Below are 57,671 nucleotides of genomic sequence, written 5' to 3'. Positions count from 1 at the left end.
CGCACGCCCCCACCCACGCCGTGGTGCTGCCGCACGTGCTGGCGCTCAACGCGCCCGCCGTGCCGGAACGGGCCGCCCGGCTGGCCGACGCCCTGGGACGCCCGGCCGGGCCGGGACAGGATCCGGCGGCGGCCGCGGTGGCGGCGCTGCACGGGCTGTGCCGCGACCTCGGCGCCCCGGCCCGGCTCGCCGACCTCGGGTTCGGGGCCGACGACGTCGCCGAGGCGGTGCGGCGGGTGCGGGCCGCGGCCCCGCCGTCCAACCCGGTGCCGGTGACCGAGGCCGCGGTCACCGCCCTGCTCACCGGCGCCCTCACCGGTGCCGTGCCCGGCCCGCGCTGAGGACCCGGGACCCCTGCCGGGCCGTGCGCTTCTCCCGGACGGCCGACTCCCCCGCGGCACCGGGACGGTCCCGGACACGCGTCGGGGCCGGTGCGGGGGTTCCCGCACCGGCCCCGGAACCGTTCCCGCCCCCGCGCCGGCGAGACCGTCGGGGACGGGGCGGTGGTGCGGGCCGCGGCCCGCACCACCGGGGACGGTCAGTGGTCCGTGTCCGTCACAGCGCAGGCCGGCACGTCACCGGGAGGCGTGGTACGCCTTCTCGATGCGCTCGCCGATGCTCTGGTCGACGTTGCGCCAGTACTGGAAGGCGCGCGACAGCACCGGCTCGACGACTCCGCCGGCCAGGTGGTTGGCGACCGTCTGCACGAGCCGCTCCCGCTGGGCGTCGTCGAAGACCTCGCGGACCAGCGTTCCGGGCTGGGTGAAGTCGTCGTCTTCGGCGTGCAGGGAGTAGGCGCTGCGCACCATCTCGCCGTCGGCCTCCCAGCCGTCCTCGGCCGGGCCGGTCTCGTCGGACCAGGAGCGGTCGTAGGAGTTGGGCGCGTAGACCGGGGCGGTGCCGGAGTGCTCGTAGGTCATGTGCCCGTCGAAGGTGTAGGAGTTGACCTTCACCTTCGGCTTGTTCACCGGCAGCTGGAAGTAGTTGGTGCCGATGCGGGCGCGCTGGGCGTCGGCGTAGGCGAAGATGCGGCCCAGCAGCATCTTGTCCGGCGAGGCGCCGATGCCCGGCACCAGGTTCGACGGCGCGAACGCGGCCTGCTCGATCTCGGCGAAGAAGTTCTCCGGGTTGCGGTTCAGGGTCATCTTCCCGACCTTGATGAGCGGGTAGTCGCTGTGCGGCCACACCTTGGTCAGGTCGAAGGGGTTGAACCGGTAGGTCTTGGCGTCCTCGTACGGCATGACCTGCACGTACAGGGTCCAGCTGGGGTACTCCTCGCGCTGGATGGCCTCGGCCAGGTCGCGGCGGTGGAAGTCGGCGTCGCTGCCGGCGAGGCGCTCGGCCTCCTCGGCGGTCATGCTCTGCACGCCCTGGTCGGTCTTGAAGTGGTACTTCACCCAGAACTTCTCGCCCTGGGCGTTGATCCACATGTAGGTGTGCGAACCGTAGCCGTTCATGTGGCGCCAGGTCCTGGGCAGGCCCCGGTCGCCCATGAGGTAGGTGACCTGGTGGGCGGTCTCGGGGTTGAGGGTCCAGAAGTCCCACTGCATGTTGTTGTCCCGCAGACCCGTGCCCGGCATCCGCTTCTGGGAGCGGATGAAGTGCGGGAACTTCATCGGGTCGCGGACGAAGAAGACCGGCGTGTTGTTGCCGACGAGGTCGTAGTTGCCCTCGGAGGTGTAGAACTTCAGCGCGAAGCCGCGTACGTCCCGCCAGGTGTCGGGCGAGCCCTGCTCGCCGGCCACGGTGGAGAAGCGGGCGAGCATGTCGGTGCGGGCGCCCTTCTGGAACAGGGCGGCCTTGGTGTAGCGGGAGACGTCCTCGGTGGTCTCGAAGACACCGAAGGCGCCGGCGCCCTTGGCGTGCGGGTTGCGCTCGGGCACCCGCTCGCGGTTGAAGTGCGCGAGGGTCTCGACGAGCCGGACGTCGTGGAGCAGCAGCGGCCCGTTGCTGCCGATGCTCAGGGAGTTGCGGTCGCTGGCCGCGGGCGCACCGGAGTCGAGCGTGGAACCCGCGCCGTTGTTCGGAGTGGGCAGCGCCCCGTTGGTCTCGGTCAAGTCGGTCTCCTTGTCAGGTGGACATGGCTGTCAGAGGTCGGGACAGCGCCGGTCTGAAGCCTTCGGGACGGCGTGGCGCGTCCGCGTGGCGAAGCCCCCGCCGCGGTGTGCGTGGTCGTGTGCGGAACTGGGCCGACGCGCTCGGCGGGGAGGCCCGCCTCCTCTTCCAACGCCGATCTTTTCTGGAATCATTCCAGAAAACTAGGGGCTCAAGTCTCCTGACGGGTGTGACCTCTCCCACAGTGCCGGCCCGTGGCGGCGGCCCCGGAGCCGGACCGTCCCGCCTGTGCGGACGGGCACCAACGCGGCGGGCCCCCGGGAGCCGACTCCCGGGGGCCCGCCGCGGCGGCGGTCGGGGCCTACTTCAGCAGCTGGCGGGCCATCACCACGCGCTGGATCTGGTTGGTGCCCTCGTAGATCTGGGTGATCTTGGCGTCGCGCATCATGCGCTCCACCGGGTAGTCGCGGGTGTAGCCGTAGCCGCCGAGCAGCTGCACCGCGTCGGTGGTGATCTCCATGGCCACGTCGGAGGCCAGGCACTTGGCGGCGGCGCCGAAGAAGGACAGGTCGTCGTCGCCGCGCTCGGACTTGGCGGCGGCGACGTAGACCATCTGGCGGGCCGCCTCCAGCTTCATCGCCATGTCGGCGAGCATGAACTGGATGCCCTGGAAGTCGGCGATGGCCTTGCCGAACTGCTTGCGCTCCTTGACGTAGCCCAGCGCGTAGTCGAGCGCGCCCTGGGCGATGCCCACGGCCTGGGCGCCGATGGTCACGCGGGTGTGGTCGAGGGTGCGCAGCGCGGTGCGCAGGCCGTCGCCGACCTTGCCGACCAGGCGGTCGCCGGGGATGCGGACGTTGTCGAAGACCAGCTCGCGGGTGGGGGAGCCCTTGATGCCGAGCTTGCGCTCGGGCTCGCCGAAGGAGAAGCCGGGGTCGTCGATGTGCACGACGAAGGCGCTGATGTTGCGGCCGCGCGGCCCGTCGGGGTCGGTGACGGCCATGACCGTGTAGTACTTGGAGACCCCGGCGTTGGTGATCCAGGACTTCTGGCCGGACAGGATCCAGTCGTCGCCGTCGCGCACCGCGCGGGTGCGCATGCTCGCGGTGTCGGAGCCCGCCTCGCGCTCGGACAGCCCGTAGGAGAACATCGCCTCGCCCGAGGCCAGTTCGGGCAGGTAGCGCTGCTTCAGCTCGTCGGAGCCGGCGAGGATCAGCGGCATCGACCCGAGCTTGTTGACCGCGGGGATCAGCGAGGTGGAGGCGCACACCCGGGCGACCTCCTCGATGACGATGCAGGTGGCCAGCGCGTCCGCGCCGGCCCCGCCGTACTCCTCGGCGACGTGCGGGGCGTGGAAGTCGCTGGCGCGCAGCGCCTCGTAGGCCTCCTGGGGGAAGCGGGCCTTCTCGTCGACGTCGGCGGCGTGCGGGGCGATCTTGTCCTCGGCAACGGAGCGGATGGCTTCGCGGAGCGCCTCGTGCTCCTCGGTGGTCCGGTAGAGGTCGAAGTCACTCATGGGGTCTCCTTGCGTCACGATCGTCCCCAGTATGACACTACGTCTCAGTAAAAGGAACTTAGTCCCATTTCAGGGGAGCGTCCCGGTGCGGGGAGAATGGGGCGGCAGTGGGCCCAGGCGGAGGCGAGGAGAGCTGATGACCGAGCGCGCGGGAGGCCGCGGGGTCGTGGCCGCAGCGCTGCGGCTGTTCGACGAGAAGGGCTTCGAGGCGACCACCATGGACGACGTCGCCCTGGCCGCCGGGGTGAGCCGCAGCACCCTGTTCCGGCGCTTCGGCTCCAAGGACGACCTGCTCTTCGCCGACCAGGAGGAGCTGGTGGAGTCGGTGCGCGCCCACCTGGCGGCCTCGCACGAGGACCCGGTGGGCGCGGTGTGCTCGGCCGCGCGCATGGTGCTGCGCTCCTACACCGGCCAGCCCGACCTGGCGGTGCGCCGCTACCGGCTGGTGCGCACCCGTCCGGCGCTGCGGGACCGCGAGATCGCGATGGCGGCGCGCTACCAGTCGCTGTTCACCCAGCACCTGGCGCGCGGACACAGCGAGGAGACGCGGGTGCTGGCCGCCGAGGTGCTGGCCGCGGCGGTGATCGCCGCGCACAACCACGTGCTGCGCGTGTGGCTGCGCGCCCCGGAGGTGTCCTCCCCCTCGCCGATGGAGCGGCTGGACGAGGCGCTGGCGTTCGTGGTGGCCACGGTCGCCCCCGCGCTGCGCCGGAGCGGCGGGGGCGCGCCGGGGGCGGCGGGGGACGGCTCGGTGCTGGTGGCGGTCTATCCCGCGGGGGCCTCGCACGAGGAGGTCATCGCGCGGGTCCGCACCGCCCTGGAAGCGAACCGCAATGGCGCGCACTAATGGTCCGAATTGCGTAATTAGGTCGCTTTTGTGGTGATGCTGGGCGCGATCGGAATCCGTGAAAATGAACGGATCATCCGCAGGGCTCTATGATTCCGACAACCCGTGTGTCCCAACGGTCCCCCAGCGGAAAAGGCGGTTCCATGACCAGCAAATCCTGGATGAAGACGCAGGCGCCCGACCCCACCAGACTCCCCGCCGAGGTCAACCCCGAGGTCCCCAGCATCGCCCGGGTCTACGACTACTTCCTGGGCGGAAAGGACAACTTCCCCGCCGACCGGGCCGCCGCGGCCGCCGTGGAGACCGTCTTCCCGCAGGGCAGGCAGCTGGGCAGGGAGAGCCGCCTGCTGCTGCGCCGGGCCACCCGGGAACTGGTGCGCTCCGGCGTGCGCCAGTTCCTCGACATCGGCTCGGGCCTGCCCACGGCCGGCAACGTGCACGAGATCGCCCACGAGATCGACCCCCAGGTGCGGGTCGTCTACGTCGACAACGACCCGGTGGTGCTGGCGCACGGCCGCGCGCTGCTGGCCGACGACGGCGCCACCACCACCGTCGTCCAGGCCGACCTGCGCCACCCGGACGGCATCTTCGACCACCCCGAGGTGCGCGCCCTGCTGGACTTCGACCAGCCGGTCGCGGTGTTCATGGCCTCGGTGCTGCACCACCTCGACGACGCCGACGACCCGTGGGGGATCGTCGCGCAGATCCGCGACCGCCTCAGCTCCGGCAGCCACGTGCTCGTCACGCACTTCTACGACTCCGGCGACCCGCGCTGCCGCGAGATCGAGCAGGCGCTGGTCCAGGGCGGCCTGGGCAGCGGCTGGTTCCGCACCACCGAGCAGATCGAGCGCTTCTTCGAGGGCATGGAGCTGCTGGAGCCGGGCGTGGTCGCCGCCAACGAGTGGCGGCCCGACGAGGAGACCCCCAGGGACAGCGACACCCACCGTATGCTCGCCGGGGGACTGGCCCGCAAGCCGTAGGCACGCGGCCCCGGACGGCCGGTGCGGCCGCCGGCCCGCAGCAGAACGCGGCCCCGGCCCCCCGCGCGGGGGGCCGGGGCCGCGGCCGTGTGCGCCGCTGCGGCTCAGGGCCGCAGGACGAGGGTGTGCTCGGCGGCCTCCTCCACCGCGTCGCGGCTCATCCGCATCGGGAGGGTCTTACCGGCGGCCCACATCTCCAGCTGGTCGTCGTAGTGGGGATGGAAGGCGTGCCCGGAGTTGCCGGTGAGGTTGATCCAGCGGGAGCCGTCCGGCTCGGCCAGGTCCACCACCATGCGCATCGACGGCACCGTGGTGATCTCGTAGCCCTGGGCCGGGTCCCAGCCGGTGGCGTTGACGACGCTGGAGCCGCCGCCCGACGCCACCGGGCCGCGGTTGAACAGCCACTCCACGGCGGCGATGCCGGACTCGCCGAAGGAGGCGTTGCGCGCGGTGAGGGTGTGCAGGTCGCCCCAGCGCCAGGCGGCGACGTCGTCGCCGAGCAGCTCGGTCAGCTCCTCGGCGGCCCGCTCCATGGCCAGGCGCAGCGCCTCGTCGCGGCTGTCGGCCTCCTCGCCCCGCCACCACTCCGAGTCGGGGTCCTCCACCAGACCGGCCAGCAGCAGCCAGGCGCGGGAGGCGCCGATCCCGGGGTTCTTCCCGAGCTCGTCGAAGACGAGCGGCAGCAGGTGGCGGTAGGTGGCGTTGTAGAACGCCGCGGCGGCCGAGTCGGCGTCCTGCTGGAAGTCCCAGTCGGCGAGCAGGTCGCGGGCGCGTGCGGCGGTGCCGTCGACGTCGGCCTCCAGCAGGTGCGGCACCAGGGCGCGCGCCCCGCTGTTCTCGTTGTCCAGCTGGATGTCCACCATGTCCTCGACGGTCAGGCCGCCCTCGGCGAGGGCCGCCTCCAGCAGGGTGTTGATGCGCTGGGAGCGGTAGCCGTAGTCCCAGTCGGCGGTGAGCAGGTGCGGATAGCCGGAGTCGACGACCGCCTGGTTGGCGGTGACGATGACCCCGGAGTCGGGGTTGCGGACGGTGGGCAGCTCCTCGAAGGGCAGGTAGTCCTTCCAGTCGTAGTCGGAGTCCCAGCCGGGGGCGGGCCAGCGGCCGTCCCCCTTGCCGCGCACCGGGATCCTGCCGGGCGCCTGGTAGCCGATGGTGCCGGCGGTGTCGGCGTAGACGAGGTTCTGCGCGGGGACCTCGAAGGTGCTCGCGGCCTCGCGGAACTCCTCGAAGTCGCGGGCCCGGTTGAGCAGGAAGATCGCGTCGGCGGTGCGTCCGGGGGTGAGCGCGGTCCAGCTGATGGCGACCGCGTAGTCGCCCTCCTGGGCGGTGTCGGCGGGGTCGCCGTCGGCGGTGACGGGCGCGTTCGCGCCGAAGTCGCGCAGCTGCGCGCCCAGCTCGGGGTCGGACAGCAGCGGGCCGTGGCGGGAGGAGCGCACGGTGATCTCCACGTCCTCGCCGCCGGCGACCCGGATGGTCTCGGTGCGGGTCTGCAGCGGCTCCGGCTCGCCGTCGACGATCGCGGCGTCGCCCTCGATCCGCTCCAGGTACAGGTCCACCACGTCGGGGCCGAGGTTGGTGAAGCCCCAGGCGATGGTGTCGTTGGCGCCGATGACCACGCCGGTCAGGCCGGGGAAGGTGAACCCGGTGACGTCGAAGGGGCAGGCGGCGTCCACGGTGGTGCAGTGCAGGCCCATCTGGTACCAGACCGACGGCATGCTCGAACCCAGGTGCGGGTCGTTGGCCAGCAGCGGCAGGCCCGAGGCGGTGTGCTCGCCGGAGACCACCCAGGAGTTGGAGCCCAGGTCGCGGGAGGCGGGGCCGAGGGTGCGCGGGATCGCGTCGAGCGGGGCGCGCAGGGCGGACACGGCGCGCACGGCGGCGTCGGGGGCCTCCTCGGACGCCTCCCCGCCCTCGTCTCCGGGGTCGAGGACGAAGGCGCCGTCGCGCACCCGGGCACCGGAGACGATGGGCTCGTGCTGCTGCTCGGGGTAGGCGGGGTAGAGGTCCTCGACCTGCCGGCGGGTCAGCCCGTCGGCGAGCAGCGAGGCGCGGGCGATCTCGTCGTGCATGTTGCCCGCCAGGTCCCAGGCCATCGCCTTGAGCCAGGCGAGGCTGTCGACGGCGCTCCACGGTTCGATCTCGTAGTCGCCGTTGGTGGCCGCCAGCACCGCGTACTCCAGGCTGACCTCGGCGCCGGACTTCCCGTCGAGGTAGGCGTTGACGCCGTCGGCGTAGGCGTCCAGGTAGCGGCGGGTGTCGTCGGCGAGCAGGTCGTACTCGGCCTCGGCGACGCGGCGCCAGCCCATGGTGCGCAGGTAGGCGTCGGTGGGGACCTGGTCGGCGCCGAACAGTTCGGCGAGCCGCCCGGCGGTGACGTGGCGGTTGAAGTCCATCGCCCAGAAGCGGTCCTGGGCGTGCACGTAGCCCTGGGCGGTGAACAGGTCCTCGGGGGTGTCGGCGTAGAGGTGGGTGATGCCGTTCCCGTCGCGGTACACGGTGACGGGGGCGCCGAGCGCGGGCAGCGTCAGCTCCCCGGAGACGTCGGGGAAGGAGCGCCGCACGGTCCAGACGGCGAGCCCGGCGGCGACGAGGACGACGGCCACGAGGGCGGCGAGGACGCCGAGCAGCCAGCGTCGCAGGCGTGGGAGGGCAACAGACATGGGATGACTCTAGGAACGGGGGTGTGCGGTACGACACCTTCTTGGTATCGCTTCCGCAACGTCGGTGCGCTGGTGGGGCGGCCGATCGGGGGAGCGGGGGAGTCACTGCGCGGTGTAGGGCTATTGACACGCTCCGTGAGGTTTCCTAGCTTTTCGGAAACCGCTTTCGCTGCGGTCCGCGGCCCGTCACGGGGGCGGCCGCGGCCCCGCCCCTCCCGTCCGGCGCGGCACCGGACGCGATCCCCACGGAGGTACGCAGTGTCCCTGACCCCCACCGCCCGGCGAGTGCGACCGTCGCCGGTGCGGCTCCTGCTCGCACTCGGCGGCGCCCTCGCGCTCGCCGCGGCCCTGCTCACCGTCGTCGCGCGCCCCGCGGACGCGGCGACGATCGACACCAACGCCTACTACGTGCTGGTCAACCGGCACAGCGGCAAGGCGATGGACGTGTGGGAGCACTCCACCGCCAACGGCGGCGAGATCCGCCAGTACGACAACCTCGGCGGCCACAACCAGCAGTTCCGGTTCGTCCCCTCCGACAGCGGCCACTACGTGCTGGTCAACCGCAACAGCGGCAAGGCCGTGGACGTGTGGGAGCACTCCACCGCCGACGGCGCCGAGATCCGCCAGTACGACGTCACCCACGGCCACAACCAGCAGTTCCGCGTCCTGGACTCCGCGGGCGGCGACGTGCGGCTGATCAACCGCAACAGCGGCAAGGCCCTGGAGGTCTGGGAGTGGTCCACCGCCAACGGCGCCCGCGTCTCCCAGTACACCGACCACGACGGCGCCAACCAGCGCTGGCAGCTCGTCAGGGTCGACGACAACGGCGGCGGCTCGGGCGGCTGCGGCAGCGGCTCCTACCACGCCGAGGTCACCAGGAACGGCAGCACCTGGACCGCGCGCACCGGCAGCACCGTCCGCTACACCGGCGGCGACATGCTCCAGGCGATGCGCGCGGCCGTCGACAACCTCACCCCCGGGCGCACCCACAAGGAGCGGGTGGTGGTGCGCGGCTCCGGCACGATGAGCGCGGGAAGCTCACTGGACCTGCCCAGCTACACCGTGCTGGACGTGTGCGGCACCATCGACGTGACCGGCAGCCCCTCGGCCAACCACGCGGCGGTGCGCATCCGCAACGCCCACGACGTCGAGGTCCCCCACATCACCGTCACCGGCAACCCCTACTTCGGCATCTTCGTGCGCAACGCCTCCAACGTCCACTTCGGCCAGGTGGACCTGCGGCTGTCCGGCGGACTGGGCATGCGCATCGACAACCACGACAACCGCAGCGTGCGCACCCGCAACATCAGCATCGACCACGTCAACGTCTCGGGCACCAACAACCACGGCGTGGAGACCTACGGCGTGGACGGCCTCGACATCGGCACCGTCGTGGCCCGCAACACCGCCTACTCCGGGCTGCTGCTCAACGACACGATCAACGCGACCGTGGACCTGGTCGACGCGGAGAACGCCGGAACCGGCACCGGGTACGCGGCGTTCCGCATGGCCAACCGCAACGGACGCGTCGGCGACAGCTACCCCGTCAACATCCGGGTGGGCGAGGTGCGGGCGCGCGGCGGCGGCCGCGGCGTCTTCTGCGTCTCCGAGAGCGGCGGCGCCGTGATCGACCGGATCGACCTGGCCAACACCGGGAACAACGCGATCCTCATCGAGAACTGCTACAACGTGACGCTGGCCGGCCAGTCCGGCACGGTGCGCGACTCCGGGGAGATCCGCATCGCCGCGCGGTCGGAGTTCCCCAACACCTCCGACGTCACCATCCAGAACCTCACGGTGACCAACACCGGCATCCGGGAGAGCCCGTGCGGTAACAACGTCACCTTCCGCAACATCACCCGGGTCAACAGCAGCTACAACGTCTGCTGACCCCACGGCCCGCGGGGCGGCCGGCCGCCCCGCGGGCCCCTCCCGGCCGGGCGCGGCCGGCGCTAACCTGGGACCGTGCACGACCACGACCCAGGACAGGACACGGCCCGCTCCGAGCCGCCGATGGCCCAGGCTCCCGCGCTGCCGCCCGGTCCCCCCGCCACGCGCGTGGACCGCTGGCTGTGGGCGGTGCGCATCACCAAGACCCGCGCGGACGCGGCGCAGGCGTGCCGGGCCGGGCACGTCCGCGTCAACGACAAGCCCGCCAAACCCGCCACCCCGGTGAAGCCGGGCGACCGGGTGCGGGCGCGCGTCAACGGGGTCAACCGGATCGTCGAGGTCACCCACGTCATCGAGAAGCGGGTGGGCGCGCCGATCGCGACCCGCTGCTACGTCGACCACACCCCGGTGGTGCCGCCGGAGTTCGCCGTGCCGGTGGCCCGCCGCGCCCGGGGCGCGGGACGCCCCACCAAGCGCGAACGCCGCCAGATCGACCGGCTGCGCGGCTTCGGCCTGTAGGCCCGCCCGGGCCCCGCGCCACGCCGGGGCCGTGAGGAGGTTTACACCGGTCCGCATGCGGCCACTGGGGGTGCACAGACACGCGGGTGCGTAAACTTGCCGGTAATCAACCGGGGCGTCAGCGGCGGGAGACACGGTGCACCGGCGCGTCCGCGGCACTCGTCCGCGGGACTCGGACCGCACAGGCGGCCCTGCCCGTCGGCGGTCCGGTTCGTACGGGTCCTTCACACGCGGAGGTGGATCGTGTCCGTTGATCCCCGAGAGTCCCAGCCCAACCCACAGGGGTCGCGTCTCGACCCCTACGTCGGCTCCTACGCGGCACGCGCCGCGGGGATGGTGGCCTCGGAGGTCCGCGCACTGTTCGCCGTCGCCTCCCGACCCGAGGTGGTCTCCCTCGCTGGGGGCATGCCCAACATCAGCGCGCTGCCGCTGGACGCCCTGGGCGAGCTCGCCCAGCAGGTCGTCGTCGAGCAGGGCCGCACCGCCCTGCAGTACGGCTCCGCCCAGGGCGACCCGGTGCTGCGCCAGCAGATCTGCGAGGTCATGGCGCTGGAGGAGATCGACGCCAGCCCCGACGACGTCATCGTCACCGTCGGCTCCCAGCAGGCCCTGGACCTCGTCACCAAGGTGTTCGTCGACCCCGGCGACGTGGTGCTGACCGAGGGCCCCACCTACGTCACCGCCATCAACACCTTCGCCGCCTACCAGGCCCGCATCGAACACGTCCCGATGGACGAGGACGGCGTGGTCCCCGAGGCGCTGGAGGAGCGGCTGGCCGAGCTGGCCCGCCAGGGGACACGGGTGAAGTTCTTCTACACCGTGCCGACCTTCAACAACCCCGCCGGGGTCACCCTGGCGCCGGAGCGCCGCCGCCGCGTCCTGGAGATCTGCGAGCGGTTCAACCTGCTGGTGATCGAGGACAACCCCTACGGCCTGCTGCGCTACGAGGGCGAACCGGTGCGCCCGCTGCGCGCCGACTCCGAACGCAACGTCATCTACCTGGGCTCCTTCTCCAAGACCCTGTCACCCGGTTTCCGGATCGGCTGGGCGCTGGCCCCCTCGGCGGTGCGCGACAAGCTCGTGCTGGCCGCCGAGTCGGCGATGCTCAGCCACTCCAACTTCAACCAGGCGATCGTGGGGCGCTACCTGGCCACCCAGCCCTGGCCCGAGCAGATCAAGGAGTTCAACGAGATGTACCGGGCCCGCCGCGACGCCATGCTGGCGAGCCTGGAGGCGCTCATGCCGTCCGGCTGCACGTGGACCCGGCCCGCCGGCGGGTTCTTCGTGTGGGCCACCCTGCCCGAGGGGATCAACGCCAAGGCCATGCTGCCCAGGGCCGTCAACGAACGGGTCGCCTACGTCCCGGGCACCGGTTTCTACTACGGTGGCGGCGGTCAACGCAACATGCGGCTGTCGTTCTGCTATCCCAGCCCCGAGCAGATCCGCGAGGGGGTGCGCCGCCTGGTGGGCGTGCTGGAGAGCGAGATCGAGTTGCGCGACACCTTCGGCGGCGTGCCCGCGCCGGACGGCCGGGGCGGCGAGGCCCCGGCCCCCGACCTGCCGTAGGGGACCGGCGGCCGTGACCACAGCAGCAGGACAGGGACAGAAAGAGGGCAGGACCGTGGCCGACCTGAACCGGGTGCTCGTGCTCGCCGGAGGGCTGTCGCCCGAACACGAGGTGTCGGTGCGATCCGGACGGCGGGTGGCCGAGGCGCTGCGCCGCCTCGGGGTGGAGGTGCAGACCTGCGACGTCGGCCCCGAACTGCTCGGCCTCCTGGCCGAGGACCCGCCGCAGGTGGTGTTCCCGGTGCTGCACGGCGCCTCCGGGGAGGACGGCGCGATCCGCGAGGTCCTGGAACTGGCGGGCGTCCCCTACGTGGGCGCGCGCCCCGACGCCTGCCGGGTCGCCTACGCCAAGCCGATCGCCAAGACCCTGGTCGCCGAGCAGGGCGTCGCCGTGCCGCGCGGGCTGGCCCTGCCCAAGTCGCTCTTCCACGACCTGGGCGCGCCCGCGGTGCTGGAGCGGATCGTGGCGATGCTGGGACTGCCGCTGTTCGTCAAGCCCGACCAGGGCGGCTCGGCGTTCGGCGCGGCCGCCGTCACCGACGCCGCCGAACTGCCCTCGGCCCTGGTCGGCTGCTTCGCCTACAGCGACACCGCGCTCATCGAGCAGCAGGTGAGAGGCACCGAGATCGCGGTGGGCGTGGTCGACCTGGGCGACGGGCCGGTGGCGCTGCCGGCCGTGGAGATCGTGCCCGACGGCGGCGTCTACGACTACGCGGCCCGCTACACCGCCGGACGCACCGAGTTCTTCAGCCCGGCCCGGCTCTCCGACGAGGTGGCGCGGGCCGCCGCGGAGGTGGCCGTCACCGCCCACCGCACCCTGGGACTGCGCGACGTCTCCCGCACCGACCTCATCGTCGACGGGGCCGGCCGCGTGCACTTCCTGGAGGTCAACGTCTCCCCGGGCATGACCGACACCTCCACCCTGCCGTTGGCGGTGGAGGCGGCGGGCATGGACTTCGCGGTGGTCTGCCGCGAACTGGCCCACCGCGCCCTGCTGCGGGGCTGACGCCGCCCTCGTGGGAGGCCCCGCCGGTCACAGGAGGGTCACGATCGGCGGGGCCTCCGGCTTTTCCGCGTCCCGGCCGCATCGGACCACCCGAAGACACCCGAAGAGGTCCACGACAGGTGCGGGGAGGACGCGTGCGGGCGGTGCTGCGGCGGTGCGCGGCGGTGGTGGCGGCGGCGGTGCTCGTCCTCGGCACGGGGTGGGCCGCCCCGTCGTGGGCGTGCGGGTGCGGGGCGGCGATCGGCGACATCGACGTCCACGGGGAGAGCACGGTGGTGCACTTCTCCGGCGGGGTGCAGACCGTGGTGCTGCGGCTGGACGCGCACTCCGCGCAGAGCACGGCGGCGCTGCTGCTGCCCACGCCCGCGCCGGCCGAGGTGGCGCTGGGGGAGGCCGCGGTCTTCGACGACCTGGAGCGGCTCTCCGAACCCCGCGTCGAGTACGTCGACGAGTGGTGGCCCCGGTGGAACGCGGGACTGCGGTCCGGGGCGGGACCGGACGGGGTGGCGGTCCTCGACCGGGTGGAGCTGGGACCGTTCGACGCGGCCACGCTCGCCGCCGGGGACGCCGCCGCGCTGCACGGCTGGCTGGAGGACAACGGCTTCGACCTGCCCGTCGACCTGGCGGAGGCGCTGCGGCCCTACGTCGAGGAGGGCTGGTACTACGTCGCGGTGCGCCTGGACGCCGAGGAGGCCGCCCTGTCCGGGGCGCTGGCGCCGGTGGAGGTCACCTTTCCCGCCACGGAGCTGGTCTATCCGATGCGGTTGACCGCGCTGTCGGAGTACGGCCAGTACGCGCGCCTGTACCTGCTGGCCGACCACCGGATGGAGCGCGCCGACGGGGTCCCGGTCCGCTCCGAGGTGCGTTTCGCCGGGCCGGTGTCGGCCGCCGACGTGGAGTCGGCGCGGCTGCGCGACCTCATCGGCCCCGACGGCGCGTTCCTGACCACCCTGGACCACGACATCCGGAAGCCCTCCGCGCTGACCGGCGACTTCGTGTTCGAGCCGGCCGCCGAGGACACCCCCTACCAGGAGGTGGTGCGGGTGGCGCGGACCGTGCACGTCCTGGGTTTCGCGGCCGGGCCGTTCGTCACGGTGCTCGGGGCGCTGGTCCTGCTGGCGGCGGCCGTGCTCGCCAGGGGGCTGGTGCGGCGGGCGCGCCGCCGCTGAGGCGGCCGTGCCCCCGGGGCGGGAGCTGCGCGGAGGACCGGAGGGCCGGGGGAGGACAGCGCCCCCGGCCCTCCGGTCGGGCGTCCTGCCGGTCGCGTGTGCCGCCCCCGTCCCCCGTGGAGGGCGGCAGCGGGCGGGCGCTAGCCTGCCGGTATGACCGGTCTGCTCCCCGCCGAACAGTGGTTCGCCAGTCTGCCCACGTCCTACCTCGCCGCGTCCGGGCTGATCACCGACCCGGACGGCAGGGTCCTGCTGGTCGACCCCAACTACCGCGAGCACTGGACGATGCCGGGCGGGGTCGTGGAGCACGGCGAGGCCCCGCACCTGGCCTGTGAGCGGGAGGTCGCCGAGGAGGTGGGGTTGGCGGTGCGCAGCGGGCGGCTGCTGGCGGTGCACTGGAGCGCGCCCCGTCCTCCGCGGCCCCGGCCGTTCCTCTCCTTCGTCTTCGACTGCGGCACCGTCGCGGCAGACACGCCGATCCGGTTGCAGGAGGAGGAGTTGGACGGGTACGTGTTCGCCGAGCCCGCCCGGGCGCTGCGCCTCATGGACCCGGCCCTGGCGCCGCGTCTGGAGGCGGCGCTGCGCGCCCGCGGCCGCGGGGAGACCGTCTACGTCACCTCCTGAACCGGGGCTTCAGTGACCTTCGTCACGTTGTATTGGCGCTGGTGGGAGAGTAAGGCCGTGGTCGGCGGGGGAGACTGAGAGTGTCTCTGACCGCGGATAGTGTCGGAGAACCGCAACGGTGATCGTGCGGTCACGGGCGCGCCGCCGAGGAGGACGGACTCGGCGACGCGCCCGTTCGCGTCCGGGGGCGGGTACCGGAAAGGGGCGGGCACCGCCTCCTATAGTGACCGTGTGAAGCTATTTGATTACTCAGAGTTGTGCATGGAGGGTGTGTCCCCACCCTCGGCCACCGATCCCCGTGTGTTCCGCAACGACTGGACGGCGCTCGCCCCGCCCGAGGTGGGCTCCTGGACACCCGGCCCCACCGTCAGCGTCGTCATCCCCGTCCGCGACGACCAGCGGCGACTCGACCGGATCCTCGCCTGCCTGGCCCGCCAGACCTACCCCGGGCACCTGGTGGAGGTGGTCGTCGTCGACGACCACTCCGCGACACCGCCGCGACTGCCCGACCTGCGCCCCGAGCGGTGCCGGATCGAACCCGCCCCGCCGGACGGCTGGGGCCCCGGCCAGGCCCGCGCCCACGGCTCCCGCCTCAGCACGGGCGAGGTGCTGTGCTGGCTGGACGTCGACCTGTTAGTCGAGTCCACCCTCGTGGAGACGCTGGTCCGCTGGCAGCACGCCCACTCCCAGGCGGTGGCCCTGGCCGACGTCCGCTACGCGATCGACCGCGACCTCGACCCCGCCGAGGCCGCCGAACTCGTCGCGGCGAACACGCTGCGCCGCAGTCTCCCCGACGCCCCGCCCCATCCCCGCATCGCACGGCTTCTCTCCCGTACCGACGACCTCCGCGACTGCGACAGCCAGGGCTTCCGGGCCTTCGTCGGCTCGTGCGTGACGATGAGCCGCACCCTGTACGAGGCCGCGGGCGGCGTCGACCCCGCACTCGTCCTCGGCCACGACACCGAACTCGGCTACCGGCTGTGGCAGTCGGGGGCGGTGTTCGTGCCGGACCGCGCCGCCCGCGCCTGGCACCTGGGCGGCGCGACGGTCAACCGCACCCGTGTGCCCGGCGCGCGCAGCGACGCGCTCGCCGCCCTCGTCCCCTACGCGCGCCCCGCCCACCGGCCGCGGCGCCGCCCCGAACACCGGGTGCCGATGGTGCGTGCCGTGGTCGAGGTGGCGCAGCACCCCTACGAACTGGTGCGCGCCTGCGTGGACCGGCTGCTCGCCAGCGCCGAGGTCGACCTGGAGGTGGTCCTGGCCGCCGACTGGGACACCGCCGCCGATTTCTGGCTTGAGGCCCGCCTGATCCAGGCGCACTACCTGGCCGAACCCCGGGTCCGGTTCGCGGCGCGCGCGCCCCGCACCGGATTCCCCGCGCCCTACCTGCTCCAGGTGCCGGTCACCTGCGGGGTGGGGCCGCGGGCCGTGGCGCGGATGGTGGAGCGCGCCGAGTGGTCGCGTGCCGGAGTCGTCGAACTCGTCCGCGACGCCCCCAGGAGCCTGACCCTGTGGCGGACCCGCGCACTGGCGCGGGTCCTGGGCGGCAGCGGGGCCGAGGAGGACCCGGTGGAGGCGGTGGCCGCGGTGCACGGCCGCTACCGGATGCACGGCGGGGTCGAGACCGTCGACCTGTCCGGGGTGGTCGACTTCGCCGGGCAGGTCGCCGCCGCGGGCCGCCGGGGACCGCTGGCCGTCCTCCTGCGGGGCCGCGGGCGGCCGGCCGCGGCGTGGCGCCGGGTCCTGGCCGCCGTCCGGCGCCGCCTGCGGGTGCGCTGAACGTCCCGTTTCCGGGGCGGCCCGCGAGCCGCCCCGGAAACGGGCGCGGGAAGGCCGCGGCGGCCCTGCCGGGGACGGGCGCCCCCGGTCCGCCTGCGCCGGCGGCCGGACGGCCCCGCCGCGGGACGGTCGGGCGCGCCTAGGCGGCGGCGTCGACCCGCGCGGCCATGAGGGCGCGCGCGGCGTCCACCGCCTCGGCCAGGGCCTGCGGTTCGGGGCGCACAGCGGCGACGATCCCGTCGACACCGCGCAGGTCCGCCCGGTCCAGCAGGGTCTTCTCGTTGGTGGTCCACTCGCCGCGGGCGGCCAGGACCGCGTGCGCGGCCTGGCAGGCGGCCACCGCGACCGCTCCGGCGACCTGGGCGGCCTGGGCGCGGGGCGCGTGGTTGGCGCGCGCGTAGTCCAACGTCAGGCGCGCCGTGCCCCACCAGCGCGGCGGGGCGCTCGCGCGCAGCGCCTCCGGGAAGTCCGGGCAGGGCAGCTCGCCGCGCAGCACCCGGTTGCGCGCGAGTTCGGCCACCACCAGGTAGGTGGGGATCCCGGCGAGGTGGAACAGCAGCGGTTCGACGTCGAAACGGCCCTGCTCGGCCTCGGCGATGTGGTGCTCGACCACGGCGAGGTCGCGGTAGTGCACGTCCACGCGGCGGCCGTCGACGGTCAGCCAGGCGCCTCCGTTGAACACCCCGCCGCCCCAGCCGCCGATCTCGAAGACCTCGCCGGGCCAGCCGAGGTCGCGCAGGTCCTGCGGGTCGAAGCGGTCCCGGTAGTAGACGGCCAGGTCCCAGTCGCTGTCGGGGCGGTGGGTGCCCAGGGCCCGCGAGCCGCCCAGACTCACCGCCCGCACCCCGGGCAGGGCGGCCAGCCGGTCCGCGACGTACCCGACGAACTCCCTGTCCTCCACCCGCACCTCCCGCCGGTTCCCGCAACGGCCACGGCGGTTCAGCCTACCTGGATCTCCCCGCCCACGGGGGTCAGCACCTGACCGGAGTAGTACGACGACAGCCGTCCGCTGGCGAAGAACACGTAGGACGGGGCGACCTCGTCGGGGTCGGCGGCCCGCTCCATCGGTGCCTGCCGGCCGAAGCCCTCCACCTTCTCCTCGGGCAGCGTCGCCGGGATCAGCGGCGTCCACACCGGGCCCGGCGCCACGCAGTTGATGCGGATGCCCCGCTTCATGTAGTGCTGGGCCAGGCTGTGCGCCAGGTTCATCACCGCGGCCTTGCTGGCGGCGTAGTCGATGAGCGAGGAGTTGCCGCGCAGCCCGTTGATGGAGCCGGTGACGATCACCGAGCCGCCGTCGGGCATGACCGGGATGGCCGCGCGCAGCAGCCAGAACACGCTGAACACGTTCACCTCGAAGGTGCGGCGCAGCTGCTCGGTGGACAGGTCGGCGAAGTCCTCCACCGGCGCCTGCACCGCGTGGTGGGCCACCAGCACGTCCAGGCCGCCGAACTCGGCGACGGTGCGCCGCACCACCTCGGTGCACCGGTCCTCCTCAGCGAGGTCGCCGGGCAGCAGCAGGCTGCGCCGCCCCGCCGCCTCGACCAGGGAGGCGGTGTGGCGGGCGTCCTCGTCCTCGCTCAGGTAGGCGACGGCCACGTCCGCGCCCTCCTTGGCGAAGGCCGCCGCCACGGCCCGGCCGATCCCGGAGTCGCCGCCCGCGATCAGGGCCCGCTTGTCCTCCAGCAGGCCGCTGCCGGTGTAGTCGCGCATCTCGTCGCGGGGACGGGGCACCATGCCCCTGGTCTGCCCCGGGTGGGGCTGCTGCTGTGCCGGAGGGTGGTGCTGTGCCATGCGTGGTGCTCCCGGTGTCGAAGGGTCGGTGTCACCGGGAGCGGCTAACCGGCGGAGGGGGGCGCAAACCCGCGGCCGCGCTCAGCGCACGCCGATGGCCTCCACCGAGGCCAGCAGTTCGTCGCGCAGCTGCGGGGTCAGCGGGGCCGAGCCCGACTCCTCGGAGGCGGCCTGCTGGCCCTCGTCGCTGAGCAGGTAGCCCAGGAACGCCCTGACGCCCTCGGCCTCGGCCTCCTCGTCGTAGGCCAGGCAGGCGATCTCGTAGCTGACCAGCACGATGGGGTAGGCGTCGGTGCCGGTGGCGGTGTAGTCCAACGCCAGGGCGTGGTCGTGCGGGCCGCCGCCGGGGCGGCGCGGCGAGACCGCCACGATCTGCGCCGCCGAATCCGGGGACAGCGCGACGAACTCGCCGTCCTGGCCGATGCGGGCCGTGGTCATGCCCTCGGCGTGGGAGGCCTCCAGGTAGCCGATGGTGCCCTGGCCGCCGCGGATCGCCTGGGCCACACCGCTGTTGCCCTGCCCGGCCTCGACCGGGGGGAAGGGCCACTGGCCGTCGGGTTCGTGGGGCCACTCCCGGCCCGCGGCGGAGGCCAGGTAGGAGGTGAAGTTCTCGGTGGTGCCGGACTCGTCGGAGCGGCTGACCGGGATGACGGGCAGGTCGGGCAGGTCGACGTCGGGGTTGGTCTCGGCGACGGCCGGGTCGTTCCAGCGGGTGATGTCGCCGCTGAACAGGCGGGCCAGGGTGGCGGGGGTCAGGTTGAGCTCGTCCACGCCCTCCAGGTTGAACGCCACCGCGATCGGCACCACGTAGGCGGGCAGGTGGATCACCTCGGAGCCGCAGCGCTGCCGGGCCTCCTCCAGTTCGCCCTCGTCCATGGCCGCGTCGGAGCCCGCGAAATCCACCGCGCCGTCGATGAACTGGCTGCGGCCGCCGCCCGAGCCGATCGCGTCGTAGTAGATCCGCGAGTCGTCGCAGGCCGTCTGGAAGCCGGCGATCCACACCTGCATCGCCAGCTCCTGGGCGCTGGAACCGGAGCCGGAGACGGTGCCGTCGAAGCACTCCAGGTTCTCGGGCACCGGGATCGCCTGGCCGCCGCGCACCGCGTTGTCGCTGCCGCAGCCGGCCGCCAGCGCCAACGCGCTCAGCAGCGCGATCACGGTCCCGGTGCGGTGCCTCGCCATCGACACGGTTGTCTCATCCCCCGAACGAATACACGGTGGTCATATGCCGTCGAAGAATTTAACCAGAGGTGAACGACTCGTTTCGTCGGGGAGGGGTGGAGGCGGCGGCCGGGGCCTCAGCCGTTGCGGCCGATCAGCCAGACGACGTGGCGCAGCGCGAGTTCGTATCCGTGCACCCCGCAGCCGCTGATGCTGCCGCTCATCACCGGAGCGGTCACCGAGGTGTGCCGGAACGGTTCGCGGGCGTGGATGTTGGAGATGTGCACCTCCACGCACGGGGTGGGCACCGCCTCGATCGCGTCGCGCAGCGCGATGCTGGTGTGGGCGTAGGCGCCCGGGTTGAACACGACGCCGTCGAGGTCGCGGGCGGCGTGGATGCGGTCGACCAGTTCGCCCTCGTGGTTGCTCTGGGCGCACACCACGTCCACGCCCAGCTCGTCGCCCAGTGCCACCAGCCGCTTCTCGACGTCGGCGAGCGTGGTGGTGCCGTACTGGGCGGGGTCGCGTCGACCCAGCAGGTTGAGGTTGGGGCCGTTGAGCAGCAGCACGGTGGGGCGGGACGACATGGGGTCGCAGCCTTTCACGAATGACCGGTGGAAACGTGGGCACCAGCCTAGTGACCGGCGGCCCTGCCCGCGGCAACACGCCGGTGACCCGGTCACGGCATCGCCGTGCGGCGGGGCCGGTCTAGAGTCGTCACGCGCGGCCGCCGCGCGGCCCGCCGCGACGGCCGGGTCGTCCCTGAGCCGACCATGCTCCGCCGGGGAGGCGGAGCCGGACAAGGAGCCCCACGTTGCGACCCTGGCTGGGCACTCCCTATCCGCTGGGCGCCACCTTCGACGGCGCCGGAACCAACTTCGCCCTCTACTCCCAGGTCGCCGAGTACGTCGAACTGTGCCTGTTCGACGACGACGGCGCGGAGACCCGGGTGCGGCTGCCCGAGGTGCAGGGCTTCGTCCACCACGGCTACCTGCCGGCGGTGGGTCCCGGGCAGCGCTACGGCTACCGGGTGCACGGGCCCCACGACCCGGCGCGCGGCCTGCGCTGCAACCCCAACAAGCTGCTGGTCGACCCCTACGCCAAGGCCATCGAGGGGGCCGTGGAGTGGAACGAGGCGGTGTTCGACTACACCTTCGGCGCCCCCGAGCAGCGCAACGACGCCGACTCGGCGCCGTACGTGCCCAAGTGCGTGGTGGTCAGCCCGTTCTTCGACTGGGGCAACGAGAAACGGCCCGGCGTCCCCTACCACGAGACGGTGATCTACGAGACCCACGTGCGCGGACTGACCGTACGCCACCCCCAGGTCCCCGAACGGCTGCGCGGCACCTACGCCGGCATGGCCCACCCCGCCGTCCTCGACCACCTGCGGAAACTGGGCGTGACCGCCGTGGAGCTGATGCCGGTGCACGAGTTCCTGCACGACCACGCGCTGCAGGCCCGCGGACTGCGCAACTACTGGGGGTACAACACCATCGGGTTCTTCGCCCCGCACAGCGGGTACGCGGCCACCGGCACCCGCGGCGAGCAGGTGCAGGAGTTCAAGGCGATGGTCAAGGCCCTGCACGAGGCCGGCATCGAGGTCATCCTCGACGTGGTCTACAACCACACCGCCGAGGGCAACCACCTGGGGCCCACCCTGTCGCTGCGCGGCATCGACAACCTCGCCTACTACCGGCTGGTCGAGGAGGAGCCCGCCTACTACGTGGACTACACCGGCTGCGGCAACTCGCTGAACGCCCGCGACCCGCACTCGCTGCAGCTGATCATGGACTCGCTGCGCTACTGGGTGCTGGACATGCACGTCGACGGGTTCCGCTTCGACCTGGCCTCGGCCCTGGCCCGGGAGTTCTACGACGTGGACCGGCTCAGCGCGTTCTTCGACATCGTGCAGCAGGACCCGGTGATCTCCCAGGTCAAGCTGATCGCCGAGCCCTGGGACGTGGGACCGGGCGGCTACCAGGTGGGCAACTTCCCGCCGCTGTGGACCGAGTGGAACGGCAAGTACCGCGACACCGTCCGCGACTTCTGGCGCGGCCAGCCCGCCACCCTCGGCGAGTTCGCCTCCCGCATCACCGGCTCCTCCGACCTGTACCAGGCCGACGGGCGCCGCCCGGTGGCCTCCATCAACTTCGTCACCTGCCACGACGGCTTCACCCTGGCCGACCTGGTCTCCTACGACCGCAAGCACAACGAGGCCAACGGGGAGGACAACCGCGACGGCACCGACGACAACCGCTCCTGGAACCACGGCGTGGAGGGCCCCACCGACGACGCGGCGATCACCACGCTGCGCCGCCGCCAGATGCGCAACATCCTGACCACGCTGATGCTCAGCCAGGGCGTGCCGATGCTGTCGCACGGCGACGAGGTCGGCCGCACCCAGCACGGCAACAACAACGCCTACTGCCAGGACAACGAGATCGCCTGGGTCGACTGGGACCTGGCCGAGGCCAACGCGGACCTGCTGGAGTTCACCGCCGCGGTCACCGCGCTGCGCCGCGGGCACCCCATCTTCCGCCGCACCCGGTTCTTCGCGGGCAGCCCCATCCGCTCCGGCGACGAACTGCGCGACATCGCCTGGTTCACCGCCGAGGGCAGGGAGATGACCCAGGAGGACTGGGGAGAGCGGTTCGGCCGCTGCGTGGTCGTGTTCCTCAACGGCGACGGCATCACCGACCTGGACGCCCGCGGCCAGCGCATCAGCGACGACTCGTTCCTGTTGTGCTTCAACGCCCACGACCGCGACGTGGAGGTGGCCGTGCCCGGGCAGGCCTACGGCGCGGAGTGGACGGTGGTGGTCGACACCGCCACCGGCCAGGTGCTGGCTCCCGCGCAGCCCGCACCGGACCCGGGAGGCGGGGACCGCTCGCGCGTGGTCAAGGCCGAGGAGCGCATCGCGCTGTGCGCGCGGTCGCTGCTGCTGCTGCTGCGCCGCACCCGCGCCTGAGCGGGAGCGGCCGAGGAACGGAAAGGGCACGAGGAGCGCGATGAGCGCACACACCAGTCCCACGGCCACCTACCGGCTGCAACTGCGGCCCGGGTTCGCCTTCGCCGACGCCGCCGAGACGGCCGACTACCTGGCCCGCCTCGGGGTGGACGCGGTGTACGCCTCCCCGGTGCTGGCCGCGGCGGCCGGATCCACCCACGGCTACGACGTGGTGGACCCGACCCGGGCCGCCCCTGCGCTGGGCGGGGAACGGGGGCGCGTCGCGCTCGGCGACCGGCTGCACCGCCACGGGCTGCGCCTGGTCCTGGACATCGTGCCCAACCACATGTCCATCGCCGACCCGGTCGCCAACCCGTGGTGGTGGGACGTGCTGCGGCACGGCCGCGACTCCCGCTACGCCCGCTGCTTCGACATCGACTGGTCCGCGGGACCGGTCCTGGTGCCGGTGCTGGCCGACGACGGCGACGACGGTGCGGCCGCGCTCGGCGAACTCACCGTCGCCGACGGCTGCCTCACCTACTACGAGCACCGCTTCCCGCTGGCCGAGGGCACCTACCAGGCGGGCGACAACCCCCTGGAGGTGATGGAGCGCCAGCACTACCGGCTGGTGTCGTGGCGCAGGCAGGACGCCGAACTCAACTACCGCCGCTTCTTCGACGTGGCCACCCTGGCCGCGGTGCGGGTGGAGGATCCGGCGGTGCTGGAGGCCACCCACGGCGAGGTGCTGCGCTGGGTCGCCGACGGCGACGTGCACGGCCTGCGGGTGGACCACCCCGACGGGCTCAGCGACCCGGGGGAGTACCTGCGCAGGCTGCGGGACCGCTGCGACGGCTGGATCGTGGTGGAGAAGATCCTCGCGCCCGGCGAGGAGCTGCCCGCGTCCTGGCCGGTGGAGGGCACCACCGGCTACGACGCTCTGCGCGAGGTCTGCGGGGTGTTCGTGGACCCGGCGGGCGAGCGGCCGCTCACCGCGTTCGCGCGGGAGGCCGGGGTGCCCGTCGACTTCGCGCGGGTGGAGGAGGAGTGCCGCCGCCGCATCGCCACGACGACGCTGGCCGCCGAGGTGCGGCGGATCGCCGCCCTGCTGCGCGGGGTGGAGGCGGAGCGGGCGCGCGAGGCCGTCGTCGAACTGCTCGTCGCCTTCGACGTCTACCGCAGCTACCTGCCGGAGGGGCGGGAGTCCTGGGACCGCGCCGTCGACCGTGCCGTGCGCCGCCGCCCCGACCTGGCCGGGGTGCTGCGGCGCGTCGACACCGAGGCGCGCGCCGACCCGCGGGGCGAACTGGCCCGCCGCATCCAGCAGACCAGCGGCATGGTGGTGGCCAAGGGCACCGAGGACACCGCGCTGTACCGCTGCACCCGGTTCGTGGCGCTCAACGAGGTGGGCGGCGCCCCCGACCGGTTCGGGGTGTCGCCCGCCGAGTTCCACGCCGCCGCCGAGCACCGCGAGGCGGTGTGGCCGCACACCATGACCACCCTGTCCACCCACGACACCAAACGCTCCGAGGACGTGCGGGCCCGCCTGGCAGTGCTCGCGGAGCTCCCCAAGGAGTTCACCGCGGCCGTGCGCGACTGGACGGCGCGCGCCGGGCTGAGCGAGCCCGCGCTGAACCTGCTGGCCTGGCAGACGCTCGTCGGCGCGTGGCCCATCGGCGCCGACCGGCTGGGCGGCTACCTGCTGAAGGCGGCCAGGGAGGCGAAGCTGCGCACCTCGTGGGTGGCCCCCGACCCCGGTTTCGAACGCGAGGTCGCCGAGTGGGCCGAGCGGGTGCTTGCCGACCCCGACGTGGCGCGGGGGGTCGCCGCGTTCGTCGACCGGGTGCGCGGCCCGGGCTGGTCCAACGCGCTGGGGCAGAAGCTGGTGCAGCTGCTGGCACCGGGGGTGCCCGACGTCTACCAGGGCACCGAGCTGTGGGACCTGTCGCTGGTGGACCCCGACAACCGCCGGTTCGTCGACTACGGGGAGCGCCGCCGCCTGCTGGAGCGGCTGGAGGGCGGGTGGCGGCCGCCCGTGGACGGCACGGGCGCGGCCAAGCTGCACGTGGTGCGCCAGGCGCTGGGGGCACGCCGCAGGCACGACCTGGCGGGCTACCGCGCGCTGCGGGCGGTGGGGGCGGCCGCCGGGCACTGCCTGGCGTTCGCCCGGGGACGGGACCGCCGGGTGGTGGCCGTGGCGACCCGGCTGCCGGTGGGCCTGGACCGCGGCGGGGGGTGGCGCGACACCGTCCTGCCGCTGCCGTGGGGCCGCGGCGGCTGGGTGGACGTGCTCACCGGCCGCGCGGTGCCCGCCACCGACGGCGGCGGGTTCACCGCCGCACGCCTGGCCGCGCTGCTGGACCGCTACCCGGTGGCGCTGCTGGAGCGCCGGGAGTGAACGGCCGCGCGGCCGGGGCGGGCCGGGCGCGCGGGTAGCCTGGGCGGTCATGGACGACAGGGAGCGGCTGCGGATCCCCGGCCCCGTGGTGGAGGCGCTGGCCTGCCCGCACTGCGGGGGCGGCCTGGCGGCGTCGGGCGGTGCGCTGGCCTGCGCGCGGGGGCACTCCTTCGACGCGGCCCGGCAGGGGTACGTCAACCTGGTCGTGGGACGGCCGCCCGGTGCCGGGGACGACGGGGAGATGGTGCGGGCCCGCGGCGAGTTCTTCGCCGCCGGGCACTACGCCCCGCTGGCCGCGGCGCTGGCCGAGCACGCCGTCCGGTGGTGGAGCGGGGGCCTGGTGGTCGACGTCGGCGCGGGCACCGGCCACCACCTGGCCGCGGTGCTGGACGCGGTGCCGCAGGCGCACGGCCTGGCCGTGGACGTGTCCCGCTACGCGCTGCGGCGCGCCGCCCGCGCCCATCCGCGCGCGGGCGCGGTGGGCTGCGACGTCTGGCGCGGGCTGCCGCTGGCCGCGGGCTCGGCGGGGCTGCTGCTCAACGTGTTCGCGCCCCGCAACGGGCCGGAGTTCGCGCGGGTGCTGCGCGGCGACGGAGCGCTGCTGGTGGTGACCCCGGCCGCGCACCACCTGGCCGAGCTGCGCTCGGCGCTGGGGCTGATCGCGGTGGACCCCCGCAAGGAGGAGCGGCTGGCCGCGCAGCTGCGGAGCCACTTCACGGCGGGGGAGGAGGAGCGGGTCACGGTGCCGCTGCGACTGACCCGCGCGGAGACGGCGACCCTGGTGGGGATGACGCCCAGCGCCCGCCACGTGGCTCCCGAGGTGCTGCGGGACCGGCTGGCCGGGCTGGACGAACCGGTGGAGGCGACCGCGGCCTTCCGGGTGTCGGTGTACCGGCACCGGTGACGAAACCGGAACGAACATCCGGCTTCGGGGGAAATGTGGAATATGTCAGATTTGTCTACGATTTGAATTTTGTCGGAAATTAAAAAACCGGGAATTTCTGGCATCCGGTTCCTGGGGATGTTTTTGTTTCCGCTGGGGGTGGCGTGTCGGCGCCCCGGTTCGGGAGGTTCTCCGCTCCGGGTTCGCCGGCGGGGCTGCCGGGGAAAAGTCACATATCACTGTTCGGCTTCCCGGGCCGTGTGGCCGTCCACCACAATGGTCCGGTGGTGACGGGACGGCGGCGTGGAGATTGCGGCTGGATCACAAAGTGTGGAGAAAACTACACGATTGTCTAGAGTAATGGTCTCATTACTCCCAGATTGTTCGGTTTTGCGGGATTCGTGACCACAGATACGGACAGCCAAGGGGAGAGGGCCGTGCGCCACACCAACAGATCCACCGTGTTCGCCGCGTCGCTGACCGCGGCGTTTCTCGTTCTCACCGCCTGCGCCCCGCAGGAGGGCGGCGGAGGCGGAGCCGACGGCCTCGCCGACTGCGCGGAGCACCCCAACACCTGCAACAGCGGGGAGCGGGCCGACGGCGGCGACATCACCTGGATCGTCGACTCCCTGCCGGGGGCCTGGGCGACACTGTCCCCGGAGGGCGGCAGCGTCTACACCCTCCAGATGCTCCACGGCATCCTGCCGAACACCGGGCGCTGGGAGCCCGACGGCGCCACCTTCAGCACCAACACGGACCTGCTCGCCGAGGAGCCGCAGGTCGTCAACGAGGACCCGTTCACCTACCAGCTCACCATCCGACCCGAGGCGGTCTGGGACGACGGCACCCCCATCACCGCCGCCGACTTCGAGATCACCTGGAAACTCAGCACCACCGAGGAGGCCGGGCACTGCAAGGGCTGCCGGCCCCGCGCCGACAACTACGACCGGATCGCCAGCGTCGAGGGCAGTGACGACGGCTCCACCGTCACCGTCACCCTCGCCGACGGCGCGGCCGACCCCGAGTGGCGGGACCGCTTCAGCGCCGACGACATCGCCGGCGGCCTCTACCCCGCCCACGTCGCCGAGGAACAGGGCTTCGACATCACCACCCCCGAGGGCGTGGGCGAGTACTTCGAGTGGCTGCACACCACCATGCCCACCTTCTCCGGCGGCCCCTACCGGCTGGTCGAGGGCGACCTGGAGAACCAGGTCATCAAGGAGCCCAACCCCGCCTGGTACGGCGAGGTCCAGCCCACCCTGGACACGGTCGTCATCCGCTTCCTCACCGACGAGGGCACCTGGATCAGCGCCCTGGACAACGGCGAGGCGCACGGCACCTCCCCCGTGGCCTTCGGCCAGGACACCGTGGAGCAGGCCCGGCAGCGCCCCAACCTCAACGTGAGCATCACCGCCGGCCCCAGCTGGGAGCACGTCGACCTCAACCTGGACAACGAGTGGCTCAAGGACGTCGAACTGCGCCGGGCCATCTTCACCGCCATCGACGTGGACGACATCATGCAGCGCACCATCGCCCAGCTCTACCCCGAGGCCGAACGCCGCACCAACCACGTCTTCCCCAACACCAGCCCCTACCACACCGACGTCATCACCGACACCGGCCAGGGCAGCGGTGACACCGAGGCCGCCCGCCAGATCCTCCTCGACGCCGGGTACACCTACGAGGGCGACACGCTGACGCTGGACGGCGAGGAGGTGGGCCCGTTCCGGCTGCGCTCCACCAGCAACACCGTGCGCGACACCTCCACCGAGCTGATCCAGTCCTACCTGGCCGAGATCGGCATCACCGCCACCATCGAGCCCACCGACGACCTGGGCGCCACCCTCGCCGGCCAGGACTACGACATCATGCAGTACGGCTGGAGCAGCACCCCGGCCTTCGCCACCGCGCCCAACCAGTACTGGAGCAGCAGCAGCGACAGCAACTTCGGCGGCTACCGCAACGAGAAGGTCGACAAGCTCACCGACCTCGCCCGCAACGCCTCCTCGCTGGACGAGGCGGCCGAGCACGCCAACGAGGCGGCCCGCATCGTCGCCCAGGACGCCTACGTCCTCCCCCTGTTCGCCATGCCGGTCTACATCCTCGTGACCGACGACTACGTCAACGTCCGCGACAACCCCTCCTCCAGCCTGCGCGGTCTCTACCAGCACCACGAGTGGGGCCTGGCCGCCCAGTAACCGCACCGGACCCGGGGCGCGGGAGCGCCCTCGCGCCCCGGCCCGCTCCGCCCGTCGAGGACCGCCCATGCTCGTCTACACCGTCCGCCGCCTGCTGGGCACCATCCCCCTGCTGCTCGCGGCCTCACTCCTCACCTTCCTGCTGGTCGACCTGTCCGGAGACCCGCTCGCCGACCTGAAGGTGCAGCAGCCCCCCGTGCCCGCCGAGGTGATCGAAGCCGAGGAGGAGCGCCTCTACCTGGACCGCTCCCTGCCGGAGCGCTACGTGCTGTGGCTGACCGGCATCGGCGGCGACGGCGACATCGGCCTGCTGCGCGGCGAGTTCGGGCCGTCGGTCCGCGGACCCGACTACGACATCGGCCAGGCCCTGGCCGACCGGCTCGGCACCACGCTGCGGCTGGTCGCCGCCGCCCTGCTGCTGGCGCTGGGCCTGGCGATCCTCACCGGGGTCGTCAGCGCCGTACGCCAGTACTCCGCGATCGACTACACCCTGACCTTCGTCGGCTTCCTCGCCCTGGCCATGCCCACCTTCTGGCTGGGCGCGCTCGTCAAGGAGGCCGGGGTGTGGGCCAACCAGCAGACCGGTTACACGCTCTTCTACACCGTCGGCGCGACCTCCGCCGACACCCGCGGCTTCACCGCCTGGCAACTCTTCACCGACCACCTCGGCCACCTCGTCCTGCCCACCCTGACCCTGATGCTCACCGGATACGCGGCCTGGAGCCGCTACCAGCGCACCTCGATGCTGGAGGTGCTCAACAGCGACTACGTCCGCCTGGCCCGCGCCAAGGGCCTGCCCAACCGGGTGGTGCTGCGCAGGCACGCCCTGCGCACCGCCCTGATCCCGCTGACCACCGTCGCCGCGGTCACGGTCGCCGGCACCGTCGACGGCGTCATCCTCATCGAGACCGTCTTCCAGTGGCGCGGACTGGGCGACTTCTTCGTGGAGGCGATCAAACGCAGCGACGCCTACGCCCTGATGGGCTGGCTGATGCTGAGCGGGACCGCCGTCATCCTCGCCAACCTCATCGCCGACCTGCTCTACGGCGTGCTCGACCCGAGGATCCGCCATGAGTGACCTGCAGGCGCCCACCAGCGCCGCCACCCCGCCATCGGCCGACCCGCCGACCGACGCCCCCGACACGGCCGCACACGGACAGCTCCGCCTGGTGCTGGCCCGGTTCGTGCGCCACCGCATGGCCATGACCAGCCTCGCCGTGTTCGTCCTGACCGTGCTGTTCGCGTTCGCCGGCCCGCTCCTGTGGGCCTGGGACCACACCGTGCACCGGGAGATCCTGCCCAACCAGCCGCCCAGCTGGGACCACCCCTTCGGCACCACCAACGCCGGACACGACGTGCTCGGCCAGTTGATGCGCGGCACCCAGCAGACCATCAAGGTCGCGCTCACCGTGTCGGTGCTGGCCACCGCGTTCGGCGCGGTGTGGGGCGCGGTCGCCGGATACTACCGGGGCTGGGTCGACGCGGTCATGATGCGCACCGTCGACGTGCTCATGGTGGTCCCGCTGCTCGTCGCGGTCGCCGCCATCGGCGGCAACGTGCGCGGCGGCACTACCTGGTGGGTGGTCGCGCTGATCATCGCGCTGTTCTCGTGGACCACGATCGCGCGGGTGGTGCGGGGCGTGGTGCTGTCGCTGCGGGAGCAGGAGTTCGTGGAGGCGGCCCGCGCCGCCGGGGCCTCCGACGCCCGCATCATCCTGCGGCACCTGCTGCCCAACGCCGCCGGCCCCGTCATCGTCGCCGCGACCCTGCTCATCGCCACGGCGATCCTGCTGGAGGCGAGCATGTCCTTCCTCGGCTTCGGCATCCAGGCGCCCGACATCTCGCTCGGGCTGATGATCGACAACGCGCGCACGGCCGCCTTCACCCGGCCGTGGCTGTTCTACCCGCCGGGACTGTTCATCGTGCTGATCTGCCTGACGATCAACTTCATCGGTGACGGCCTGCGCGACGCCCTCGACCCCCGACAGACGATGGTGCGCCGATGACCTCGACCAACCACGCCGAGAACACCGCGTCCGCCGCCGCGGCGGACGACGACGTCGTCCTGGACGTCACCGACCTGGACGTCCGCTTCCCCACCGACGACGGGCCCCTCCACGCGGTGCGCGGCGTCTCCTACCGGCTGCGCCGGGGCGAGGCGCTGGGCATCGTGGGCGAGTCCGGCTCCGGCAAGTCGGTGGCCGCGCTGGCCGTCATGGGGCTGCTGCCACGCACCGCGCGCGTCCGCGGCTCCGCCCGGGTGCTGGGCCAGGAGATGGTCGGCCTGGGCGACGCCGCGATCAGCAGGGTGCGCGGCGCGCGCATCGGCATGGTCTTCCAGGACCCGCTGACCTCGCTCAACCCCGTCTACACGGTCGGCCGGCAGATCACCGAGGCGATCCACGCCCACCGCGACGTGTCCCGCGACGCCGCCCGCGCACGCGCCGTGGAACTGCTGCGGACCGTCGGCATCCCGCAGCCGGAGCAGCGGGTGGACGCCTACCCGCACGAACTGTCCGGCGGCATGCGCCAGCGGGTGGTGATCGCCATCGCCATGGCCAACGACCCCGACGTGATCATCGCCGACGAGCCCACCACGGCCCTGGACGTGACGGTCCAGGCGCAGGTGCTGGAGGCGCTGCGGGCCGCGCGCCGCGCGACCGGGGCCGCGCTGGTGCTCATCACCCACGACCTGGGGGTGGTGGCGGGCCACGTCGACCGGGTCGCGGTCATGTACGCGGGACGGATCGTGGAGACCGGGACCGTCGACGAGGTCTTCTCCTCCCCGCGCATGCCCTACACGCTCGGGCTGCTGGGCAGCCAGCCCCGCATGGACGCCGCACGCCGCGCCCGGCTCGTCCCGGTCCCCGGCTCCCCGCCGTCGATGACGCGGGAGCCGTCGGGGTGCGCGTTCGCGCCCCGCTGCCCGCTGGCGCAGCCGGTGTGCCACGACACCGACCCGCCGCTGGTCGAGACCGGCCGGACCCGTGCCGCGGCCTGCCACTTCACCGACCGGCTCGGCGACGTCCGGGCCGAGGAGCTGTTCCTGCCCCCGCCCCCCGTCTCCGCCGCGCCGGCCGGGACGGTGCCCGCCGAGGCGGAGGGCACCCCCCTGCTCGTGGCGGACGGCCTGGTCAAGCACTTCCCGGTGCGGTCCAAGGGGCTGCTGCGCCGCCGCAGCGGAGAGGTGCACGCGGTCTGCGACGTCTCCCTGGAACTGCGGGCCCGCCAGACGCTGGCCCTGGTGGGGGAGTCCGGCTGCGGCAAGTCCACCACCGCCCGGCTGCTGCTCAACCTGGTCCCCGCCACCCACGGCCGCGTCCGCTACCGGGACCAGGAGCTGACCGGGCTGTCGCGCGCCCGGATGCGGCCGCTGCGCCGCCGGCTGCAGATCGTCTTCCAGGACCCCTTCGCCTCCCTGGACCCGCGGATGACGGTGTTCGAGGCCGTCGCCGAGCCGCTGCGCATCCACGGCCGCTTCGCCGACGGCGGAGCGCGCCGGGTCCGTGAACTGCTGCGCCTGGTCGGCCTGGACCCCGAGCAGGGCAGCCGGTACCCGCACGAGTTCTCCGGCGGGCAGCGCCAGCGCGTCGGCATCGCCCGCGCCCTGGCGCTGGAACCGGAGGTGCTGGTGCTGGACGAACCGGTGTCGGCCCTGGACGTGTCCGTCCAGGCCGGCGTGGTCAACCTGCTGGAGGAGCTGCAGGACCGGCTGGGCCTGTCCTACCTGTTCGTCTCCCACGACCTGTCGGTGGTGCGGCACGTCGCCGACCGGGTCGCGGTGATGTACCTGGGGCGGATCGTGGAGACGGCGCCGGTGGAGCGGCTGTTCACCGCGGCGGCCCACCCCTACACCCAGGCGCTCATCTCCGCGATCCCGCTGCCCGACCCGCGCCGGGAGCGGAGCCGGGAGCGGATCGTGCTCACCGGCGACGTGCCCAGCCCGCTGGACCCCCCGTCGGGCTGCCGGTTCCGCACCCGCTGCCCCACCTTCGCCGGCCTGGGCGAACAGCAGCGGAGCCGCTGCGTCACCCAGGTGCCGCCGCTGCTGGAGCAGGGCGACGACCACGCCGCGGCCTGCCACTACGCCCAGGCACGCGACCTTGTGCACGGCCCCTCCCACGACACCGGTCAAGGACCGACACGGCAGGACTGACCGGCGGGGACCGCCGTATCCGGACAGTTTCCGACCGCAGTTTTCCTGCAGCTTCGGGCACTCTCCCCCTCGAAAGGGGGAGAGACCATGACGGTGTCCGGCCGCACCGCCCGCACCTGGGCCCTGGTGGGGGCGGTGCTCGCGGTATCGGCGCTGGCCTTTGCCCCGGCGCAGGTGGGAGGCCCTGGGGCGGCGACCCGCGCCCCTGCGGCAGGGGGACCTCAAACCCATCGAGGAGCGGCGGGTCACGGCGCTGGGCGTGACGGTCGTCGACCTCACCCTGCTGCGCACCGGCCGCGGGGACGACTGCCTGATGCCCGGACAGCTGGAGGTGCGCTGGGCCGACGCCGACGGCTGGGCCGTGCGGGCGGAAAAGCCGAGGGAGCCGTTCCCGATCGCCCCGCTGCAGACCGCGGCACTCCCCCTGTCCCAGGCCGCCCCCGGCACCTTCGACCCCGACGAGTGCACGCCGAGGTCCGGGGCATCGAGATCTTCCTGTGGGGCGAGTCCGGGGGCTCGTCCGTGGGGGTGGGGCCCGACCAGCGCGTCTGCGCCGAGCCGACGGCCGTCGACACCGCGGTGGGCGCGGTGCGGCAGGAGAGTCCCGCCTGACCCCGGCGGTCCCGCCCCGCCCCCGCACCCGCCCACATGACCGGGGCCGCCGCGGGTAGGAACGCCGCGTGGACACGACCGGAGCATGGAACTTCGCGGTGTGGGCGCCCGCCGCCGAGCGGGTCAGGGTGCGGGTGGACGGGGCGGACCACCCCATGGACGCGGGCGCGGACGGGTGGCACCGCGCCGCCGTGGCGGGGGCGGGACCGGGCAGCGACTACGCCTTCCTGCTCGGCGACGACGACACCCCGCTGCCCGATCCCAGGGCGGTGTGGCAGCCGCACGGGGTGCACGGACCCACCCGCGTCTACGACCACTCCGCCTTCGCCTGGACCGACACCGCCTGGACCGGACGCGCACTGCCCGGGTCGGTGATCTACGAGCTGCACGTGGGCACCTTCACCGCCGAGGGCACCTTCGACGCCGCCGTCGACCGCCTGGACCACCTGGTGGCGCTGGGCGTGGACGTCGTGGAACTCATGCCGGTCAACGCCTTCGACGGCCGCCACGGCTGGGGCTACGACGGGGTGCTGTGGAGCGCGGTGCACGAACCCTACGGCGGCCCCGACGGCCTCAAACGCTTCGTCGACGCCTGCCACGCCCGCGGGCTGGCGGTGCTGCTCGACGTCGTCTACAACCACCTCGGCCCCTCCGGCGCCTACCTGCCGCGCTTCGGACCCTACTTCAGCGGCGAGAACGCCTGGGGGCCCTCGCTCAACCTGGACGGCCCCGCCTCCGACGAGGTGCGCGCCCACGTCGTCGAGGGCGCGCTGTCCTGGCTGCGCGACTTCCACCTGGACGGGCTGCGCCTGGACGCGGTGCACGCGCTGCGCGACTGCCGCGCCGCGCCGCTCCTCGCCGAACTGTCCGCACAGGTCGACGCGCTCGCCGCCGGGCTGCGCCGCCCGCTGAGCCTGGTCGCCGAGTCCGACCGCAACGACCCGGCCACGGTCACCGCGCGCGAGGCGGGCGGCCTGGGCATGACCGCCCAGTGGTGCGACGACGTGCACCACGCGCTGCACACCGCGCTCACCGGCGAGGACCACGGCTACTACCGGGACTTCGCCGCCCCCGGCGTGCTGGCGCACACCCTGCGCCAGGTGTTCTGGCACGCGGGGACCTACTCGTCGTTCCGCGGCCGCGTCCACGGACGACCCGTGGACACCTCACGGCTGCCCGGTCACCGGTTCGTGGCCTTCCTGCAGAACCACGACCAGGTCGGCAACCGCGCCGCCGGCGACCGGCTGTCCGCCACGGTCCCGGTGGACCTGCTGGGCTGCGGTGCGGCGCTGCTGCTGTGCTCCCCCTACACCCCGATGCTGTTCATGGGGGAGGAGTGGGCGGCCAGCACGCCGTGGCAGTTCTTCGTGTCCTTCCCCGACCCCGAGCTGGCCGAGGCGGTGCGCCGGGGGCGGCGGCGCGAGTTCGCCTCCCACGGCTGGGACGGCGCCGCGGTGCCCGACCCGGCGGACCCGGCCACCCGGGACGCCTCGGTGCTGGACTGGGCAGAGCGCCACCGCGGCGACCACGCCCGGATCCTGGGACTGTACCGGGACCTGATCGCGCTGCGCCGCACCCACCCGGAGCTGGCCGACCCCCGCCTGGACCGCTTCACCGTGGCGGCCGAGGCGGACGGCCGGCTGCTCGTGCTGCACCGGGGAGGTCTGCGGCTGGTGTGCAACCTGCGCGACGCCCCGGCCGCCGTCACCCTGGAGCGCCCCGCGGCGGCGACGCTGCTGACGTGGGGCGGGGCGGAGGTGGCGGAGGCGGCGGTGGCGCTGCGGGCCGCCTCCTGCGCGCTGGTGCGGCTGCGGTGAGGCTCAGCCGCCGTGGCGGGCGCGGTGGTGGGCGATGAGCCGCTGGTACCAGAAGTAGCTGTCCTTGGGCAGCCGCTCCAGGGTGTCGTAGTCGACGCGGACGATGCCGAAGCGGCGCTCGTAGCCGAACGCCCACTCGAAGTTGTCCAGCAGCGACCAGACGTAGTAGCCGCGCACGTCCACCCCGGCCCGGATCGCCGCGGCCAAGGCGTGCAGGTGGTCGTTGAGGTAGGCGACGCGGTCGGTGTCGTGCACCCGGCCGTCGGGGGAGACGACGTCGGGTTCGGCCGAGCCGTTCTCGGTGATGTGGATGGGCGGCAGGTCCGGGTAGCGCTCGGTGAGGTCGACCAGCAGGTCGGTGAAGGACCCGGGGACCACGGGCCAGCCCATGGCGGTGTGCCGCACCCCCTCGAAGGGCTGTTCGGGGGCGCGGATGTCCACGGCGGTGCGGCGCGCCGGGTCGGCCTCCTCGAACGGGCCGTCGGCGACCTTGACGGGCCGGTAGTAGTTGATGCCGAGGAAGTCCAGCGGCTGGCCGATGATCTCCAGGTCGCCGTCGCGCCGGTAGGAGCCGTCGGCGAGCTCCCCCCAGGTCTCGGCCTCGTTGGCGGGGTAGGCGCCGGTGAACAGCGGGTCGAGCCAGACCCGGTTGTGCAGGGTCTCGGCGCGGTCGGCGGCGGCCAGGTCGGCCGGGTCGTCGGAGGCGGGCAGCACCCGGTCGAGGTTGAGGGTGATGCCGACCTCGCCCGCGTCGGCGGCGCGCAGTTCGCGCACGGCCAGGCCGTGGGCGAGGAGCAGGTGGTGGGCGGCGGCCAGGGCGGGGGTGCCCTCGCGGGCGCCGGGGGCGTGGCGGCCCACGGCGTAGCCGACGAAGGCGGTGCAGAACGGCTCGTTGAGGGTGATCCAGTGGCGGACGCGGTCGCCGAGACGGGCGGCGACGGCGCGGGTGTAGGCGGCGAAGTGCTCGGCGGTGGCGCGGGAGCGCCAGCCGCCCGCGTCCTCCAGCGCCTGGGGCAGGTCCCAGTGGTAGAGGGTGGCCGTGGGGGTGATGCCCGCGGCCAGCAGGGCGTCGACCAGGCGGTCGTAGAAGTCCAGGCCGCGCTGGTTGACCTCGCCGGATCCGGTGGGCAGCACGCGCGGCCAGGCGATGGAGAAGCGGTAGGCGTCCACGCCCAGGCGGCGCAGCAGCTCCACGTCCTCGGGGTAGCGGTGGTAGTGGTCGCAGGCCACGTCACCGGTGTCGCCGTTGAGGACCAGGCCGGGGGTGTGGCTGTAGGTGTCCCAGATGGAGGGGCCGCGGCCGTCGGCGTGCACCGCCCCCTCGATCTGGTAGCTGGCGGTGGCCGCGCCGAAGCGGAATCCGGCGGGGAACTCGGGCAGGTGGTCGTTGCTCACTGGCGCTCCTGACGGCTGTCGCGTCACCGTGTGATGAACCGGTTCAGCGGCCCAGGGTAGTGGGCGGCGGCCGAGTGGTCGAGGAGCCGCCTCGGGGAGGGGAGGCCCCTTAATCTATACTAAACAGGTAGGATTAGTTGACGCCGGTGGCGGGCGGCGTGGCGGTCCCGCCCCGGCGCCCCCGTCCGCTACCCCCGTCTGTGAGGACAGCATGAACGACAGAACACCCGAGCGGGCCGGTGCGGCCCGCTTCCGCGTCAGCGAGGACTGGGCGGCGGTCGTCGTCGGCCTGGTCCTGCTGGGCGCCTCCCTGGCCGGCCTCATTCCCGCGGGGCTGGTGCCCTGATGAGCGAGAGCGAGACCACCCCGCGCGAGGCCGCGGGGGCCGCAGCCCCGGACGCCCCCCGGCAGCCCCGGTACTGGGCCCTGCTCGGGGTCGGCGTCGTCGTCGCCCTGGCCGCGGTGACCCGCACCCTGGAGACGGCCGTGCCCGAGGCCGCCGAGGGCACCGGCCTGGCCGGGGTCGCCAAGGCCGTCGAGTACCCCGTCTACGCGGTCGTCCTGGGACTGCTCGGCAACGCCCTGCTGACCGCGACCGGCCTGCGCGACCGCCTGGCCGGGGGCTTCCGCACCGAGTTCTTCATCAAGACCGGCCTGGTCCTGCTGGGCTCCACGGTCCTGTTCGACGTGATCGTCAAGGCCGCGGGACCGGCCGTCCTCCAGGCGCTCGTCCTGGTCGCCTCGGTCTTCCTGTTCACCTGGTGGCTGGGCGGCCGGTTCGGCCTGGACGACCGGCTGTGCGCCCTGCTGGCCTCCTCGGTGTCGATCTGCGGGGTCAGCGCCGCGATCGCCGCGGCCGGGGCGGTGCAGGCCCGCAGGGAGCAGCTCGCCTACACCGCGAGCCTGGTGATCCTGTTCGCGCTGCCGTCGATCTTCCTGCTGCCCTGGCTGGTGGAGCTGCTCGGCCTCAGCGACGCACAGGCCGGGGCCTGGATCGGCGGCAACATCGACACCACGGCGGCGGTCGCGGCCTCGGGCGCCATCGTCGGCGAGGGCGCGCTGCAGATCGCCTCCATCGTCAAGTCCACGCAGAACGTCCTGATGGGCGTGGCCGCGGTGGCGCTGACCGCCTACTTCGCCTTCCGGGTGGCCCCCGCGCAGGGCGGGGCGGTGCAGGCCCGCCCGTCGTGGGCGCGCACCCTGTGGGACCGCTTCCCCAAGTTCGTGCTGGGCTTCCTCGTCGCCTCCGTGGTCGCCACCGTCTGGGCCGGGCTCGCGGGCGAGGCGGGGCAGGCCGGGCTCGACACCGCCAAGGCGCTGCGCGACTGGTTCCTCATCGCGGCCTTCACCAGCATCGGCCTGGAGTTCCGGGTCGGTTCCCTGCGGGAGGCCGGATGGCGTCCGGTCGGGGTGTTCGCTGTGGCCACGCTGTTCAACCTGGTGGTGGGCCTGGTCCTGGCCGTCCTGCTGTTCCACGGGTTCACCCTGTGAGTCGGGAGGCCGTCGGGGGCGGGGCGGGTGCCGCGGCGGCGCCCGCCCCGCCCCCGTGGAGAGAGGTCTGATCTGAGCGTAACCCATTGACACCGCTGAGTGATCCTGTTTCTATGTCATAGGTCACATAATATGGGAGCGCTCCCATGCAGTGGCCTCCGCATGCGGATTCTCCTCCCACAACGACGATCCCCCTCCACGGAAGGACTCCCGTGTCGAGACCCAGACGTAGATCCCCCCTCGTCGGGGCCACGGCGGCCGCCTGTGCGGTGACCCTCGGACTCACCGCGGTCCCCGCCCAGGCCGACGAGGTCAACCAGATCATCAACGGTGACTTCACCAACGGGACCGCTCCCTGGTGGGGTACCGAGAACATCCAGCTCGACGCCACCGACGGCGTGCTGTGCGTCGACGTCCCCGGCGGCACCATCAACGCCTGGGACGTGATCATCGGACAGGACGACGTCCCGCTGATCGAGGGGGAGTCCTACTCCTTCTCCTTCACCGCCTCCGGCACCGAGCAGGTCTCCATCCGCGCCCTGGTGCAGGAGCCGGTGGAGCCGTGGAGCACCCAGATGGACGAGCGGGCCATCCTCGGCCCCGAGGCGCAGACCTACGAGTACGTCTTCACCTCCACCGTCGACTGGGACGACGCGCAGGTCGCCTTCCAGATCGGCGGCTCCGACGACCCGTGGACCTTCTGCGTGGACGACGTGGCCCTGCTGGGCGGCGCCGAACCCCCCGTCTACGAGCCCGACACCGGCCCGCGGGTCCGCGTCAACCAGGTCGGCTACCTGCCGCACGGCCCCAAGAACGCGACCGTCGTCACCGACGCCACCGAGGCGCTCACCTGGGAACTGGCCGACTCCGACGGCACGGTCGTGGCCACCGGCCAGACCGAGCCGCACGGCGCGGACGCCTCCTCCGGCCTGAACGTGCACACCGTCGACTTCAGCTCCTACACCACCGCCGGAAGCGGCTACACGCTCACCGCCGACGGTGAGACCAGCTACCCCTTCGACATCGACGAGAGCGCCTACGAGGAGCTGCGCGTCGACGCGCTGTCGTTCTACTACCCGCAGCGCAGCGGCATCGAGATCCTCGACTCCATCGCCCCCGGCTACGGCCGCGCGGCCGGACACGTGGGCGTGGCCCCCAACCAGGGCGACATCGACGTGCCGTGCGCGCCGGGCACCTGCGACTACTCCCTGGACGTGTCGGGCGGCTGGTACGACGCGGGCGACCACGGCAAGTACGTGGTCAACGGCGGCATCTCGGTGCACCAGCTGATGAACATCCACGAGCGCTCCCAGAGCGCCCCGACCGCCCAGCCCGACAAGCTGGGCGACTCCACGCTGCGCCTGCCCGAGACCGGCAACGGCGTGCCCGACGTGCTCGACGAGGCGCGCTGGGAGATGGAGTTCCTGCTCAGCATGCAGGTCCCCGAGGGTGAGCCGCTCGCCGGGATGGCGCACCACAAGATCCACGACGAGCAGTGGACCGGGCTGCCGCTGATGCCCGCCGCCGACCCGCAGCCGCGCTACCTGCAGCCGCCGTCCACCGCGGCGACGCTGAACCTGGCGGCCACCGCAGCCCAGTGCTCCCGGGTCTTCGAGCCCTACGACGCGGCCTTCGCCGCCGAGTGCCTGGACGCCGCCGAGACCGCCTGGGACGCGGCCCAGGCCAACCCCGCCATCTACGCGCCGGCCGTCGGCGAGGGCGGCGGCCCCTACAACGACAACAACGTCACCGACGAGTTCTACTGGGCCGCGGCCGAACTGTTCCTGGCCACCGGGGCCGAGAAGTACCGCACCGCGGTGACCTCCTCGCCGCTGCACACCGACGACGAGGAGGTGTTCCGCGACGGCGCCTTCGACTGGGGCTGGACCGCTCCGCTGGCCCGGATCCAGCTGGCCACGGTGCCCAACGACCTGGCCGACCGCGACCGGGTGCGCGACTCCCTGGTCGCCGCCGCCGACGACTACCTCGCCGGCGTCGAGTCCAGCCCGTGGGGCCTGACCTACAACCCCGACAGCGGCGTGTTCGTCTGGGGATCCAACAACCTGGTCCTCAACAACATGGTGATCATGGCCGTCGCCTTCGACCTCACCGGCGACACCAAGTACCGCGACGGCGTGCTGGAGGGCATGGACTACATCTTCGGCCGCAACGCGCTGAACCAGTCCTACGTCACCGGCTACGGCGAGAAGGACTCCCGTAACCAGCACAGCCGCTGGTACGCCAACCAGCTCGACCCGCGCCTGCCCAACCCGCCCAAGGGCACCCTGGCGGGCGGCCCCAACTCCGACGCCTCCACCTGGGACCCCACGGCCCAGGCCACGCTGACCGGGTGCGCCCCGCAGATGTGCTACATCGACGACATCGAGTCGTGGGCCACCAACGAGCTGACCATCAACTGGAACGCCCCGCTGTCGTGGGTCGCCTCCTTCGTCGCCGACCAGGACGACGCGGGCGACGGCTCGGAGGAGCCGGAGGAGGACACGGTCCCGCCGACCAAGCCGGAGAACCTGCAGGTCACCAACGTCACCTCTACCAGCGCCACGCTGACCTGGGACGCCTCCACCGACAACGTCGGTGTGGTCGGCTACGAGCTGGAGATGGGGTACACCGACGTGATCCAGTACCTGGACAGCACCACGCAGACCAGCTACGAGCTGACCGGTCTGCAGCCGGGGCGCAAGTACACCTTCTGGGTGGTCGCCTACGACGCCGCGGGTAACTTCTCCCAGTCGGCCAGCGTCAGCTTCACCACCGAAGAGGACGAGGAACCGCCCGTCTCCGGCGCCTGCGAGGTGGAGTACCGGACCACCGACTGGCCGGGCGGCTTCACCGCCGCGGTGCGGCTGACCAACACCGGCGACACCGCGTGGAGCAGCTGGGAGCTGGGCTTCACCTTCCCGTCCGGGCAGACCGTCGACCACGGCTGGAGTGCCACCTGGGAGCAGAACGGGGCCCGGGTGACGGCCACCTCGATGCCGTGGAACGGCTCCATCGCCCCGGGAGGCTCGATCGACATCGGCTTCAACGGAACCTGGAACGGGTCCAACGGCAAGCCCGAGGAGTTCACCGTCAACGGTGAGTCCTGCACGGTCAGCTGACCCCTGACCCGGCTCCGGAGGTGAGCCCTCCCGGTCCCCGCCGACGCCCCGTCGGCGGGGACCGGACCATCCGCCGTCCCCGCACGGCCCGCAGCCGTGCGGGGACGGCCCCCACAACGTTCCGGTAGGACGAGGAAGGCACCGACGTGACCTCCGACAGCGCCGTGCGCGCGACCCCCGGCGTCGAACGGATGACGGTGACCCGGCGGGCGGTCGAACAGATCAAGGCGATGATCGCCGACGGCACGCTGCGCCCCGGCCAACGGCTGCCCACCGAGCGGGACCTGGCGGCGGGGATGGGGCTGTCCCGCAGTTCGATGCGGGAGGCGATCCGGGTGCTGACCACCCTGGGAGTGCTGGAGGCGCGGCACGGCGCGGGCGTCTACGTCACCGAACTGCACCCCCGCGGCCTGCTGGAGCCCTTCTCGGTCCTGGCCGAGGTCGGCCGCGGCCCCACCCTGCTGGAGATGCTGCAGGTGCGCCGGATCGTGGAGCCGGCCGCCGCCGCGCTGGCCGCGATCCGCGCCACCGACGCGCAGCTGGCCGAACTGGCGGCGCTGCTGCAGGAGGACGGGCACGGCTGCGGCGCGGGGCAGACCGAGGCGGGCGCGGCGTTCCACCGGGCCGTCGCCGCGCTGGCGGGGAACGCCACCCTGGCGGCCCTCGTCGACGGACTGTCCTCGCCCGCGCTCGGCGCGCGCCTGGGACGCGGACAGCAGGAGGAGGAGTGGACCGCACGGCTGTGCGAGGACCACCACCGCATCCACCGCGCCCTGCTGGCCCGCGACCCCGACGCGGCGAAGGCCGCGGCGACCCTGCACGTCCTGCAACTGGAGGAGTGGCTCCACAGCCGCGTGTCCGACCTCCGGTAGGAGCGCAGCCGCTCCGCGACCGCCGCCGCGCTGACCGAGAGGAAAGCCACAGGCCCCCCGAAAACCCCATCCCCTAGGATCAACGCGACCTCAAAAGGTCCTGTCAGCGGATATCCACCATCGGGGGAGCAATGGTCGAAAGCAGCAGGAACCGGTCGTCCGGGTTGGTGTTCGCGATCCTCTCCGCACTGGCCTTCGGCGGCTCCGGTCCCGCCGCGCGGCCCCTGCTCGACGCCGGACTCGACCCGTTGCAGGTGACCTGGCTGCGGGTGGCCGGAGCCGCGCTGCTCCTGCTGCCCGTCGCGCTCTACCACCACCGGGCGCTGCGCACCCGCCCCGCGCTGCTGCTGGCCTACGGGATGTTCCCGATGGCGGGCGTGCAGGCGTTCTACTTCGCCGCGATCTCCCGGATCCCCGTCGGGGTGGCGCTGCTCATCGAGTTCCTCGGCCCGGTGCTGGTCCTGCTGTGGACGCGCGTGGTGCGGCGGATCCCGGTGTCGCGCGGAGCGGCCCTGGGCGTGGTGCTGGCGATCGCGGGCCTGGGCTGCCTGGTGGAGGTGTGGGCGGGCCTGCGCCTGGACGCGGTCGGTCTGCTGCTGGCCCTGGGCGCGGCGGTGGGCCAGGCCACCTACTTCCTGCTGTCGGACGCCGCGCGCGACGACGTCGACCCGCTCGCGGTCATCTCCTACGGCGCGCTCGTCGCCGCGGCCCTGATGAGCCTCCTCGCCCGCCCCTGGACCCTGCCGTGGAGCACGCTGGCCGGCGCGGTGGAGTTCGCCGGACGGGACGTGCCCGCGCCGGTGCTGCTGGTGTGGCTGGCGCTGGTGACCACCGCCCTGGCCTACCTCACCGGGGTGGCCGCGGTGCGGCGGCTGTCCCCGGTGGTCGCCGGGGGCGTGGCCTACCTGGAGGTGGTGACCTCGATCGTGCTGGCCTGGCTGCTGCTGGGGGAGGCGCTCAGCCCCGCGCAGATCGTGGGCGCGGTCGCCGTGGTGGCGGGCGCGTTCCTCGCGCAGACCGCGGTCCCCGAGACCCCCGCGCCGCGGTCGCAGGAGCCGCGCACGGCCCAGGACGCCCCCGTGTGAACCGGGCTTTCCCCGCCCCGGTGCGGGGAAGGAGGGCCGGTGACGGGGAAGACGGGGCAAGAGGAGCCGACGGGAGGACACCGTGGCAGGACACTCCGACCCGCGGGCCGCGTCCGCCCGACTGGCGGACTGGTCGGCGCGCTACCGCGGCGAACTGACCGGACACTGCTACCGGATGCTGGGATCGCCCTTCGACGCCGAGGACGCGGTGCAGGAGACGCTGCTGCGGGCCTGGCGCCGCCTCGACCGCTTCGACGGGCGGCGGGCCGGACCGCGGACGTGGCTGCACGCGATCGCCACCCGCGTCTGCCTGGACCTGCTGCGCGGGCGACGCAGGCGTGCCCTGGCCGTGGACCTGGGGCCCGCCGCGTCGGCCGGGGCGCCGCTGGGCGCACCGCTGGGCGAGGACCACTGGGTGCTGCCGGTCCCCGATGCCTCCGTGCTGCCCGTGGCAGGGGATCCTGCCGACCTTGCGGCCGCACGCGAGACGGTCCGCCTGGCGTTCGTCGCCGCACTGCAGTACCTGCCGCCCCGGCAGCGCGCGGTGCTGCTGCTGCGCGAGGTGCTGTGCTGGAGCGCGGCCGAGACCGCCGCACTGCTCGACGTGAGCGTCGCGTCGGTCAACAGCGCGCTGCAACGGGCCCGGGCGACGCTGCGGGCGCGCGGCGCGGCCGTCGGGACCGCGCCGCAGCCGCTGGACCGGACCCGGCGGGAACTCCTGGACCGCTACTGCTCCGCCTTCGAACGCCACGACGTGGCCGCGCTCGTGGCGCTGCTGCGCGAGGACGCCGTGATGGCGATGCCGCCGTTCGCGTGGTGGCTGCGGGGACGCGCCGGGATCGGGCGGGCACTGGCGGCCGCCCAGTGGTGCCGGGGATCACGGCTGGTCCCGGTGGCGGCCAACGGTTCGGCGGCCTTCGCGCAGTACGTTCCCGACGGCGGCGCCCTGCGGGCCTGGGCGGTGCAGGTCGTGGAGGTCCGGGGGGAACGCGTCGCCGCCCTGACCTCGTTCCTGGCCGCGGACCGGCTGTTTCCGCTGTTCGGACTGCCGTTGGAGATTTCGGGCGCCGAGTCGGCCGGGGGCGGGCGGCGCTTCGGGGACACCGCACCGATGAGTTTCGGCGCGGCCGGTCGTATTCCTGGGTGAGACGACCGTACCGACCACAGGAGGAGCGTCCCCGATGACCACCGAACCGCGTATCGAGGTCCGTGCCGAACAGCCCTGCGTGTCCATCCCGATCCGGGTGGCGCTGCGGGAGTGGGGACGCGCCAACGCGCTGGTGCCCGAGGTGTTCGGCTGGCTGCAACACCGCGGGATCGCGCCCGGCGGACCGCTGTTCTACCGCTACCGGGTGATCGGCGGCGCAGACGAGGAGTTCCACCTGGAGGTGGGGGTGCCCCTGGCCGAGCCCGTCGCCGGGGACGGGCGGGTGGTCGCCGGCCGTGTGCCGGGCGGCCCCTACGCGGTACTGACCCACCACGGGCACCCCGACCGGATCAGGGAGTCGTTCGCCGTGCTGGAGGAGTGGGCGCGGCGGCGGGGCATCGCCTGGGCCGTGCGCGACGTGGCCGGAAGGACGGTGTGGGACGGCCGGTTCGAGTTCTACCTGACCGACCCGGCCGTGCAGCCCGACCCGCGGACATGGTCCACGCAGATCGCCTACCTGCTCGCCGACGGCTGACCCGCGCGGCGGCGGGTGTCTCGCGGGTGCGGCGTCCGCCGCCCGGCCCTCGGCGCGGGCCGCGGCCGGGGCGGGGGATCGCCGCCGTGACGGCGGCGCGCGGCGCGGAGCCGCCGGCGGGCCCGGAACCGTCGACCACCCGTGGCTGCGCGTCCGGCCAGGCCCGGGCCGGGGCAGCGGGCCGCCCGGGGCGAGCGGAACAACGGCCGCCGGGGGTCAGTCCACGACGCGGTGGGCCCCGGCGTAGACGTTCATCGAGTCGCCGCGCAGGAACCCGACCAGGCTCATCCCGGACTGCGCGGCCAGCTCCACGGCCAGCGAGGACGGCGCGGAGACCGCGGCCAGCAGCGGGATGCCCGCCATGAGGGCCTTCTGCGTCAGTTCGAAGGAGGCGCGGCCCGACACCAGCAGGCCCGTGCCGCGCAGCGGCAGGCCGTAGCGGGCGGCGGCGTGCCCGACGACCTTGTCCACCGCGTTGTGGCGGCCGATGTCCTCGCGGACGCACAGCAGGTCGCCGTCGGGGGTGGCGAGCGCGGCGGCGTGCAGGCCGCCGGTGCGCTCGAACAGCTTCTGCGCGGCGCGCAGCCGGTCGGGCAGCGCGGCCAGCACACCGGTGGAGAAGCGCACGTCGTCGTCGGCCACGGTGAAGCGGCTGCGGGTGCGCACCGCCTCCAGGCTGGTCTTGCCGCACACCCCGCACGAGGAGGTGGTGGCGAAGCGGCGTTCCGCCGAGACGTCGGGCGGCGGCACGCCGGGAGCCAGGACGACGTCGATGACGTTGTAGGTGTTGACGCCGTCCTCGGTGGCGCCCGCGCAGTAGCGCAGGGAGTGGACGTCGGCGGCGTCGGCGACGAGGCCCTCGCCGATGAGGAACCCGGTGACCATCTCGAAGTCGTGGCCGGGGGTGCGCATGGTGACGGTCAGCGCGCGTCCGCCGACGCGCATCTCCAGCGGCTCCTCCACGACGAGGGTGTCCAGGCGGTCGCGTGCGGAGGAGCCGCTGATCCGCCGCACCCGCACCCGGGCAGTGACGCGTCCCATTCCCGCTCCTCCCGCCGTCCTCGAAGGTGGGGACGCCGCCAAACTACCCCTTCCGCGCCCCGGACGGGACGGGTGGGCGGCGGGGCCGGGGGAAGAACAGCACGGGACGTCGCGGACGCGCAGCGGGGAGGAGACGGCGATGGCGTGGGCGTGGGGCACCTGGGACGCGGTCTGGGACCGGGTGGCCGGGGCGATGGTGGGCGGCGCGGTGGCGCCGCTGCTGGTGGGGGAGCGCGCGCAGACGGAGGCGGAGTACCTGGCGGGGGTGGGCGGCCGGGTCGCCGGGGCGCTGCGCGGCCTCGCCGACGACGCGGACTCCGTGGGAGCGGGCGGACCCGAGCGGCGGTGGATGCGGGCGGTGCGGCTCAGCGCGGTGCGCGGGGAGCCGCCGCCCGGCGCCGGGCGGCGCGGGGAGCACCCGGCGCTGGTGGGATGGCGCGCGGTCGTGGAGACCCCGGCGCCGCCGCTGGACCCGGCACGCGGCGTCTTCCCGTGCTCCCAGCTGGTGGCGGCGGTACGGGCGGCCCACGAGCGGGGCGGGGCGGCGGCGGCCCGCTACGCGGGGGCGCTGGCCGGTGCGGGCTGGGGGGTGTCGGGGATCCCGCTGGCCGCCCAGCGGGAGCTCGCCGCAACGGTGCCGCCGCGCACCCTGGTCACGGCCGCGCTGGTCGCCGCGCGCGGGGACGCGCCCGAGGAGTGGCCGCAGCGGCGGACCCAGGTGGTGCCCGGACTGGACCGGGAGAACCGCCGGTCGTTCGCGGTGCCCCACCCCCACGACCCCGGGGTGGTGCTGTGCACCATGGAGTACGTGCGCGACAGCGCCGACGCCGGGGCGGTGGTGTCGCTGTGCCGGATGGGCACCGGCGACCAGCCCGCGCACCTGGGACCGCAGGACGTCGTCGAGGTGTGGCTGCACGACCGGCCGGGCGCCAACCGCAACCTGCACTTCGTGCTGGACGAGGCGGCGCGGACGGTGGCGCGGCTGCGCGCGGAGGGCCGGCGGGTGCTGCTGCACTGCGCGGCCTGCCAGTCGCGGACCCCGGCGGTGGCCGCCCGGTACGCGTCGGTGAGCCGCGGGGTGGACGTGGTGGAGGCGCTGCGGGAGATCATCTCGACGGTCGCCGGCCACCTCGACAACCCGGAGCTGAGCCGTGCCGCGGCGGCGCTGGACGGCGTGGACCTGGCCGACCCGCGTGCGGTGCTCTTCCCCGGAGGGATGCCGGAGCTGACCCGGACGCCGCGTATCTGAGCGGGCCGGGTCAGTAGGTGGAGTAGGCGGGGTCGGTGGTGAGGCTGAACAGCACCGCGCCGTACAGGACGTAGAGCAGGAGGGTCAGGACGAGGAAGGCGACGGAGACCCCGAAGCTGATCCAGCTGCCGATGGTGAGCTTGCGGGCCGTGTCCGGGTGGTCGGCGGCCTGGACGAGCGCGATGATGGACAGCACGGTGCCCACGGTGGCGGGCACCGTCCCGTAGCAGGTGCACAGCGCCAGGGCGTTGCAGACCAGCGACAGGATCGTGCTGGTCGAGGGGCCGGACGGCGGCGCCTGGTGGGGGTACATCGGGGCGGGCGGCGGGAACGGCGCGGGGTGGGAGTGCAGGGGAGGCACCCCCCAGCCGCCGGTGCCGTGCTGCGCGGGACGGCCGAAGTGTCCCCAGCCTTCGTGGACCATGGTCGTTCCGTTCCGTGGCTGACGAGGGGGTCGGGTCCATGATCCCAGAGCGGTGGGCATGCCGGGACTTCTCGCCCGATTCGTTATGGGCGGGGTGCGGGGGCGGCGCCGGGGAACTTTTCCGGTGCCGCGGCGATCCAAGCGGGTGTTGTGCGGGTCAGGCGGTCAGGTCGCCGTCGAACAGGGGGAGCAGGGGTGTGGGAGCGGAGAGGGCGTCGATGGTCTCGGTGATGATCGTGTCCAGGCCGGTGGTGGCCCGCCAGCCGATCAGGGCGGCGGCCAGGGAGGTGTCCGGGGCGCGGTGGCGGGTCGGGTCGTAGTGGGGGCCGCGGGCCACCCGGTGGTCGATGGTCACGATCTCGCTGGTCGACCGGGTGAGGAAGCGCACGCGCCGGGCCAGGTCCATGATGCTGGTGGGCCGGGTGGCGCCGATGTTGACGGCGCGGCCGTAGGCCCGGGGCTGCTCGATCAGGGCGAGCAGGGCGGCCACGGCGTCGTGCACCGAGCAGAAGCAGCGGGTCTGGGAGCCGTCCCCGTGCACGGTGATGGGGCGGCCGTGCACGGCCTGCTCCACGAAGGCGGGCAGCACGTGCCCGTGGTCGGCGCTCTGGCGCGGCCCGGTCACGTCGAACAGGCGGGCGATCACCGCGGGCATCCCGTACTCGCGGGCGTAGCGGGTGACCAGGTACTCGCCCAGCCCCTTGGTGACCGCGGTGCACCAGCGCCCCTCCTGGGCCGAGCCCAGGACGCGGTCGTCGTGCTCGCGCAGCGCCTCGCCGTCGCAGCGTCCGTAGACCTCGCCGCCGGAGGCGAACAGCAGGCGGCAGCCCCGTTCCAGGGCCGCGGCCAGCACCCGTTCGGTGCCGGTGACGTTGACGTGCACGGTCCGCACCGGGTCGACGCCCACGACACGGGCGCCCACCGGCGCGGCCAGGTGGAAGACCGTGTCGCGGTCGGCCACGGCGTCGCGCAGCGCGCGCTCGTCCAGCACCGACGCGTGGACGAAACGCGCCCGCGGGTCGCGCAGCGCGTGGACCAGGTTGGTGCGTGAACCGGTGGACAGGTCGTCGAGGACCACCACGTCGTGGCCGCGGGCGAGCAGGGAGTCGACCAGGTGGGAGCCGATGAACCCGGCCCCTCCGGTCACCAGAGCCCGCATAGCGATCACCCACCGAGGCACACCCGCCGACATCACCGTCGATGCCCATATAACTACACACAGCCACGAGTGGAGGGAGGCGGACAGGTGTGTCCTGTCCATTTGCGAAGAGCGTCCGCAGGCTGTTTGATACGACCCCATCGCCAACTGTTACCGTCGGAATGGTCGTGTCCAGCCATCGAAACCCCCAAGTCTGTCACTGCGCCGTGCGTCGTTGCTCCCCGAGGCCCAGTGGCGGGACGTAACTTTCAGTCGACGGCGCCGCCGGCGCCTCACCGATCCCCGGTCCCGGATCGACTCGTCAGCTCCCGCACGCCCTTTCTCACTCGTTAGGTCGGTTCGCAGTGGTGTGGAAAACATGGAAGAGGCAGCTGGTCAGCCTGTGCGCGGTCACGATGGTGGTGCCGCTCGGCGCCTGTACGGCGCTGGGGGAGCTCGGGGGCCTGACCGGAGACGAGGAGACGCTGCCCGAGGGGCTGCACACGGTCGACCCCACCTGGATCGAGGGGCTGAGCACCGCCGAGCACGCCGTGTCCGCCGGCGGCACGACGATCACCAGCAGCTATCCGGTGGTGCCGGGGGCCACCGACTTCACCGTCGAGGTGCGCACCACCATGGCCGAGCGGGAGACCGAGTTCATCACCGGGGGGCAGGGCGGTGAGCTGAAGCAGCACGCCGAGTTCCTGGTGGCCTCCGGCGGGGTGCTGGGGGCGCGGGTCGTCTCCCAGGCCGGTGAACGGGTGGAGGCCTCCACCCACTGGTACGACGCGGCCTCCGGCGAGGCCCTGCCGTGGACCGCGCTGCTCAACGGCGAGGAGGCGATCGACCAGCTCGCGGCGCGGGTGGCGCTGGCCCTGGACGAGGAGCACGGTGTGGCCGCCGACGCCATGCCCGAGGGGCTGCCCGCCGCCCAGGACGAACTGCCCGAGGCCCCCGAGGACGCGGACCCCGGCCTGGTCGACCCCGAGGCGGTGCGCAAGAGCGCCGCCGAACGCGCGGGCTCGGCCCTGGCCGACCTCGGCTTCGACGCCGCGGGCGACCTGGTGGTGAGCTTCAGCCCGGGCGAGGTCGCCGAGGAGGAGGTGCAGGTGACCGTGGCCGACAGCGAGCCGCTGCTGTCCCGGTTCGGCCGCACCGCGCGGAAGGCGGTGGTGGACGGCGAGGAGGGCCTGGAGCTGCCCTCCGACCACGCCCCCGGCTACCACATCGACTGCGACCGCGTGCCGTGCGTGGCGCTGACCTTCGACGACGGCCCCGGAGCCGACACCCGGCTGCTGCTGGAGCACCTGGACGCCTACTCGGCCAAGGCCACCTTCTACGTGCTGGGCCAGCTCACCGAGCACGACCCCGACACGGTGCGGGCCGCCGCCGAGGCCGGCCACGAGATCGCCAACCACTCCTGGAAGCACGACAACCTCGCCACCAAGAGCGGGGAGGCGGTGCACGAGGACATCGAGAAGACCTGGGCGGCCATCGAGGAGGCCGTCGGGGTGGAACGGACCACCGTCCGCCCGCCCTACGGGTCGTTCAACGAGACCACCCAGGCCAACATCGACTACCCGCTGATCCTGTGGGACGTCGACACCCTGGACTGGCAGCACCGCAACAAGAACAAGACCATCGAGTCGGCCGTGTCGGGCACCCGGCCCGGCAGCATCGTGCTCTTCCACGACATCCACCGGCCCACCGTGGACGCCGTGCCCGAGGTGCTCAGCCAGCTGCACGCCAAGGGCTACCACTTCGTGACGGTCACCGAACTGTTCGGCGACCGCACCCTGGAGCCCGGCGTGGCCTACTCGCGGCGCGACTGAGGCCCGCGCCGGCGGACACGGCAGAAGGGGCGGCCCCGGCGGGGCCGCCCCTTCTGCCGTGCGCAGACCTCCGCACGGCGGCCAAGCCCGTGCGCGGACCCGGCGCGCGGCGAGTCCGGAGACGGCGCGACCACCGCCGGCACCGAGGAGGAGGCGTGCGCCCCGTCCTGCCCGGACCCACCGCCGTCCCGCTGACGGGCACGGCCGTCGACGACCAGCCGGCCGCCCGGCTGCTGCACGAACGCATCGCGGTGCTCGACAGGAGGTCGACACCGCCGCCGACCGCGTCTGCGCGCAACTGCTGCCGGCCGCCGAGGACGACGAGCGCGACACCAGCCTCTGCATCAACTCGCCGGGCGGCTCGGGGGACGCGGGCATGGCCGTCGACGACACGATCCGGTTCGTCCCCAACGACGTGGCCACCCTCGCTCTGGGCCGCGCCGCGAGCACGGGGCGGTTCCTGCTGCGCGTGGGCACCCCCGGCAAGCGCTGCAGCCCGCCGCACACCAGGCGCCTCGTGCTGGAACTGATCGCCCGCCACACCGGGCAGAGCGTGGAGGCGGTGGAGCGCGACCGCCGCCGCGACCGCTGGTTCACCGCCGGGCAGGCCCGCGACCACGGGATGGTCGACCACGTCGTGGCGCACGCCTCGGCGCGCGCGGCCACGGCTTCGTGGCCCCGACGGCCGTGACGGAGCGGGGGAGCGGGCGTGAGCCGCCACGCGGTTCCCACGGCCGGGGCGCGCGCCCCGGCCGGGCAGCGGATCGTCTTTTCGGGCAGTCCCTCGACGGCGACGGAGCCACCGCGGTCGTGGCACAGCTGCTGCGCCCGAAGACGGAGAGCCCCGGCCCCGGCATCCACCCCTGCCGCTGCTCCCCGGGCGGTTCGGTGACCGCGCGACCGCGGTCGACGACACGACGCGGTACGTGCGGCCCGACGGCCCCGCGGTCGGCACGGGGCCGGGCGGCCGAGGCACCGGGTGTCCGTGCCGAGGCGGAGGAGAAGTCGGCCCGCCGCACCGGGCAGGACGGGGCGGCACTGCGCCGCGCCGCCGACCGCGAAGGGGCCTCACCGCCGCACGGGCCCGCGGACACGGTCCGGAGGGGCCCGACGGCCGCCCTCCGCTGACCGCCGCGGCCTGGACGCACCCGCCGGTGCCGGCGGGGCCCGGGGCGCACCTCGCGGGGTGGTCGGACCCCCGGGCCCGGAGCCTGCGGGTCAGGCCGCCAGCGCCAGCGCCTGCTGGGCGGCCGGGGTGGTGCGGTGCGGCGCGGACACGGGGGCGCAGACGGGGGAGAGCCGGCCGGTGATGCCGCCGAGCAGGTCGGCCAGGCGCAGGTCCAGGGCGCGGTAGACGGCGGCCGGCGCCTCCGAGGAGGGCTCCTTGCGGCCGCGTTCGATCTCCGACAGGTAGGGCAGGGACCCCCGGGCGGCCTCGGCGGCCTCGCGCAGGATCGGGCCCCGTTCCCGGCGGGCCCGGCGCAGCGCGTCGCCGACGAGGTGGCGCAGCAGCGGTGCGTCGGGGACGGGGGACGGTTCGGGCGCGGCGTGCCGGATGCGGTCGGTCAAGGCTGCCTCCGTCGCATGGCCGAGGACGCGGACGCGCCCAGTCCGTGCGAGCGCCCTGTCGGGGCGGGGTCAGCGGGGCGGGGGCGCGGTGCTGGCACGGGTCACCAGTTCGGTGGCGAGCTCCACGCGGCGGGAACTGGGGTCCTCCCCGTTGACCATGCGCAGCAGGGTGCGGGTGGCCATCTGCCCCATCTCGCTGAGCGGCTGGCGCACCGTGGTCAGCGGCGGCGCCGCCCAGGCGGCCTCCGGCAGGTCGTCGAAGCCGACCACGCTGATGTCGTGCGGCACCCGCAGGCCGAGTTCGAACAGGGCCTCGTAGGCGCCGCGGGCCATCATGTCGGAGCCGGCGAAGATCGCGGTGGGCGGCTCGGGCAGCTGCATCAGCCGGTGGGTCGTGGTGTAGCCGCCGGGGATGGTGAAGTCGCCGTGGCCGATGTACTCCTCGGGCACGGTCAGGCCCGCGGCGTCCAGCGCGCTGCGGTAGCCGTCCACCCGGGCGCGGCTGCACAGCACGCGGGTGGGGCCGCTGATGGTGGCGATGCGGGTGTGGCCCAGTTCGATGAGGTGCCGGGTGGCGGCCAGGCCGCCCGCCCAGTTGGTGGTGCCCACCGCGGGGACGTCGTGGGCGAGGTCGCCGACCGGGTCGACCACGGCCACGGGGACGCCCAGCGCGTCCAGTTGGGAGCGCTGCTCGGGCGACAGTTCCGACAGCACCAGCACCACGCCGTCGGTGCTGCGGGCGCGGACGTTGTCCAGCCAGCGGCGGACGGAGCGGCTGGGTTCGTCGCGCACGGCGGAGACGACCACCCCGACGCCCTGCTCGTGGGCGGCCTGCTCCACCCCGTGCAGGATCTGCATCGCCCAGGAGTTGTCCAGGTCCTGGAAGACCAGGTCGATGAGCCCCACACGGCGGCGGCTGGGGGAGCGTCGTGGCCGGTACTGGTGCTGTTCGAGGAGCTGTTCGACCTGGCGTCGGGTTTCGGCGGCCACGTCGAGGTGGCCGTTGACCACCTTGGAGACGGTGGAAACCGAGACACCGGCCTGACGGGCCACCTCGGCCAGGGTGGGACGTCGTCTGGACACGGGCCTCCTCGGGAACGTCGAACGCGCTTGCGCGACCATCCTAGTCCGAAACCTTTCGGGGAATTTTCGGGGGTGGCGGATGGTGTTTTGTGCTTCTGTGTCGGGGATCGTACCCTTCCGTACTGGAGTTTCGCTGAGAGGTGTGACCTCTGTTACTCGACTGAGACCCCCAGGGGCTTGACGGAGATTTAGGGCACATCTAGCGTCTCTATCTCGAAAACTCTCGAAATATTTCGGAGTTCGGTAGCTGTCGTTCTATCCCCCTGAACCCCAACCCGAGGACGGTGTCCCGCCCATGAGACGCATAACCCGGTCCCACATGCTCGGCAGTGCCTTCGTGGCGCTCGCGCTCGGTCTGACCACCGCCTGCGGCACCTCCGGCCCCGGAGCCGGCGACGACGGACCCGGCGTCGAGGTGTGGGTGGTCGAGGACGCCACGGTCAACGAGGTCGTGCAGACCGCGGTCGACACCTACAGCGAGAACGCCGGCATCGAGGGCGAGGTCGTCACCTACGTCAACGACGCCTACAAGCAGCGCATCCAGGTGGCCCTCGGCTCGCCCGAGGCCCCCGACGTCTTCTTCAACTGGGGCGGCGGCAACCTCGCCGAGTACGTCAAGGCCGACCAGGTGGTCGACCTGACCGAGGCGCTGGAGGCCAACCCCGAGTTCAAGGAGGCCTTCCTGCCCAGCGTCCTGGACGTGGCCAAGATCGACGGCAGCTACTACGGCGTCCCGATGCAGGGCGTGCTGCCGGTCGTGCTCTTCTACAACAAGAAGGTCTTCGAGGACGCCGGCGTGGAGCCCCCCGCCACCTACGACGACCTGCTCGACCTCGTCGACACCTTCAAGAAGGAAGGCGTCACCCCCATCGTCCTGCCCGGCGCGCAGGCCTGGACCGAGCTGATGTGGCTGGAGTACCTGGTGGACCGCGTCGGCGGCGCCGACGTGTTCCAGGCCATCGCCGCCGGCGAGGAGGGCGCCTGGAGCGACCCCGCCGTCATCAAGGCCCTGGAGATGTGCCAGGACCTGGTCGAGCGCGGCGCCTTCGGCGACAACTTCTCCTCCCTGACCTCTGACAACGGCAGCGCCTCCACGGTGCTGGCCAGCGGCAAGGGCGCGATGTACCTGATGGGTACCTGGGAGCTGTCCAACCAGATCGAGAACAACCCCGACTTCGTGGCCAACGGCGACCTCGGCTTCGCCGCCTTCCCCGCGCTGGAGGACGGCGAGGGCGACCCCGCGGCGATCGTCGGCAACCCCAGCAACTACTTCTCCGTCAACTCCGACAGCCCCAACACCCAGGAGGCGATCAACTTCCTCGTCGAGAGCATGGCCTCCGACGCCTACGTCGAGGACCTCATCGAGATCGGCCACGTGCCCGCGGTCGCCGGGATCGAGGACAAGCTGGCCGAGACCGAGCACGCCGAGTTCACCACCTTCACCTACCAGCTCGTCTCCGACGCGCCCACCTTCACCCAGTCCTGGGACCAGGCGATCCCGCCGTCGGCGGCCGAGACCATGCTGACCAACCTGCAGCTGGTGTTCCTGGGCGACATGACCCCCGAGGAGTTCGCTGAGGCCATGGAGGCCACCCAGTGACCTCGGCCACCCGAGTGCAGCGGCCCGGAGCCCTCTGGGCCGCTCCCGCTCTTGTCTTCTTCGGCCTGTTCGGGCTCGCCCCGATCGTCATCGTGGCCGGACTGAGCTTCACCACGTGGAACGGTCTGGCGTCACCGGAGTGGGCGGGCCTGGCCAACTGGCGGGCGCTGCCCTCCGACAAGCTCGTCGGCTCCGGCATGCTGATCACGCTGTCGCTGACCGTGCTGACCTGGGCCACCCAGACCCCGCTGGCCCTGGCCTTCGGAGCCTGGGCGGCCGGCCCCCAGCGCATGCGCGCCGTGGCCAGCACGATCTTCTTCCTGCCGCTGCTGCTGTCCACCGCCGCCATCGCGCTGATCTGGCAGGCGCTGCTGGACCCCACCTTCGGACTGCCCGCCCAGTGGGCCGAACTGACCGGACTGAGCGCCAACGTGCTGGGCGACCCGGACGTGGCGCTGTGGGCGATCGTGTTCGTCCTGCTGTGGCAGTTCCTGCCGTTCCACATGCTGCTCTACCAGGCGGCCGCCAAGCAGATCCCGACGTCGCTGTACGAGGCGGCCGAGATCGACGGGGCCAGCCCCCTGCAGCGCTTCTGGCACATCACCGTGCCCCAGCTGCGCCACACCATCATCGCCTCCTCCGTGCTCATCCTGGTCGGCTCGATGACCTACTTCGAGACCGTGCTGCTGCTGACCGGAGGCGGCCCCGGGACCGCCACCCGCATCCTCCCGCTGCACATGTACCTCAAGGGCTTCTCCGCCTTCGAGATGGGATACGCCAGCGCCATCGCGGTCCTGCTGGTCGCGGTCGGCACCGGGCTGTCGCTGCTGGTGGTGCGGGTCAGCGGCTACTCGAAGATGACCAGTGAGCGGGAAGGATCCTGACGATGTCGACCATCACCGCCCGGCGCACGGGCGAACAGGCGGGCCGCGCCGCGCCGCAGCGCCCCGCCAGACGCCCCGGCACCAGGAAGGTCGGCCGTCCCGCCTACGGCGCGGGCGTCGGCGCGGCCGTGTGGCTGGTCCTGGTGCTGGTGCCGCTGTACTTCCTGGTCGCCACCAGCCTGCGCGGCTCGGGCGACTACCTCACCGCCGGCCCGCTGTCGATCCCCGAGGCGATCACCTTCGAGGCCTACCAGCGCGCCTTCGAGGTGGGCTTCCTGCGGTTCCTCACCAACAGCCTCATCGTGGCGATCGGCGCGATCGCGCTGGTGCTCGTGGTGGCCCTGCCCGCCGCGTTCGCCATCGTGCGCAGCGCCAGCCGCGTGGTGCGCGTCGGGTTCATGCTGTTCCTGCTGGGACTGGCGGTCCCCGCGCAGGCGGTGATCATCCCCATCTACCTGCTCATCACCCGCCTGCACCTGTACGACTCGCTCACCGCCGTCATCCTGCCGACCGCGGCGTTCACCCTTCCGGTGTCCATCGTGGTGCTCACCAGTTCACTGCGGGACGTGCCCAGCTCGCTGTACGAGGCGATGGCGCTGGACGGAGCGAGCAACTTCCAGACGTTCTGGCGTCTGGTCCTGCCCCTGTCCCGTTCCGGGGTGGTCACCGTGACGATCTTCGTGGGGCTCAACGCCTGGAACAACTTCCTGTTCCCCCTGGTGTTGACGCAGAGCACGGACACCCGGGTGCTTCCGCTGGGGCTGTGGGAGTTCCAGACCCAGTACGGCACCGACGTTCCCGGCCTGATGGCGGCCGTGGTGCTGTCGGCGCTTCCGGTACTGGCTCTGTACCTGTTCGGCCGAAGACAACTACTCGGCGGGCTGGCCGCCGGAATCGGCAAGTGAGCCGCCACCGACCCTCGCGCGTGCCGGAGACACCGGCCCGAGCCAGAAAGGCAGTCATGACGTCTCCCCAAGACACGTCCTCCCCGTCCCGTGAGGAGCCGAGAGCGGGCATCATCCGCAACCCGGTGCTGACCGGCTTCTACCCCGACCCCTCGATCCTGAGGGTGGGCGACGACTACTACGTGGCGACCTCCACGTTCGAGTGGTCCCCCGGGGTCACCCTGCACCACTCCCGGGACCTGGTGCACTGGCGGTCCCTGGGCGGGGCGCTGACGGAGAAGCGGCTGCTGGACCTGACCGGGCGCCGGGACAGCGCCGGGGTGTGGGCGCCGGCCCTGTCCTACCGCGACGGGCTGTTCTTCTTGGTCTACACCAACGTCGAGAGCTACAGCGGCAACTTCTGGGACAGCCCCAACTACGTCACCACCGCCCCCGACATCACCGGCCCCTGGTCGGACCCGGTGCCGCTGCACTCGCTCGGCTTCGACCCGTCGCTGTTCCACGACGACGACGGGCGCAGCTGGCTGCTCAGCCCCTCCATGGACTGGCGCCCCGGCCACGACGCGTTCGGCGGCATCGTCGCCCAGGAGTTCTCGGTGCGCGACATGAAACTGGTCGGCGAACCGAAGATGATCTTCACCGGCACCGAGATCGGAGTGACCGAGGCGCCGCACATCTACAAGCGCGACGGCTGGTACTACCTGGTGACCGCCGAGGGCGGCACCCAGTGGGAGCACCAGGTCACGGTGGCGCGCTCCCGCTCGGTCACCGGCCCCTACGAGGTCGACCCGGCCGGGCCGACGCTGACCTCGCGGCACGTGCCCGAGGCGGTGCTGCAGCGGGCCGGGCACGCCAGCCTGGTGGAGACCCAGCACGGCGAGTGGTACCTGGCGCACCTGACCGGCCGCCCGCTGCCGCCCAGCGGCCGGTGCGTGCTGGGACGCGAGACCGCGCTGCAGAAGATCGAGTGGAGCCCGGACGGCTGGCCGCGGGTCCGCAACGCCGAGCCGCTGGTGGAGGTCCCGGGACCGCGCGGCCTGGCCGCGCACCCGTGGCCGCAGCAGCCCGAGACCGACCACTTCGACGGCGCCGAACTGCGCCCCGAGTGGAGCACGCTGCGCCGCCACTTCGACCCCTCCTGGGCGTCGCTCACGGAGCGCCCCGGCTACCTGCGGATCCGCGGCGGCTCCTCGCCGTCGGGACTGCACGGGCCCAGCATGGTGGCGCGCCGGCTGCAGCACCACGCCTGCGTGTTCGAGGCCTGCCTGGAGTACGACCCGCAGGACTTCCGGCAGATGGCCGGGATCACCGCCTACTACAACACCCGCCAGTGGCACTACCTGCGGGTCAACCGCGACGACCGCGGCGGGGTGTTCGCGGGCGTGCTCACCAGCGACCGGGGCCGCATCAGCGAGGTGGGGCGGCGCGTCAGCGTCACCGGCTGGCCGCGGGTGTTCCTGCGCGCCGAGATCGACCGGAACAACCTGCGCTTCGCCGTCTCCTCCGACGGCAGCACCTGGGCCGACCTGGGCGTGCGGCTGGACATGAGCATCCTGTCCGACGAGTACGCCGAGGAGCGCTTCGGCAACGAGCCCATCATGTGGGGCTTCACCGGGGCCTTCCTCGGACTGTGGTCGCACGACATGACGGGGGCGGGACTGCCCGCCGACTTCGACTTCTGCACCTACCGGCCTCAGTCCCCCTCCTGAGGCCGGGGGCCGTCGCGTC

46 protein-coding genes (1 of these 46 running past the window's edge) are annotated in these 57,671 nt (G+C 73.1%); 33 read left to right on the top strand and 13 right to left on the bottom strand.

All coding sequences use genetic code 11. From position 1 onward, the window contains the following. Nucleotides 1–341 carry the final stretch of a maleylacetate reductase gene (locus FOF52_RS07280; RefSeq protein WP_248593067.1) on the top strand. It extends 754 nt beyond the left edge of the window, so the window shows 341 of its 1,095 coding nt (coding positions 755–1,095); the start codon falls outside the window, past its left edge; its stop codon occupies nucleotides 339–341. Between the two features lie 234 nt (nucleotides 342–575). On the opposite strand, the gene FOF52_RS07275 is transcribed toward FOF52_RS07280, so the two are convergent. Then, nucleotides 576–2,057: a catalase gene (locus FOF52_RS07275; protein WP_248593066.1), complete on the bottom strand. Its 1,482-nt coding sequence runs from the start codon at nucleotides 2,055–2,057 to the stop codon at nucleotides 576–578. Nucleotides 2,058–2,416: 359 nt separating this feature from the next. After that, on the bottom strand, nucleotides 2,417–3,571 hold the full coding sequence (locus tag FOF52_RS07270; RefSeq protein ID WP_248593065.1) for an acyl-CoA dehydrogenase family protein: 1,155 nt from the start codon (nucleotides 3,569–3,571) through the stop codon (nucleotides 2,417–2,419). Nucleotides 3,572–3,707: 136 nt separating this feature from the next. On the opposite strand from FOF52_RS07270, the gene FOF52_RS07265 reads away from it, so the two are divergent. Together FOF52_RS07265 and FOF52_RS07260 are read left to right on the top strand one after the other, a co-directional pair. Continuing rightward, a complete protein-coding gene (locus FOF52_RS07265) occupies nucleotides 3,708–4,418 on the top strand; it encodes a TetR/AcrR family transcriptional regulator (RefSeq protein ID WP_248593064.1) in 711 nt (236 codons plus the stop codon). Nucleotides 4,419–4,561: 143 nt separating this feature from the next. Continuing rightward, nucleotides 4,562–5,398, top strand: coding sequence for an SAM-dependent methyltransferase (locus tag FOF52_RS07260; protein ID WP_248593063.1), 837 nt, complete (start codon nucleotides 4,562–4,564; stop codon nucleotides 5,396–5,398). A gap of 104 nt (nucleotides 5,399–5,502) precedes the next feature. Here the strand turns inward: FOF52_RS07260 and FOF52_RS07255 are convergent, their stop codons facing one another. Then, nucleotides 5,503–8,058, bottom strand: a complete 2,556-nt coding sequence (locus FOF52_RS07255) for a penicillin acylase family protein (protein WP_248593062.1) — start codon at nucleotides 8,056–8,058, stop codon at nucleotides 5,503–5,505. A gap of 258 nt (nucleotides 8,059–8,316) precedes the next feature. Here FOF52_RS07255 and FOF52_RS07250 point away from each other — a divergent pair, with 258 nt between their 5' ends. The 7 genes from FOF52_RS07250 to FOF52_RS07220 all read left to right on the top strand — a co-directional run bounded on the left by FOF52_RS07250 (nucleotide 8,317) and on the right by FOF52_RS07220 (nucleotide 16,611). After that, a complete protein-coding gene (locus FOF52_RS07250) occupies nucleotides 8,317–9,948 on the top strand; it encodes an RICIN domain-containing protein (protein ID WP_248593061.1) in 1,632 nt (543 codons plus the stop codon). A gap of 123 nt (nucleotides 9,949–10,071) precedes the next feature. Continuing rightward, on the top strand, nucleotides 10,072–10,467 hold the full coding sequence (locus FOF52_RS07245; RefSeq protein ID WP_248593774.1) for an RNA-binding S4 domain-containing protein: 396 nt from the start codon (nucleotides 10,072–10,074) through the stop codon (nucleotides 10,465–10,467). 243 nt (nucleotides 10,468–10,710) lie between these two features. Continuing rightward, a complete protein-coding gene (locus FOF52_RS07240; RefSeq protein ID WP_248593060.1) occupies nucleotides 10,711–12,033 on the top strand; it encodes an aminotransferase-like domain-containing protein in 1,323 nt (440 codons plus the stop codon). A gap of 55 nt (nucleotides 12,034–12,088) precedes the next feature. After that, nucleotides 12,089–13,039 (top strand): D-alanine--D-alanine ligase family protein, encoded by a 951-nt coding sequence (locus tag FOF52_RS07235; protein WP_248593059.1) that lies wholly within the window; start codon nucleotides 12,089–12,091, stop codon nucleotides 13,037–13,039. Between the two features lie 134 nt (nucleotides 13,040–13,173). Further along, nucleotides 13,174–14,208 (top strand): DUF2330 domain-containing protein, encoded by a 1,035-nt coding sequence (locus FOF52_RS07230; RefSeq protein ID WP_248593058.1) that lies wholly within the window; start codon nucleotides 13,174–13,176, stop codon nucleotides 14,206–14,208. Between the two features lie 153 nt (nucleotides 14,209–14,361). Continuing rightward, a complete protein-coding gene (locus tag FOF52_RS07225) occupies nucleotides 14,362–14,832 on the top strand; it encodes an NUDIX domain-containing protein (RefSeq protein ID WP_248593057.1) in 471 nt (156 codons plus the stop codon). Nucleotides 14,833–15,093: 261 nt separating this feature from the next. After that, nucleotides 15,094–16,611, top strand: a complete 1,518-nt coding sequence (locus tag FOF52_RS07220; RefSeq protein ID WP_282573921.1) for a glycosyltransferase family 2 protein — start codon at nucleotides 15,094–15,096, stop codon at nucleotides 16,609–16,611. A 139-nt stretch (nucleotides 16,612–16,750) separates the two neighbouring features. Here the strand turns inward: FOF52_RS07220 and FOF52_RS07215 are convergent, their stop codons facing one another. The 4 genes from FOF52_RS07215 to aroQ all read right to left on the bottom strand — a co-directional run bounded on the left by FOF52_RS07215 (nucleotide 16,751) and on the right by aroQ (nucleotide 20,153). After that, a complete protein-coding gene (locus FOF52_RS07215; RefSeq protein WP_248593056.1) occupies nucleotides 16,751–17,512 on the bottom strand; it encodes a nucleotidyltransferase domain-containing protein in 762 nt (253 codons plus the stop codon). Between the two features lie 38 nt (nucleotides 17,513–17,550). Then, nucleotides 17,551–18,405, bottom strand: a complete 855-nt coding sequence (locus FOF52_RS07210; protein ID WP_248593055.1) for an SDR family oxidoreductase — start codon at nucleotides 18,403–18,405, stop codon at nucleotides 17,551–17,553. A gap of 81 nt (nucleotides 18,406–18,486) precedes the next feature. After that, nucleotides 18,487–19,587 (bottom strand): phosphate ABC transporter substrate-binding protein PstS, encoded by a 1,101-nt coding sequence (gene pstS / locus FOF52_RS07205; RefSeq protein ID WP_248593772.1) that lies wholly within the window; start codon nucleotides 19,585–19,587, stop codon nucleotides 18,487–18,489. Nucleotides 19,588–19,703: 116 nt separating this feature from the next. After that, a complete protein-coding gene (aroQ, locus tag FOF52_RS07200) occupies nucleotides 19,704–20,153 on the bottom strand; it encodes a type II 3-dehydroquinate dehydratase (protein WP_248593054.1) in 450 nt (149 codons plus the stop codon). 227 nt (nucleotides 20,154–20,380) lie between these two features. Here aroQ and glgX point away from each other — a divergent pair, with 227 nt between their 5' ends. The 9 genes from glgX (at nucleotide 20,381) to treZ (ending at nucleotide 34,574) form a co-directional block, all read left to right on the top strand. Next, nucleotides 20,381–22,534, top strand: a complete 2,154-nt coding sequence (gene glgX, locus FOF52_RS07195; protein WP_248593053.1) for a glycogen debranching protein GlgX — start codon at nucleotides 20,381–20,383, stop codon at nucleotides 22,532–22,534. Nucleotides 22,535–22,574: 40 nt separating this feature from the next. Then, nucleotides 22,575–24,908, top strand: coding sequence for a malto-oligosyltrehalose synthase (treY, locus tag FOF52_RS07190; protein WP_248593052.1), 2,334 nt, complete (start codon nucleotides 22,575–22,577; stop codon nucleotides 24,906–24,908). Nucleotides 24,909–24,957: 49 nt separating this feature from the next. Next, nucleotides 24,958–25,812, top strand: a complete 855-nt coding sequence (locus tag FOF52_RS07185) for a putative RNA methyltransferase (protein WP_248593051.1) — start codon at nucleotides 24,958–24,960, stop codon at nucleotides 25,810–25,812. Between the two features lie 416 nt (nucleotides 25,813–26,228). Then, nucleotides 26,229–27,989, top strand: coding sequence for an ABC transporter family substrate-binding protein (locus tag FOF52_RS07180; RefSeq protein ID WP_248593050.1), 1,761 nt, complete (start codon nucleotides 26,229–26,231; stop codon nucleotides 27,987–27,989). Between the two features lie 67 nt (nucleotides 27,990–28,056). Further along, nucleotides 28,057–29,067, top strand: a complete 1,011-nt coding sequence (locus FOF52_RS07175; protein WP_248593049.1) for an ABC transporter permease — start codon at nucleotides 28,057–28,059, stop codon at nucleotides 29,065–29,067. Further along, nucleotides 29,060–29,995, top strand: coding sequence for an ABC transporter permease (locus tag FOF52_RS07170; protein WP_248593048.1), 936 nt, complete (start codon nucleotides 29,060–29,062; stop codon nucleotides 29,993–29,995). The genes FOF52_RS07175 and FOF52_RS07170 overlap by 8 nt, the downstream gene beginning before the upstream one ends. Next, the gene (locus FOF52_RS07165; RefSeq protein ID WP_248593047.1) at nucleotides 29,992–32,145 is read left to right on the top strand and encodes a dipeptide ABC transporter ATP-binding protein; all 2,154 of its coding nucleotides are present in this window, start codon (nucleotides 29,992–29,994) and stop codon (nucleotides 32,143–32,145) included. Before FOF52_RS07170 ends, FOF52_RS07165 begins: the two co-directional genes overlap by 4 nt. 462 nt (nucleotides 32,146–32,607) lie before the next feature. Next, on the top strand, nucleotides 32,608–32,757 hold the full coding sequence (locus tag FOF52_RS07160; protein WP_248593046.1) for a hypothetical protein: 150 nt from the start codon (nucleotides 32,608–32,610) through the stop codon (nucleotides 32,755–32,757). A gap of 68 nt (nucleotides 32,758–32,825) precedes the next feature. Beyond that, a complete protein-coding gene (gene treZ / locus FOF52_RS07155) occupies nucleotides 32,826–34,574 on the top strand; it encodes a malto-oligosyltrehalose trehalohydrolase (protein ID WP_248593045.1) in 1,749 nt (582 codons plus the stop codon). A gap of 3 nt (nucleotides 34,575–34,577) precedes the next feature. On the opposite strand, the gene FOF52_RS07150 is transcribed toward treZ, so the two are convergent. Beyond that, entirely contained in the window at nucleotides 34,578–35,969 is a 1,392-nt protein-coding gene (locus FOF52_RS07150) for a GH1 family beta-glucosidase (protein ID WP_248593044.1), read from the bottom strand. A gap of 211 nt (nucleotides 35,970–36,180) precedes the next feature. Between FOF52_RS07150 and FOF52_RS21895 the strand changes: the two genes are divergently transcribed. From FOF52_RS21895 to FOF52_RS07120, 7 genes are all read left to right on the top strand, one after another. Next, a complete protein-coding gene (locus tag FOF52_RS21895; RefSeq protein WP_282573920.1) occupies nucleotides 36,181–36,315 on the top strand; it encodes a hypothetical protein in 135 nt (44 codons plus the stop codon). Further along, complete coding sequence (locus tag FOF52_RS07145) at nucleotides 36,315–37,460, top strand: YeiH family protein (RefSeq protein WP_248593043.1); 1,146 nt, start codon at nucleotides 36,315–36,317, stop codon at nucleotides 37,458–37,460. Before FOF52_RS21895 ends, FOF52_RS07145 begins: the two co-directional genes overlap by 1 nt. Nucleotides 37,461–37,729: 269 nt before the next feature. Then, nucleotides 37,730–40,579 (top strand): glycoside hydrolase family 9 protein, encoded by a 2,850-nt coding sequence (locus FOF52_RS07140; protein WP_248593042.1) that lies wholly within the window; start codon nucleotides 37,730–37,732, stop codon nucleotides 40,577–40,579. A 146-nt stretch (nucleotides 40,580–40,725) separates the two neighbouring features. Next, a complete protein-coding gene (locus FOF52_RS07135) occupies nucleotides 40,726–41,451 on the top strand; it encodes a FadR/GntR family transcriptional regulator (protein WP_248593041.1) in 726 nt (241 codons plus the stop codon). Nucleotides 41,452–41,582: 131 nt separating this feature from the next. Then, nucleotides 41,583–42,536, top strand: coding sequence for an EamA family transporter (locus FOF52_RS07130; protein WP_248593040.1), 954 nt, complete (start codon nucleotides 41,583–41,585; stop codon nucleotides 42,534–42,536). An 82-nt stretch (nucleotides 42,537–42,618) separates the two neighbouring features. Next, nucleotides 42,619–43,683 (top strand): RNA polymerase subunit sigma-70, encoded by a 1,065-nt coding sequence (locus tag FOF52_RS07125; protein WP_248593039.1) that lies wholly within the window; start codon nucleotides 42,619–42,621, stop codon nucleotides 43,681–43,683. 34 nt (nucleotides 43,684–43,717) lie between these two features. Beyond that, nucleotides 43,718–44,218 carry a GyrI-like domain-containing protein gene (locus tag FOF52_RS07120; protein WP_248593038.1) on the top strand — a complete coding sequence of 167 codons (501 nt, stop codon included), beginning with the start codon at nucleotides 43,718–43,720 and terminating at the stop codon, nucleotides 44,216–44,218. Nucleotides 44,219–44,434: 216 nt separating this feature from the next. Here the strand turns inward: FOF52_RS07120 and fdhD are convergent, their stop codons facing one another. Then, on the bottom strand, nucleotides 44,435–45,259 hold the full coding sequence (gene fdhD, locus FOF52_RS07115) for a formate dehydrogenase accessory sulfurtransferase FdhD (protein WP_248593037.1): 825 nt from the start codon (nucleotides 45,257–45,259) through the stop codon (nucleotides 44,435–44,437). Nucleotides 45,260–45,398: 139 nt separating this feature from the next. On the opposite strand from fdhD, the gene FOF52_RS07110 reads away from it, so the two are divergent. Then, entirely contained in the window at nucleotides 45,399–46,508 is a 1,110-nt protein-coding gene (locus tag FOF52_RS07110; protein ID WP_248593036.1) for a protein-tyrosine phosphatase family protein, read from the top strand. 10 nt (nucleotides 46,509–46,518) lie between these two features. Here FOF52_RS07110 and FOF52_RS07105 read toward each other — a convergent pair whose 3' ends face one another. Beyond that, nucleotides 46,519–46,932, bottom strand: a complete 414-nt coding sequence (locus FOF52_RS07105) for a hypothetical protein (RefSeq protein WP_248593035.1) — start codon at nucleotides 46,930–46,932, stop codon at nucleotides 46,519–46,521. A gap of 157 nt (nucleotides 46,933–47,089) precedes the next feature. Next, the gene (locus tag FOF52_RS07100; protein ID WP_248593034.1) at nucleotides 47,090–48,091 is read right to left on the bottom strand and encodes an NAD-dependent epimerase/dehydratase family protein; all 1,002 of its coding nucleotides are present in this window, start codon (nucleotides 48,089–48,091) and stop codon (nucleotides 47,090–47,092) included. Between the two features lie 344 nt (nucleotides 48,092–48,435). On the opposite strand from FOF52_RS07100, the gene FOF52_RS07095 reads away from it, so the two are divergent. Beyond that, complete coding sequence (locus tag FOF52_RS07095; RefSeq protein WP_248593033.1) at nucleotides 48,436–49,902, top strand: polysaccharide deacetylase family protein; 1,467 nt, start codon at nucleotides 48,436–48,438, stop codon at nucleotides 49,900–49,902. Nucleotides 49,903–49,960: 58 nt separating this feature from the next. Then, nucleotides 49,961–50,593, top strand: a complete 633-nt coding sequence (locus FOF52_RS07090) for an ATP-dependent Clp protease proteolytic subunit (protein ID WP_248593032.1) — start codon at nucleotides 49,961–49,963, stop codon at nucleotides 50,591–50,593. Between the two features lie 527 nt (nucleotides 50,594–51,120). Here FOF52_RS07090 and FOF52_RS07085 read toward each other — a convergent pair. Further along, on the bottom strand, nucleotides 51,121–51,471 hold the full coding sequence (locus FOF52_RS07085) for a helix-turn-helix domain-containing protein (protein WP_248593031.1): 351 nt from the start codon (nucleotides 51,469–51,471) through the stop codon (nucleotides 51,121–51,123). A 69-nt stretch (nucleotides 51,472–51,540) separates the two neighbouring features. Continuing rightward, entirely contained in the window at nucleotides 51,541–52,554 is a 1,014-nt protein-coding gene (locus tag FOF52_RS07080) for a LacI family DNA-binding transcriptional regulator (protein WP_248593030.1), read from the bottom strand. 319 nt (nucleotides 52,555–52,873) lie between these two features. Here FOF52_RS07080 and FOF52_RS07075 point away from each other — a divergent pair, with 319 nt between their 5' ends. From FOF52_RS07075 to FOF52_RS07060, 4 genes are read left to right on the top strand one after another with little or no spacing between them, the layout of a single operon-like run. After that, nucleotides 52,874–54,154, top strand: coding sequence for an ABC transporter substrate-binding protein (locus tag FOF52_RS07075; RefSeq protein ID WP_248593029.1), 1,281 nt, complete (start codon nucleotides 52,874–52,876; stop codon nucleotides 54,152–54,154). Continuing rightward, complete coding sequence (locus tag FOF52_RS07070) at nucleotides 54,151–55,038, top strand: carbohydrate ABC transporter permease (protein ID WP_248593028.1); 888 nt, start codon at nucleotides 54,151–54,153, stop codon at nucleotides 55,036–55,038. Before FOF52_RS07075 ends, FOF52_RS07070 begins: the two co-directional genes overlap by 4 nt. 2 nt (nucleotides 55,039–55,040) lie before the next feature. Further along, a complete protein-coding gene (locus FOF52_RS07065) occupies nucleotides 55,041–55,943 on the top strand; it encodes a carbohydrate ABC transporter permease (RefSeq protein ID WP_248593027.1) in 903 nt (300 codons plus the stop codon). Between the two features lie 56 nt (nucleotides 55,944–55,999). Next, nucleotides 56,000–57,652, top strand: a complete 1,653-nt coding sequence (locus FOF52_RS07060; protein ID WP_248593026.1) for a glycoside hydrolase family 43 protein — start codon at nucleotides 56,000–56,002, stop codon at nucleotides 57,650–57,652. Nucleotides 57,653–57,671: the final 19 nt, after the last annotated feature.

Source organism: Thermobifida alba (assembly GCF_023208015.1).
Classification (GTDB): domain Bacteria; phylum Actinomycetota; class Actinomycetes; order Streptosporangiales; family Streptosporangiaceae; genus Thermobifida; species Thermobifida alba.
Note: the sequence above shows the minus strand (reverse complement) of the source record. Positions and strands in the feature narration are given on the sequence as shown.

Bases quoted from the DNA above. Each gene is read 5' to 3' on its own strand.
- FOF52_RS07210 (WP_248593055.1), bottom strand. From the start codon at position 18,405: ATGGCACAGCACCACCCTCCGGCACAGCAGCAGCCCCACCCGGGGCAG.
- FOF52_RS07060 (WP_248593026.1), top strand. From the start codon at position 56,000: ATGACGTCTCCCCAAGACACGTCCTCCCCGTCCCGTGAGGAGCCGAGA.
- FOF52_RS07170 (WP_248593048.1), top strand. From the start codon at position 29,060: ATGAGTGACCTGCAGGCGCCCACCAGCGCCGCCACCCCGCCATCGGCC.
- FOF52_RS07120 (WP_248593038.1), top strand. From the start codon at position 43,718: ATGACCACCGAACCGCGTATCGAGGTCCGTGCCGAACAGCCCTGCGTG.
- treY (WP_248593052.1), top strand. From the start codon at position 22,575: ATGAGCGCACACACCAGTCCCACGGCCACCTACCGGCTGCAACTGCGG.
- aroQ (WP_248593054.1), bottom strand. From the start codon at position 20,153: ATGTCGTCCCGCCCCACCGTGCTGCTGCTCAACGGCCCCAACCTCAAC.
- FOF52_RS07130 (WP_248593040.1), top strand. From the start codon at position 41,583: ATGGTCGAAAGCAGCAGGAACCGGTCGTCCGGGTTGGTGTTCGCGATC.
- FOF52_RS07225 (WP_248593057.1), top strand. From the start codon at position 14,362: ATGACCGGTCTGCTCCCCGCCGAACAGTGGTTCGCCAGTCTGCCCACG.
- FOF52_RS07100 (WP_248593034.1), bottom strand. From the start codon at position 48,091: ATGCGGGCTCTGGTGACCGGAGGGGCCGGGTTCATCGGCTCCCACCTG.
- FOF52_RS07220 (WP_282573921.1), top strand. From the start codon at position 15,094: ATGGAGGGTGTGTCCCCACCCTCGGCCACCGATCCCCGTGTGTTCCGC.
- FOF52_RS07165 (WP_248593047.1), top strand. From the start codon at position 29,992: ATGACCTCGACCAACCACGCCGAGAACACCGCGTCCGCCGCCGCGGCG.
- FOF52_RS07075 (WP_248593029.1), top strand. From the start codon at position 52,874: ATGCTCGGCAGTGCCTTCGTGGCGCTCGCGCTCGGTCTGACCACCGCC.
- FOF52_RS07255 (WP_248593062.1), bottom strand. From the start codon at position 8,058: ATGTCTGTTGCCCTCCCACGCCTGCGACGCTGGCTGCTCGGCGTCCTC.
- FOF52_RS07175 (WP_248593049.1), top strand. From the start codon at position 28,057: ATGCTCGTCTACACCGTCCGCCGCCTGCTGGGCACCATCCCCCTGCTG.
- FOF52_RS07110 (WP_248593036.1), top strand. From the start codon at position 45,399: ATGGCGTGGGCGTGGGGCACCTGGGACGCGGTCTGGGACCGGGTGGCC.
- fdhD (WP_248593037.1), bottom strand. From the start codon at position 45,259: ATGGGACGCGTCACTGCCCGGGTGCGGGTGCGGCGGATCAGCGGCTCC.
- FOF52_RS21895 (WP_282573920.1), top strand. From the start codon at position 36,181: ATGAACGACAGAACACCCGAGCGGGCCGGTGCGGCCCGCTTCCGCGTC.
- FOF52_RS07185 (WP_248593051.1), top strand. From the start codon at position 24,958: ATGGACGACAGGGAGCGGCTGCGGATCCCCGGCCCCGTGGTGGAGGCG.
- FOF52_RS07260 (WP_248593063.1), top strand. From the start codon at position 4,562: ATGACCAGCAAATCCTGGATGAAGACGCAGGCGCCCGACCCCACCAGA.
- FOF52_RS07065 (WP_248593027.1), top strand. From the start codon at position 55,041: ATGTCGACCATCACCGCCCGGCGCACGGGCGAACAGGCGGGCCGCGCC.
- pstS (WP_248593772.1), bottom strand. From the start codon at position 19,587: ATGGCGAGGCACCGCACCGGGACCGTGATCGCGCTGCTGAGCGCGTTG.
- FOF52_RS07265 (WP_248593064.1), top strand. From the start codon at position 3,708: ATGACCGAGCGCGCGGGAGGCCGCGGGGTCGTGGCCGCAGCGCTGCGG.
- FOF52_RS07145 (WP_248593043.1), top strand. From the start codon at position 36,315: ATGAGCGAGAGCGAGACCACCCCGCGCGAGGCCGCGGGGGCCGCAGCC.
- FOF52_RS07245 (WP_248593774.1), top strand. From the start codon at position 10,072: ATGGCCCAGGCTCCCGCGCTGCCGCCCGGTCCCCCCGCCACGCGCGTG.
- FOF52_RS07270 (WP_248593065.1), bottom strand. From the start codon at position 3,571: ATGAGTGACTTCGACCTCTACCGGACCACCGAGGAGCACGAGGCGCTC.
- FOF52_RS07105 (WP_248593035.1), bottom strand. From the start codon at position 46,932: ATGGTCCACGAAGGCTGGGGACACTTCGGCCGTCCCGCGCAGCACGGC.